Source organism: Streptomyces cyaneofuscatus (assembly GCF_000718135.1).
In the GTDB taxonomy this organism is placed as follows: domain Bacteria; phylum Actinomycetota; class Actinomycetes; order Streptomycetales; family Streptomycetaceae; genus Streptomyces; species Streptomyces cyaneofuscatus.
Map to the genome: position 1 here is coordinate 1 of NZ_JOEM01000006.1, position 56903 is coordinate 56903.

General features: G+C 72.4%; 51 protein-coding genes (1 of these 51 running past the window's edge). 19 read left to right on the forward strand and 32 right to left on the reverse strand.

Going from position 1 to position 56903, the window contains the following annotated elements; all coding sequences use genetic code 11:
• Positions 1-431 precede the first annotated feature (431 nt).
• From proC to IF17_RS0111380, 3 genes are all read right to left on the reverse strand, one after another.
• Complete coding sequence (gene proC / locus IF17_RS0111370) at positions 432-1241, reverse strand: pyrroline-5-carboxylate reductase (RefSeq protein ID WP_030564781.1); 810 nt, start codon at positions 1239-1241, stop codon at positions 432-434.
• A gap of 103 nt (positions 1242-1344) precedes the next feature.
• Positions 1345-2124, reverse strand: coding sequence for an ABC transporter permease (locus IF17_RS0111375; RefSeq protein ID WP_030564782.1), 780 nt, complete (start codon positions 2122-2124; stop codon positions 1345-1347).
• Positions 2121-2936 (reverse strand): ABC transporter ATP-binding protein, encoded by an 816-nt coding sequence (locus IF17_RS0111380; protein WP_030564783.1) that lies wholly within the window; start codon positions 2934-2936, stop codon positions 2121-2123. The genes IF17_RS0111375 and IF17_RS0111380 overlap by 4 nt, the downstream gene beginning before the upstream one ends.
• Before the next feature lie 218 nt (positions 2937-3154).
• Here IF17_RS0111380 and IF17_RS0111385 point away from each other — a divergent pair, with 218 nt between their 5' ends.
• Positions 3155-4651: a SulP family inorganic anion transporter gene (locus tag IF17_RS0111385; protein ID WP_051883959.1), complete on the forward strand. Its 1497-nt coding sequence runs from the start codon at positions 3155-3157 to the stop codon at positions 4649-4651.
• A gap of 44 nt (positions 4652-4695) precedes the next feature.
• Here the strand turns inward: IF17_RS0111385 and IF17_RS0111390 are convergent, their stop codons facing one another.
• Positions 4696-5247, reverse strand: a complete 552-nt coding sequence (locus tag IF17_RS0111390) for a hypothetical protein (RefSeq protein ID WP_030564785.1) — start codon at positions 5245-5247, stop codon at positions 4696-4698.
• A gap of 58 nt (positions 5248-5305) precedes the next feature.
• Positions 5306-5644: an SH3 domain-containing protein gene (locus IF17_RS0111395; protein WP_030564786.1), complete on the reverse strand. Its 339-nt coding sequence runs from the start codon at positions 5642-5644 to the stop codon at positions 5306-5308.
• A gap of 135 nt (positions 5645-5779) precedes the next feature.
• Here IF17_RS0111395 and IF17_RS0111400 point away from each other — a divergent pair, with 135 nt between their 5' ends.
• Positions 5780-7945 (forward strand): protein kinase domain-containing protein, encoded by a 2166-nt coding sequence (locus tag IF17_RS0111400; RefSeq protein ID WP_030564787.1) that lies wholly within the window; start codon positions 5780-5782, stop codon positions 7943-7945.
• Positions 7946-8225: 280 nt separating this feature from the next.
• On the opposite strand, the gene ilvD is transcribed toward IF17_RS0111400, so the two are convergent.
• From ilvD to IF17_RS0111420, 4 genes are all read right to left on the reverse strand, one after another.
• Positions 8226-10076, reverse strand: a complete 1851-nt coding sequence (ilvD, locus tag IF17_RS0111405) for a dihydroxy-acid dehydratase (protein ID WP_030564788.1) — start codon at positions 10074-10076, stop codon at positions 8226-8228.
• A gap of 157 nt (positions 10077-10233) precedes the next feature.
• Positions 10234-10851 carry a TetR/AcrR family transcriptional regulator gene (locus IF17_RS0111410; RefSeq protein WP_030564789.1) on the reverse strand — a complete coding sequence of 206 codons (618 nt, stop codon included), beginning with the start codon at positions 10849-10851 and terminating at the stop codon, positions 10234-10236.
• Between the two features lie 49 nt (positions 10852-10900).
• Positions 10901-11776: a sugar phosphate isomerase/epimerase family protein gene (locus tag IF17_RS0111415; RefSeq protein WP_030564790.1), complete on the reverse strand. Its 876-nt coding sequence runs from the start codon at positions 11774-11776 to the stop codon at positions 10901-10903.
• Between the two features lie 90 nt (positions 11777-11866).
• On the reverse strand, positions 11867-12817 hold the full coding sequence (locus IF17_RS0111420; RefSeq protein WP_030564791.1) for a Ppx/GppA family phosphatase: 951 nt from the start codon (positions 12815-12817) through the stop codon (positions 11867-11869).
• 39 nt (positions 12818-12856) lie between these two features.
• Between IF17_RS0111420 and IF17_RS0111425 the strand changes: the two genes are divergently transcribed.
• Positions 12857-13699 (forward strand): DUF3109 family protein, encoded by an 843-nt coding sequence (locus IF17_RS0111425; protein WP_030564792.1) that lies wholly within the window; start codon positions 12857-12859, stop codon positions 13697-13699.
• Between the two features lie 33 nt (positions 13700-13732).
• Here IF17_RS0111425 and IF17_RS0111430 read toward each other — a convergent pair whose 3' ends face one another.
• A complete protein-coding gene (locus IF17_RS0111430) occupies positions 13733-15673 on the reverse strand; it encodes a BACON domain-containing protein (protein ID WP_078615859.1) in 1941 nt (646 codons plus the stop codon).
• A gap of 198 nt (positions 15674-15871) precedes the next feature.
• Between IF17_RS0111430 and radA the strand changes: the two genes are divergently transcribed.
• Complete coding sequence (gene radA / locus IF17_RS0111435; RefSeq protein ID WP_030564797.1) at positions 15872-17293, forward strand: DNA repair protein RadA; 1422 nt, start codon at positions 15872-15874, stop codon at positions 17291-17293.
• A gap of 81 nt (positions 17294-17374) precedes the next feature.
• A complete protein-coding gene (gene disA / locus IF17_RS0111440) occupies positions 17375-18499 on the forward strand; it encodes a DNA integrity scanning diadenylate cyclase DisA (protein WP_003968311.1) in 1125 nt (374 codons plus the stop codon).
• A 152-nt stretch (positions 18500-18651) separates the two neighbouring features.
• Here the strand turns inward: disA and IF17_RS0111445 are convergent, their stop codons facing one another.
• Complete coding sequence (locus IF17_RS0111445; protein ID WP_030564799.1) at positions 18652-19407, reverse strand: hypothetical protein; 756 nt, start codon at positions 19405-19407, stop codon at positions 18652-18654.
• A 325-nt stretch (positions 19408-19732) separates the two neighbouring features.
• On the opposite strand from IF17_RS0111445, the gene IF17_RS0111450 reads away from it, so the two are divergent.
• From IF17_RS0111450 to cseC, 5 genes are all read left to right on the forward strand, one after another.
• Positions 19733-20647 carry an HhH-GPD family protein gene (locus IF17_RS0111450; protein ID WP_030564801.1) on the forward strand — a complete coding sequence of 305 codons (915 nt, stop codon included), beginning with the start codon at positions 19733-19735 and terminating at the stop codon, positions 20645-20647.
• A gap of 149 nt (positions 20648-20796) precedes the next feature.
• Positions 20797-21594 carry a SigE family RNA polymerase sigma factor gene (locus IF17_RS01000000136305; RefSeq protein ID WP_032771863.1) on the forward strand — a complete coding sequence of 266 codons (798 nt, stop codon included), beginning with the start codon at positions 20797-20799 and terminating at the stop codon, positions 21592-21594.
• Positions 21595-21749: 155 nt separating this feature from the next.
• Positions 21750-22403 (forward strand): hypothetical protein, encoded by a 654-nt coding sequence (locus IF17_RS0111460; RefSeq protein WP_026241887.1) that lies wholly within the window; start codon positions 21750-21752, stop codon positions 22401-22403.
• Positions 22404-22421: 18 nt separating this feature from the next.
• Positions 22422-23138 carry a two-component system response regulator CseB gene (gene cseB / locus IF17_RS0111465; RefSeq protein ID WP_030564805.1) on the forward strand — a complete coding sequence of 239 codons (717 nt, stop codon included), beginning with the start codon at positions 22422-22424 and terminating at the stop codon, positions 23136-23138.
• A gap of 31 nt (positions 23139-23169) precedes the next feature.
• Entirely contained in the window at positions 23170-24507 is a 1338-nt protein-coding gene (gene cseC, locus IF17_RS0111470; RefSeq protein WP_030564807.1) for a two-component system sensor histidine kinase CseC, read from the forward strand.
• Between the two features lie 201 nt (positions 24508-24708).
• On the opposite strand, the gene IF17_RS0111475 is transcribed toward cseC, so the two are convergent.
• Complete coding sequence (locus IF17_RS0111475; RefSeq protein WP_030564809.1) at positions 24709-25425, reverse strand: M23 family metallopeptidase; 717 nt, start codon at positions 25423-25425, stop codon at positions 24709-24711.
• Positions 25426-25884: 459 nt separating this feature from the next.
• Between IF17_RS0111475 and IF17_RS0111480 the strand changes: the two genes are divergently transcribed.
• Both IF17_RS0111480 and IF17_RS0111485 read left to right on the forward strand, forming a co-directional pair.
• Positions 25885-26259 carry a trypco2 family protein gene (locus IF17_RS0111480; RefSeq protein ID WP_030564810.1) on the forward strand — a complete coding sequence of 125 codons (375 nt, stop codon included), beginning with the start codon at positions 25885-25887 and terminating at the stop codon, positions 26257-26259.
• Positions 26256-29525: a serine protease gene (locus IF17_RS0111485; protein ID WP_030564812.1), complete on the forward strand. Its 3270-nt coding sequence runs from the start codon at positions 26256-26258 to the stop codon at positions 29523-29525. The genes IF17_RS0111480 and IF17_RS0111485 overlap by 4 nt, the downstream gene beginning before the upstream one ends.
• An 81-nt stretch (positions 29526-29606) precedes the next feature.
• On the opposite strand, the gene IF17_RS0111490 is transcribed toward IF17_RS0111485, so the two are convergent.
• Entirely contained in the window at positions 29607-32135 is a 2529-nt protein-coding gene (locus IF17_RS0111490; RefSeq protein ID WP_030564814.1) for an ATP-dependent Clp protease ATP-binding subunit, read from the reverse strand.
• Between the two features lie 450 nt (positions 32136-32585).
• Here IF17_RS0111490 and IF17_RS0111495 point away from each other — a divergent pair, with 450 nt between their 5' ends.
• Positions 32586-33218 carry an SCO3374 family protein gene (locus IF17_RS0111495; RefSeq protein ID WP_030564816.1) on the forward strand — a complete coding sequence of 211 codons (633 nt, stop codon included), beginning with the start codon at positions 32586-32588 and terminating at the stop codon, positions 33216-33218.
• On the opposite strand, the gene IF17_RS0111500 is transcribed toward IF17_RS0111495, so the two are convergent.
• The 10 genes from IF17_RS0111500 to IF17_RS0111545 form a co-directional block, all read right to left on the reverse strand.
• Positions 33197-33532, reverse strand: coding sequence for a histone-like nucleoid-structuring protein Lsr2 (locus IF17_RS0111500; RefSeq protein ID WP_003968298.1), 336 nt, complete (start codon positions 33530-33532; stop codon positions 33197-33199). The two genes, IF17_RS0111495 and IF17_RS0111500, sit on opposite strands and share 22 nt — an antisense overlap.
• 154 nt (positions 33533-33686) lie before the next feature.
• Positions 33687-34256 (reverse strand): amino-acid N-acetyltransferase, encoded by a 570-nt coding sequence (locus tag IF17_RS0111505; protein WP_076967056.1) that lies wholly within the window; start codon positions 34254-34256, stop codon positions 33687-33689.
• A gap of 9 nt (positions 34257-34265) precedes the next feature.
• Positions 34266-34748: a BlaI/MecI/CopY family transcriptional regulator gene (locus IF17_RS0111510; protein ID WP_032771873.1), complete on the reverse strand. Its 483-nt coding sequence runs from the start codon at positions 34746-34748 to the stop codon at positions 34266-34268.
• A 148-nt stretch (positions 34749-34896) separates the two neighbouring features.
• The gene (locus IF17_RS0111515; protein ID WP_030564820.1) at positions 34897-35076 is read right to left on the reverse strand and encodes a hypothetical protein; all 180 of its coding nucleotides are present in this window, start codon (positions 35074-35076) and stop codon (positions 34897-34899) included.
• A gap of 92 nt (positions 35077-35168) precedes the next feature.
• On the reverse strand, positions 35169-35762 hold the full coding sequence (locus IF17_RS0111520) for a hypothetical protein (RefSeq protein ID WP_030564822.1): 594 nt from the start codon (positions 35760-35762) through the stop codon (positions 35169-35171).
• Between the two features lie 162 nt (positions 35763-35924).
• Positions 35925-36722, reverse strand: coding sequence for a type III pantothenate kinase (locus IF17_RS0111525; RefSeq protein WP_030564824.1), 798 nt, complete (start codon positions 36720-36722; stop codon positions 35925-35927).
• Positions 36722-37780, reverse strand: coding sequence for a carboxylating nicotinate-nucleotide diphosphorylase (gene nadC / locus IF17_RS0111530; RefSeq protein ID WP_032771864.1), 1059 nt, complete (start codon positions 37778-37780; stop codon positions 36722-36724). Before nadC ends, IF17_RS0111525 begins: the two co-directional genes overlap by 1 nt.
• Positions 37781-37848: 68 nt before the next feature.
• Entirely contained in the window at positions 37849-39543 is a 1695-nt protein-coding gene (locus tag IF17_RS0111535; RefSeq protein ID WP_030564828.1) for an L-aspartate oxidase, read from the reverse strand.
• Positions 39540-40622, reverse strand: a complete 1083-nt coding sequence (gene panC / locus IF17_RS0111540; RefSeq protein WP_030564829.1) for a pantoate--beta-alanine ligase — start codon at positions 40620-40622, stop codon at positions 39540-39542. Before panC ends, IF17_RS0111535 begins: the two co-directional genes overlap by 4 nt.
• The gene (locus IF17_RS0111545) at positions 40619-41569 is read right to left on the reverse strand and encodes a Rossmann-like and DUF2520 domain-containing protein (RefSeq protein WP_030564831.1); all 951 of its coding nucleotides are present in this window, start codon (positions 41567-41569) and stop codon (positions 40619-40621) included. Before IF17_RS0111545 ends, panC begins: the two co-directional genes overlap by 4 nt.
• A gap of 180 nt (positions 41570-41749) precedes the next feature.
• On the opposite strand from IF17_RS0111545, the gene IF17_RS0111550 reads away from it, so the two are divergent.
• Positions 41750-42937, forward strand: coding sequence for a threonine aldolase family protein (locus tag IF17_RS0111550; RefSeq protein WP_030564833.1), 1188 nt, complete (start codon positions 41750-41752; stop codon positions 42935-42937).
• 79 nt (positions 42938-43016) lie between these two features.
• Here IF17_RS0111550 and IF17_RS0111555 read toward each other — a convergent pair whose 3' ends face one another.
• Entirely contained in the window at positions 43017-43217 is a 201-nt protein-coding gene (locus IF17_RS0111555) for a hypothetical protein (protein WP_030564835.1), read from the reverse strand.
• A 105-nt stretch (positions 43218-43322) separates the two neighbouring features.
• Here IF17_RS0111555 and IF17_RS0111560 point away from each other — a divergent pair, with 105 nt between their 5' ends.
• Entirely contained in the window at positions 43323-44435 is a 1113-nt protein-coding gene (locus IF17_RS0111560; protein ID WP_030564837.1) for a DUF5937 family protein, read from the forward strand.
• Between the two features lie 23 nt (positions 44436-44458).
• On the opposite strand, the gene IF17_RS0111565 is transcribed toward IF17_RS0111560, so the two are convergent.
• Genes IF17_RS0111565 through IF17_RS0111575 form a run of 3 tightly spaced genes read right to left on the reverse strand, consistent with a single transcriptional unit; the run spans position 44459 to position 47008 of the window.
• The gene (locus IF17_RS0111565; protein ID WP_209437756.1) at positions 44459-45067 is read right to left on the reverse strand and encodes an AAA family ATPase; all 609 of its coding nucleotides are present in this window, start codon (positions 45065-45067) and stop codon (positions 44459-44461) included.
• A gap of 11 nt (positions 45068-45078) precedes the next feature.
• On the reverse strand, positions 45079-45753 hold the full coding sequence (locus IF17_RS0111570) for a response regulator transcription factor (RefSeq protein ID WP_018514325.1): 675 nt from the start codon (positions 45751-45753) through the stop codon (positions 45079-45081).
• 52 nt (positions 45754-45805) lie between these two features.
• Positions 45806-47008, reverse strand: a complete 1203-nt coding sequence (locus IF17_RS0111575; RefSeq protein WP_030564842.1) for a sensor histidine kinase — start codon at positions 47006-47008, stop codon at positions 45806-45808.
• Between the two features lie 96 nt (positions 47009-47104).
• Between IF17_RS0111575 and IF17_RS0111580 the strand changes: the two genes are divergently transcribed.
• Together IF17_RS0111580 and IF17_RS0111585 are read left to right on the forward strand one after the other, a co-directional pair.
• Positions 47105-48091: an SAM-dependent methyltransferase gene (locus tag IF17_RS0111580; protein ID WP_030564844.1), complete on the forward strand. Its 987-nt coding sequence runs from the start codon at positions 47105-47107 to the stop codon at positions 48089-48091.
• 50 nt (positions 48092-48141) lie between these two features.
• Entirely contained in the window at positions 48142-49284 is a 1143-nt protein-coding gene (locus tag IF17_RS0111585) for an NADH-quinone oxidoreductase subunit D (RefSeq protein WP_030564846.1), read from the forward strand.
• A gap of 40 nt (positions 49285-49324) precedes the next feature.
• On the opposite strand, the gene IF17_RS0111590 is transcribed toward IF17_RS0111585, so the two are convergent.
• The 4 genes from IF17_RS0111590 to IF17_RS0111605 all read right to left on the reverse strand — a co-directional run bounded on the left by IF17_RS0111590 (position 49325) and on the right by IF17_RS0111605 (position 53246).
• Positions 49325-50488, reverse strand: a complete 1164-nt coding sequence (locus IF17_RS0111590; protein WP_244890456.1) for a hypothetical protein — start codon at positions 50486-50488, stop codon at positions 49325-49327.
• A 225-nt stretch (positions 50489-50713) separates the two neighbouring features.
• A complete protein-coding gene (locus IF17_RS0111595; protein ID WP_030564849.1) occupies positions 50714-51688 on the reverse strand; it encodes an ABC transporter substrate-binding protein in 975 nt (324 codons plus the stop codon).
• A gap of 79 nt (positions 51689-51767) precedes the next feature.
• Positions 51768-52442: an ABC transporter permease gene (locus IF17_RS0111600; RefSeq protein ID WP_030564851.1), complete on the reverse strand. Its 675-nt coding sequence runs from the start codon at positions 52440-52442 to the stop codon at positions 51768-51770.
• A 3-nt stretch (positions 52443-52445) separates the two neighbouring features.
• Positions 52446-53246, reverse strand: coding sequence for an ABC transporter permease (locus tag IF17_RS0111605; protein WP_030564852.1), 801 nt, complete (start codon positions 53244-53246; stop codon positions 52446-52448).
• A gap of 191 nt (positions 53247-53437) precedes the next feature.
• Between IF17_RS0111605 and IF17_RS0111610 the strand changes: the two genes are divergently transcribed.
• Positions 53438-54604 (forward strand): betaine/proline/choline family ABC transporter ATP-binding protein, encoded by a 1167-nt coding sequence (locus IF17_RS0111610; RefSeq protein ID WP_030564854.1) that lies wholly within the window; start codon positions 53438-53440, stop codon positions 54602-54604.
• 9 nt (positions 54605-54613) lie between these two features.
• Here the strand turns inward: IF17_RS0111610 and IF17_RS0111615 are convergent, their stop codons facing one another.
• Positions 54614-55735 (reverse strand): alpha/beta hydrolase, encoded by a 1122-nt coding sequence (locus tag IF17_RS0111615; protein ID WP_030564856.1) that lies wholly within the window; start codon positions 55733-55735, stop codon positions 54614-54616.
• A 219-nt stretch (positions 55736-55954) separates the two neighbouring features.
• Between IF17_RS0111615 and IF17_RS0111620 the strand changes: the two genes are divergently transcribed.
• Positions 55955-56903, forward strand: the 5' portion of a protein-coding gene (locus IF17_RS0111620; RefSeq protein WP_051883960.1) for a phosphatidylglycerol lysyltransferase domain-containing protein. It continues 875 nt past the right edge of the window; the window shows 949 of its 1824 coding nt (coding positions 1-949); its start codon is at positions 55955-55957; its stop codon lies beyond the right edge, outside the window.

Consider the following 56903-nt stretch of genomic DNA (forward strand, 5'->3'; position numbering starts at 1 on the left):
TTGCTGTCCTGCGTTTCCGACTCTATCAGACTCTTTCGTGTCCGATTCCCGGTCGAAGCGGGTCGTGCAGTTTTGCTTTCGAGGTTCTTCGCTTTCGCGCTTTTCCCTTTCCGGCGAGTCCGACTCTATCAGATCCTTTCGGGCCTGACTCCCAGTCAGCGGGGCTTGTCTTCCCGGCTGTTGGGCCGTTCCGACGAGTGAGACATTAGCGGATTCCTGGCCCCCGACGCTAATCGGGGCGCGTCCCTTCGAACGCGGATTCCTCATTTCGCGAATGCGCACGAAAAAGCGGGCGACACGGAGTCGCTGCTGATCGTGGTTACTGCGGAATGGTTGTCCGGGGACCGACCGGGGTCGGCGCTCACGTCGGACAACTCGGAGCACACTACGGACGAGCCGGGGGCGTGTCAACCCCCGGCCGGAGCCGTGGGTCAGCCGTTGCCGGAGGCCAGTTCGCGGCTGCGGTCGCGGGCGGCTTCGAGGGCGGCGATGAGGGCGGCGCGTACGCCGTGGTTCTCCAGCTCGCGGATGGCGCTGATCGTGGTGCCGGCGGGGCTGGTGACGGCCTCGCGGAGCTTGACCGGGTGTTCGCCGCTGTCCCGGAGCATCACGGCGGCGCCGATGGCGGCCTGGACGATGAGGTCGTGGGCCTGGGCGCGGGGCAGGCCCAGCAGGATGCCCGCGTCGGTCATGGCCTCGACCAGGAAGTAGAAGTAGGCGGGGCCCGAGCCGGACAGGGCGGTGGCCGCGTCCTGCTGGGACTCCGGGACGCGCAGGGTCTTGCCGACGCCGCCGAAGATCTCCTCGGTGGTGGTGAGGTGGGTGCCGGTGGCGTGGCCGCCCGCCGAGATGACGGACATGCCCTCGTCGACCAGGACCGGGGTGTTGGGCATGACCCTCACGACCGGGGTGCCCGCGGTGAGGCGGTCCTCGATGAAGGTGGTGGTGATGCCGGCGGCCGCGCTGATGACCAGGCGGTCGGCGCTGACGTGGGGGGCCAGTTCGTCGAGGAGCTTGCCCATGTCCTGCGGCTTGACGGCCAGGATGAGGATGTCCGCCGCCTTTGCCGCTTCGGCGTTGCTGACCGACTCGACTCCGTACCGCGTGTGCAGCTCCTCGGCCCGCTCGCTGCGGCGGGTGGTCACCAGGAGGTCGGCCGGTCGCCAGCCCGCCCGGATCATGCCGCTGAGGAGGGCCTCGCCGATCTTGCCGGTGCCGAGGACTGCGACTGTCTGGGTCATGTGTTCACCCTCCGGGCGGTGCTGGGGTCGGGATGCGGCGGATGCGTAGCCCGTCGTCTCTCCGTCATCCTCGCACCGGGGGGTCGGGGCGTGCGGTGGTGTCTCAGGGCGTGCGCCGGCGCAGGGTGATCGCGCCCAGGCAGAGGACCAGGAGCGCGCTTCCCGCCACGACCGCGATGTCCCGGAGGAAGTCGCCGGTGAGGTCGGAGTGGTGGAGGACCTGGTTCATGCCGTCGACGGCGTACGACATGGGCAGGACGTTCGAGATCGCCTCCAGGACCGGGTGCATCTGGTCGCGGGGGATGAACAGGCCGCAGAGCAGGAGCTGGGGGAAGATCACCGCCGGCATGAACTGGACGGCCTGGAACTCGGAGGCGGCGAACGCCGAGACGAAGAGGCCGAGCGCCGTGCCGAGCAGGGCGTCGAGCAGGGCGACCAGGAGCAGCAGCCACGGGGAGCCCGTCACGTCCAGGCCGAGCAGCCAGACGGATACGGCGGTGGCCAGGGCGGACTGGACGACCGCGATCGCCCCGAACGCGAGGGCGTACCCGGCGATCAAGTCGCCCTTGCCGAGGGGGAGGGCGAGGAGGCGTTCGAGGGTGCCCGAGGTGCGTTCGCGCAGGGTGGCGATCGAGGTCACCAGGAACATCGTGATCAGCGGGAAGATGCCGAGGAGCGAGGCCCCGATCGAGTCGAACGTCCCGGGAGCGCCGTCGAAGACGTAACGGAGCAGCGTGATCATCGCGACCGGGACGATCAGGAGCAGGGCGATCGTGCGCGGGTCGTGGTGGAGCTGGCGCAGGACCCTGGCCGCCGTGGCCGCCGTACGGGACGGGGTCAGGGCTCGGCCGGTGGGGGCGGGGGGTGCTGTTCGCGTGGTCATGGCGTGGGCTCCTCGGGGTGGGTGCCTCGTGCGGCCGCTTCGTCGACCAGGTGGAGGAAGGCCTCCTCCACCGTCGCCGTGCCGGTGCGGGTGCGGAGTGCCTCGGGGGTGTCCTCGGCGAGGATGCGGCCCTCGCGCATCAGGAGCAGGCGGTGGCAGCGTTCGGCCTCGTCCATGACGTGGGACGAGATGAGGAGGGTGGCGCCCCGGTCGGCGGCCAGGCGGTGGAAGAGGTCCCACAGATCGCGGCGGAGTACGGGGTCCAGGCCGACCGTCGGTTCGTCCAGGACCAGCAGGTCGGGGGTGGAGAGCAGGGCGACGGCCAGGGAGACGCGGCTGCGCTGGCCGCCGGAGAGGGCGGCGGCCAGTACGTCGGCGTGCGTGGTGAGGGCCACCTCCTCGATGGCCCGGGTGACCGCGGACCGGCGCTTGTCCCGGTGGGTGCGGCCGGGGTGCAGGACGGCGGCGAAGTAGTCCAGGTTCTGGCGGACGGTGAGGTCCGTGTAGACCGAGGGCGCCTGGGTGACGTAGCCGATGCGGGGGCGCAGGGCCGGGGCGCCGGCGGGGTGGCCGAGGACGGTGAGCGTGCCTGTCACCTTGGCCTGGGTGCCGGCGATCGCGCGCATCAGGGTTGTCTTTCCGCAGCCCGAGGGGCCCAGGAGGCCCGTGATGGTGCCGGGGCGGATGGTGAAGTCGAGGGTGCTCAGGACTGTGCGGTCGCCTCGTACGACGGTGAGGTCGCGGGCCTGGACCGCTGGGGGTGGGCGGTCGCTTCCGGGGGTAACGGGGTCGCCTTGTCTGTAATTCATCATGTGATGAATTACAGACCCGGGTGCGTGCCGTCGTCAAGAGGGCGGGGAGTGTCGGGGGCGCGGTGGGGCTGCGGGAGTGAACGGAATCGTCCGCTCCGGGCGTTCCGCTCCTGTGTGCTTCCGTGGCCGCCCAGTGGGGCCGCCGTTCGCCACCAGGGTCAACTTCCTTAAAGGACAATGATTTTCACTGTCCCCGCGGTGCTGGAGGTATCCCTCTCGTGCGTGGCTTCTCGTCCTTACCGATTCACCGGGCCGATCTCACGGCCTCCCTCGTCGTCTTCCTCGTCGCCCTGCCCCTCTGTGTGGGGGTGGCCGTCGCCTCGGGCGTTCCGGCCGAGCTGGGCCTGATCACCGGCATCGTCGGCGGGCTGCTCGTCGGCCTTCTGCCGGGCAGCAGTCTCCAGGTCAGCGGGCCCGCCGCCGGGCTGACCGTGCTCGTCTTCGAAGCGGTCCAGCGGTACGGGACCGGCGCCCTCGGTGTCCTGGTGCTGGGCGCCGGGGTGGTGCAGATCGTGCTCGGGGTGCTGCGGCTCGGGCGGTGGTTCCGGGCCGTGTCGGTGGCCGTGGTGCAGGGCATGCTCGCCGGGATCGGGCTCGTCCTGATGGCCGGGCAGGTGTACGTGCTCGCCGGGGCCGAGGCCCCCGGCTCGATGGCCGGGAAGCTGTCCGGGCTGCCGGGGCTCGTGAGCGGTGCGGGGGTGTCCGGTCCGGCTCTCGCGGTGGGCGCGGGGACCGTGGCCGTGCTGGTTCTCTGGCCCCGGTGGCGGCGGGCGGCCCGGGTGCTGCCCGCGCCGCTGGTGGCGGTGGGGGTGGCGGCCGGGGCGACCGCGCTGTTCCGGCTGCCGGTGGAGCGGATCGAGGTGGGCGGGCTGCTCGAGGCCGTACGGCCGCCGGGCGGCGACGACTGGGCCCGGCTCGTCGATCTCGGGGTGCTCGGGACGGTGCTGGCCTTCGCGCTGATCGCCTCGGCGGAGTCGCTGTTCAGCGCGGCGGCGGTGGACCGGATGCACCGGGGGCGGCGTACGGACTACGACAAGGAGCTGATCGCCCAGGGCGCGGGCAACACCGTGTGCGGGGCGCTCGGGGCGCTGCCCATGACCGCGGTCATCGTGCGGAGTTCGGCCAACGTCCACGCGGGCGCCCGCACCAAGGCGTCCCGCGTCCTCCACGGGCTCTGGCTGCTGCTCTTCGTGGCCGCGCTGCCGGGGGCGCTCGGGGTGATCCCGGTGGCGGCGCTGGCCGGGGTGCTGGTGCACGCCGGGTTCAAGCTCGTACCGCTGCGGGTGCTGGTGCCCCTGTGGCGCGGGCATCGCGGGGAGGCCGTCGTGCTGGGTGTGACGGCGGTGACGGTGGTGGCGACGAGCCTCTTCGAGGGGGTGCTGGTGGGGCTGCTGCTGGCCGTCGCCAAGACCGCGTGGGATGTGAGCCATGTGCATGTGGAGACGGTGGAGGGGCCCGGCGTCCTGGTCGTACGCGTCATCGGGAACGCCACCTTTCTGCGGCTGCCGAAGCTGCTGGACGCGCTGGACGCCCTGCCGGCCGACCGGAAGGTGGAGCTGGAGCTGAGCGGGCTGCGGCACACCGACCATGCCTGCGCGGCCGAGCTGGAGGGGTGGGCCGCGCAGCGTGAGGCCCGGCAGGCGGAGGGGCGGGCGGGTGCGCGTCGGGGTGAGGAGGACGGGCGGCGGGAAGGGGCGTTGAGCTCTGCGCCGTGACGTCAGGCGGTCAGGGGCTCTCGTGCCGTCAGGGGGTCTTCAGGTCAGCGGCGCTTCGGGCGCTTGCGGGCCGCCGGGTTGCCCGTACGGGTCGAGCGGCGCTTCTCGAACTGGGCGCGGGCGCTCTCGTACTCCGTGCGGCGCAGCTTCTCGCCCGGGGCCTCGATGAGCGAGCGGAAGAAGTAGGCGAGCAGCGAGCCGATGAAGCCGATCGACTTCAGGCCGCGCAGGGCGTCCTCGCGGGCCGGGTCCTTGGGCCGGGAGCCGAAGCCCTCCCAGGTCTTGCGGAACGCGACGGCGCTGCAGATCGCGAACATCGCGATCACCAGCATCCCGACGAGGCTGCCGACCTCCGCGATCTCCAGGCCCTGGAAGGCGAAGCGCAGGACGAAGCAGGCGGCCACGGCGGCGGCCAGCGAGCCGATCGCGACGCTGGCGCGGCGGAGCCCGTAACCGCCGTCATGGTCGACCCACGTCGTGCCGAAGAAGCGGATCGGCTCGGGCTGCGGGCCGGGGGGTGTGCCCGGGGTGCCTGAGGGTGTGCCCGGCGGTGTGGGGGTGCTGGGTGCTTCGGTGTTGTCGCTGTTCTCGCTCACGGGGTCGATTATCCCGGACGGGGGTCGTGTCCCGTGAGCGAGCGGCTCGGCGGTCCGGTCAGTCGCAGCGCGGGGCGACGTAGCCGTCGCTGCCCGTGAGGACGTAGGTGTCCGAGATGAACTCGCCGTTGGCGATGTTGCACCAGAGGTTCGAGGTGCCGTACGGGCCGGTGACCCGCTCCCCCGGCTTCTGGCAGTAGATCGGCACCCTCATCCCGAGCGGGAGCGTCCGTACGATCCGGTAGCTGGTGCCGGGGCCGGTGCGGACGTTGACCCGGTAGCCGGGGGCGATCGGGTAGCGGTGCGACGAGGCCGGTGCCGCCGCCGCGGTCGTGGTGGACTCGGCGGCTTCCGCCGCTCCCTCCGCCGGGTCGATGGTCTGTTCGTCAACGCCCATGAGGGGCCTCCCCCGTTGAGAAACGATGTGTACGAAGCCGTACGACGCGCAGGCTAACAAGCCCCACGCCACTCGCACGCACCATCGACTAGGCTCCGTGCGTCGCGCTTGCGCATCAACACACGGGGGTGGGCGATGCCGCCGCTGCCAGGGGCCGGAGCGCATCCGGAAGCGGAGTTTCCGGAATACGCGGGTACCTACCGCCTTGAGGCATGTCTCGGCTCGGGCGGCATGGGCGTCGTCCATCTGGCCCGCTCCGCCTCCGGGCTCCAGCTCGCGGTGAAGGTGGTGCACCGGCCGTACGCGGCGGACCCCGAGTTCAGGGCCCGGTTCCGGCAGGAGGTGGCGGCCGCGCGGCGGGTGAGCGGGGCGTTCACCGCGCCGGTCGTGGACGCCGATCCGGAGGCCGTACGGCCCTGGATGGCCACCCTGTACGTGCCCGGGCCGACCCTTGCCGAGCAGGTCAAGCGGAACGGGCCGCTGGCCCCCGCCGAACTGCGCAGGCTGACCGCCGGACTGGCCGAGGCGCTGCGGGACATCCACCGGGCCGGTGTCATCCACCGCGACCTCAAGCCGAGCAACGTGCTGCTCTCCGACGCGGGCCCGAAGGTCATCGACTTCGGGATCTCGCGCCCGTACGACAGTGATCTGCGCACCGAGACCGGCAAGCTGATCGGCTCGCCGCCCTACATGGCGCCCGAGCAGTTCCAGCGGCCGCGTGAGGTCGGGCCGGCCGCCGATGTGTTCGCGCTGGGGGCGGTGCTCGTCCACGCGGCGACGGGGCGGGGGCCGTTCGACTCGGACAGCCCGTACATCGTGGCGTACCAGGTGGTGCACGACGAGGCGGACCTCAGCGGGGTGCCGGAGGATCTCGCGGAGCTGGTCGGGCGGTGCCTGGCGAAGGACCCGGCTCAGCGGCCGACGCCGGACGAGGTGATGGCGGCGCTGCGGCCGCCGTCGTACGAGGCTGCCGCGTTCATACCGGCTCAGCGGCGGCCTGCGGCGGTCGCCGTGGAGTCCGGTGAGCGGGAGGGGGCCGAGGACGCCACTCATGTGCGCGGGGCGGTCCCTCATCGGCGGTGGCGGCCGACGCGTGGGCGGCTGGTCCTCGCGGCCGCGCTGCTTCTGCTGGTCGCGGGGGCGGGTGCCGGGGGGTTCGCGCTGTGGGGTGGGGGTGGTGGCGGGCCGGTGGCGGCTCCGGAGCGTACGCCGGAGGGGAAGGCCGCGGACGGCGCCGCCTTCTCGCCGTGGAGCACCTCGTTGCGGACCAGTGGCCGCGCCACCCCTGTCTGCTCCTCCGCCGGGGCGGGCGCTGCCCTGTACTGCGCGGTGGCCGGGACCGGGACCGCGCGGATCGATCCGGCGGACGGGCGGGTGGTCTGGTCGGACCGGAACACCGCGCTCCGTGACGCCTCGGCGCCCATCGTCTCGGGCGGGGTGGTGCTCTCGGCGGGGCCGGACGGGAAGCTGCGCGCGTACGACCCGGTGAAGGGCGTCCCGGTCCGGGAGACCGGCCTGTCCGCGAGCCCCGGCTCCGCGTTTCCCGCCGGCTCGACCCTGCTGACCGTCGCGGACGGCGGCACGGTCACGGCGCTGGACGGTGCGAGCGGGGTGGAGCGGTGGGAGCGGCCGCTGACGGGGCACACGCGGCCGGACTTCGGGCTGTACGACGAAGCGTCCGGCCTCGCGTACGCCTTCGAGCACGCGCCGACCGGTACGTCGACCCTGGTCACCGCGGTGGACGCCGGGAGCGGCCGGGCCGTGTGGCAACTGCGGCTGGACGGAATCCTTACGCCGGTCGCCACCGCCGGGGGCGGGGATCTCGTCCTGACGGAGATGAACGCGGACATGCAGACGTTCGGGCTGGTGCGGTACGCGCCCCAGAAGCGCTCGGCCGTACGGATCGCGCTGCCGTTCCGGCTGGACGAGCCGGAGGTGGTGATGGGTGGCGACGCCGCGTACCTGCTGGGGCGGGGCGGGTCGTTGCTGGCGGTGGACACCGGGGCGCCGACCGGCGGGAAGGCCGAGCTGTGGCGGCTGGAGACCGGGGTGGGGAGGGGGTCCGCGCCGGTGCTCGGGGAGGGCGGGCACCTGTACTTCTCGGCCGCGGACGGGCGGCTGCTGGCCGTCGACACGGGGCGGGGGGCGCTGGTGGGGGCGACGCGGGCGCGGCTGAGCGGGGGGAAGCTGACGTACGCGTCCGACCTGCCGGCGCCGGTGGCGGCGGGGCGGGTGGTCGTGGGGACGGCGCCGGACGGGTCGGTGTTCGCGGTGGACGGGCTGGAGCCGGGGGGCTGGTGAGGGGGTGCCCTTGGCGCCGAGGGCTCGGGGAGCGGGTGCGGGTGCGGGTAGGGGACGGGTGCGGGTGCGGGTCCACCCGGGGCTCCGCCCCGGACCCCGCTCCTCAAACGCCGGAGGGGCTGGAAAGGGGATGCCCGAGACGCGGGAGCGGGCAGGTGACGGTGGCGTGGCCCGGGGCTCGGGTCCACCCGGGGCTCCGCCCCGGACCCCGCTCCTCAAACGCCGGAGGGGCTGGAAAGGCGGGCCCCGGAAGGGGAGCCGGGAGTGGCTCCCCCGCCCATCAGCCCAGCTTGGAGACGTCCCTGACCGCGCCCCTGTCCGCGCTCGTGGCCATCGCCGCGTAGGCGCGCAGGGCGGCCGAGACCTTGCGTTCGCGGTTCTTGGGCGCGTACACGCCGTTCAGGGCCTCCCGGCGAACCGCCAGTTCGGCGTCGTCCACCAGCAGCTCGATCGAGCGGTTCGGGATGTCGATGCGGATGCGGTCGCCGTCCTCGACGAGGGCGATCGTGCCGCCGGAGGCCGCCTCGGGTGAGGCGTGGCCGATGGAGAGGCCCGATGTGCCGCCGGAGAAGCGGCCGTCGGTGACCAGGGCGCAGACCTTGCCCAGGCCCCGGCCCTTGAGGAAGGACGTGGGGTAGAGCATCTCCTGCATGCCGGGGCCGCCGCGCGGGCCCTCGTAGCGGATGACGACGACGTCGCCCGGCTCGATCTCCTTGCGGAGGATCTTGTCGACGGCCTCCTCCTGGGACTCGCAGACGACGGCCGGGCCCTCGAAGGTCCAGATCGACTCGTCGACGCCGGCCGTCTTCACGACGCAGCCGTCCACGGCGAGGTTGCCCTTGAGGACGGCGAGGCCGCCGTCCTTGGAGTAGGCGTGTTCGACGTCGCGGATGCAGCCGCCCGCCGCGTCCAGGTCGAGGGTGTCCCACCGCTCCGACTGTGAGAAGGCGGTCGCGGAGCGGACGCAGCCGGGGGCGGCGTGCCACAGCTCGACGGCCTCGGGGGACGGGGAGCCGCCGCGCACGTCCCAGTTCTTCAGCCACTCGGCGAGGGTGTCGGAGTGGACCGAGTGCACGTCCTCGTTGAGGAGTCCGCCTCGGTGCAGCTCGCCGAGGAGGGCGGGGATGCCGCCGGCGCGGTGGACGTCCTCCATGTAGTACGTGCCGCCGGGGGCCACGTTCGGGGCGACCTTGGACAGGCACGGGACCCGGCGCGAGACCTCGTTGATGTCGTCCAGGTCGTACGCCAGCTCCGCCTCCTCGGCGGCGGCCAGCAGGTGCAGGATCGTGTTGGTGGAGCCGCCCATAGCGATGTCCAGCGCCATGGCGTTGTCGAACGCGGCGCGGGTGCCGATGGAGCGCGGCAGGACCGTCTCGTCGTCCTGCTCGTAGTACCGCTTGGTGATCTCGACGACCGTGCGGCCGGCGTCCTCGTACAGCGCCCTGCGGGCGGTGTGCGTGGCGAGGACCGAGCCGTTGCCGGGGAGGGAGAGGCCGAGGACCTCGGTCAGGCAGTTCATCGAGTTGGCGGTGAACATGCCGGAACAGCTGCCGCAGGTGGGGCAGGCGTTCTCCTCGATACGGAGGATGTCCTCGTCCGAGATCGACTCGTCGACCGCGTCGCTGATCGCGTTGACCAGGTCGAGTTTTCGCACCGTGCCGTCGACGAGGGTGGCCTTGCCGGCCTCCATCGGGCCGCCGGAGACGAAGACGGTCGGGATGTTGAGGCGCATCGCGGCCATCAGCATGCCCGGGGTGATCTTGTCGCAGTTGGAGATGCAGATCAGCGCGTCCGCGCAGTGCGCCTCGACCATGTACTCGACGGAGTCGGCGATCAGGTCGCGGGAGGGCAGGCTGTAGAGCATGCCGCCGTGGCCCATCGCGATGCCGTCGTCCACGGCGATGGTGTTGAACTCACGCGGGACCGCGCCCGCAGCCAGGATCGCCTCGGAGACGATCCGGCCGACCGGGGCGAGGTGGGTGTGGCCGGGGACGAACTCGGTGAAAGAGTTGGCGACCGCGATGATCGGCTTGCCGATGTCCGCGCTCGCTACGCCCGACGCGCGCATAAGGGCGCGCGCGCCCGCCATGTTGCGTCCGTGGGTGACCGTGCGGGACCTCAGCTGGGGCATCGTCGCTCGCTCCTTCGGCAGGGGTGCTGCCTCCGACAGTTACAGAAAGACTGTCTTCGAGCGTACGCCCCGAATCCAAGATCTGGACAGGCTGTCCGGAATGCGGGATGCGGTGGTCGGTACGTGGGCAGGCACCGTGTGCACGCGCCGTACGCCGTCAGCTCTCGGTCAAGTATCTCTGCAGCGTCGGCGCCACCATCGCGACGATGTCCTCCGGGTCGGCCGAGGCGAGCGGCTCGGCGCGGATCACGTACCGCAGCATCGCGATGCCGATCATGTGCGAGGCGGCGAGCTCCGCGCGGAAGGTGGCGTCGGGGACGTCGAGGTCGGCCGCGATCCGTTCCAGCAGCCGCCGCAGGACGAAGCCGCGCAGCACCTTCGCCGCCGCCTCGTGGGTGAGCGCCGAGCGCAGGACCGCCAGGAGCGGGGCGCGGGTGGCCGGGTTCTCCCATACGGAGAGGAAGTAGCGGGCCAGCCGCTCCCCCAGGCCCTCCGGGGGGCCGCCGAGGACCGCGGGGATGACGAGGGCCGGTTCGAAGGAGAGCTCGACGGCGGCCGCGAAGACCTCGTCCTTCGTACCGAAGTAGTGGTGGACGAGGGCCGCGTCGACCCCGGCGGCCTTGGCGACCTGGCGGATCGAGGTCTTGTCGTAGCCGCGCTCGGCGAACTCCGTACGGGCCGCCTGCAGGATCCGCGTACGGGCGTCGGGGCCTTCGGTGGCGGCCTGGCGGGAGGGGCGGCCCCGGCGCCGGGGGGCGGGCGCGTCCTCGGTCACGGGCGGTCCGGGGTCGGGGAGGCCGGGAGCGGGGGCCGACGGTCCGGGGTCACGGGCGGCGGGCCTCAGGGGCCTGGTCGGAGGTTCCGCGGGCCTGGTCCGTGACGGCGGTGGCCGGGTCCGTGGGGGCGGGGGCCGAGGCGAGGTGGAGGCGGGTGAAGGCCAGGGCCTCGGCGAGGTCGGCCTCGCGTTCGGCGGAGGACATCGCGCGGCGGGTGTTGACCTCGATGACGACATGGCCGTCGAACGACGTACGGGCCAGGCGCTCCAGCAGCTCCGCGCACGGCTGGTCGCCCCGGCCGGGCACCAGGTGCTCGTCCTTCGCCGAGCCCTTGCCGTCGGCGAGGTGCACGTGGGCGAGCCGGTCGCCCATCCGGTCCACCATGGCGAGGCTGTCGGTGCGGGCGGTCGCGGTGTGCGAGAGGTCGACCGTGAAGTGCCGGTAGTCGTCGTTGGTGACGTCCCAGTCGGGGGCGTACGCGAGCATCTCGCGGTCCCGGTAGCGCCACGGGTACATGTTCTCGACGGCGAACCGGACGTCCGTCTCGTCCGCCATCCGCCAGATCCCGGTCACGAAGTCCTTGGCGTAGTTGCGCTGCCACCGGAACGGCGGGTGCACCACGACGGTCGAGGCGCCGAGCTTCTCGGCGGCGGCTTTCGCCCGCTGGAGCTTGATCCACGGGTCGGTGGACCAGACGCGCTGGGTGATCAGGAGGCAGGGCGCGTGGACCGCCAGGATCGGGACCTGGTGGTAGTCGGAGAGCCGGCGCAGGGCCTCGATGTCCTGGCTGACGGGGTCGGTCCAGACCATGACCTCGACGCCGTCGTACCCCAGACGCGCGGCGATCTCGAAGGCCGTCGCGGTGGACTCGGGGTAGACCGAGGCCGTTGACAGGGCGACCTTCGCATCGGGGATGCGCACCACTGGTTCTGCCACCTGGACAGCGTACGGGCACCGGTGCGCGGCGCCGAGGGGCCCTGGCGGAAAGTGATCAGGGCCATGGGCCGGAAGGTGTCACCCCGGCAGCGCGGCCCGCTCCACCGGGAGGTGGTCCAGGCGGCGCAGGATGACGCCCTCGCGGAGCGCCCAGGGACAGATCTCCAGCTCCTCCACGCCGAACAGGTCCATCGTGCCCTCCGCCACCAGCGCCCCGGCGAGCAGCTGGGCGGCCCGGCCCTCGGAGACGCCGGGGAGGCGGCCGCGCTCCTCGACGGTCATCGACGCGAGCTTGGGGACCCACTCCTCCAGGGCGCTGCGGCTGAGGCAGCGCTGGACGTAGAGGCCCTCGGTGGAGCGGGCGGCGCCGGCGATCCGGGCGAGCTGCTTGAAGGTCTTGGAGGTGGCGACGACGTGGTCCGGGCGGCCGGCCCGGCTGAACTCCCCCACCGTCCGCGCGATGCTGGCCCGCACATGGCGGCGTAGCGCCCGCACCTGCTCCGGGTCGGCCGGGTCCTCCGTGAGCCAGGCGCCGGTGAGGCGGCCCGCGCCCAGCGGCAGGGAGACGGCGGTGTCCGGCTCCTCGTCGATCCCGAAGGCGATCTCCAGCGAGCCGCCCCCGATGTCGAGGACCAGCAGCTTCCCCGCCGACCAGCCGAACCAGCGGCGGGCGGCCAGGAAGGTGAGCCGGGCCTCCTCCGCGCCGCTGAGGACGGCGAGATCGACACCGGTCTCGACCCGTACGCGCTCCAGCACCTGGTCCGCGTTGGTCGCCTCGCGCACCGCGGAGGTGGCGAACGGCAGCACGTCCTCGCACCCCTTGTCCTCGGCCGCCTGGACCGCCCCGGCGATCGTCGCCACCAGCCGGTCCACGCCGAGGGGGCCGATCGCACCGGTCTCGTCGAGCAGTTCGGCGAGGCGAAGCTCCGCCTTGTGCGAGTGCGCGGGCAGCGGGCGCGCGCCGGGGTGGGCGTCGACCACCAGCAGGTGCACCGTGTTCGATCCCACGTCGAGGACTCCGAGTCTCATACGGGAACGCTACTGCTCCATCGGACTTACTCTGGGCGCGTGCCAAAGACGAAAAAGGCTAAGCCGGACAAAGCCACGAAGAAGCAGAAGTCGAACAAGCAGACATCACAGTCGGAGGCGAACGGACCGGACCCGTCCGACGAGAAGGGCATCGACTTCGCGCGGGCCTGGGTGGAGTTTCCCGATCCGGCCGATGACGAGCAGGTCTTCCGCTGCGATCTGACCTGGCTGACCTCCCGGTGGACCTGCATCTTCGGCAGCGGCTGCCAGGGCATCCAGGCGGGCCGCGCCGACGACGGCTGCTGCACGCTGGGCGCGCACTTCTCCGACGAGGACGACGAGAAGCGGGTCGCCGAGAACGTGGCGCGGCTCACCCCCGAGCTGTGGCAGTTCCACGACGTCGGTACGGAGACGGGCTGGGTCGGCCTCGACGAGGACGGCGAACGGCAGACGCGCCGCTGGGAGGGGTCCTGCATCTTCCAGAACCGGCCGGGATTCGCCGCCGGGGCGGGCTGCTCGCTGCACATCCTGGCGCTGCGGGAGGGCAAGGAGCCGCTGGAGACCAAGCCGGACGTGTGCTGGCAGCTGCCGGTACGGCGTACGTACGACTGGATCGACCGGCCCGACGACACCCGGGTGCTCCAGGTGACGATCGGTGAGTACGACCGGCGGGGCTGGGGGCCGGGCGGCCATGACCTGCACTGGTGGTGCACCTCGGCGACGTCCGCGCACGGGGCCGGGGACCCGGTGTACGTGACCTATCGGCCGGAGCTGATCGAGCTGATGGGCAAGGAGGGCTACGACCGGCTGGTCGAGCTGTGCGAGGAGCGGCTGTCCTCGCTGCTGCCGATGGCGCCGCATCCGGCGGACCCGCAGGTCTGACGGCGGCCCCCGCCGGCCCTCTTGGTCACGTCGTCACTCCGTCGGGGCCGGGTCGCTCGGGCCGGGGTCGGTCGGGCCGGGGTCGGTCGGGGGCGGGTCCGTGGGGTCCGGGCCGGGCGGGTCCGTGGGATCGGTCGGGGCCGGGTCGGTGGGGGTCGGTTCCGTGGGGCCCGGGTCGGTGGGGCCGGGGCCCGGATCGGTCGGGCCCGGGTCCGTCGGGCCGGGATCGGTGGGGCTCGGGCCCGGGCCCGGGTCGGTCGGCCCGGGGTCGGTCGGGCGCGGGCCGGTCCCGTCCGTCGGGGCGGGGGAACCGGGGGCGGGGCGCGTCGGGCCGGGGGTGGTGCCGGTGGGCGGGGTGGTGGCACCGCGCCCGTCGATGATCACGGCGGAGCCCGACGGGTCCAGCGCGATCCGGGCGCGCCACGGGGAGCGCGGGGCCGCCGCGTGGTTCACCGCGACCGTGACGGTGGCGGACTTCCCGGCCGCGAGGGTGCCCGCCGTACGGCTCAGGCGCAGCCACCGCGCGTCCGTGGTGGCCGTCCAGTCGACCGGGCCCCGGGCGGAGGCGGTCAGCGTGATCGTCGTGAGCGCGCCGGAGGTCCGGACGGCGACCGTCAGGCGGCCCGCGCTCTCCGGGTCGCCGCCGGTGGGGACGACCTCGGCCGTGACATCCGGGGGGTGGACGCCGCGCCGGTCGCCGGGGCGGGTGTTGCCCGCCTTCTCGTACGCGGTCCCGGGGTCGTCGCTCCGCTCGCCCGCGCCCTCGATCTCGGTGGCGGTGACCTTGGAGCCGTCGTGGCCCTCGCCGGTGAGCGGGGCTCCCCGGTACGCGGCCCACAGGGCGATCACCGGCGCGGCGACCACGGTGGCGACCACCGTCGTCGTCACGACCCGGGCGCGCAGCCGGTCCCGGCGGGCGGCGTGGTCCTTGGGGTCCAGCGGGTAGCCGGTGCGGCCGAAGCGCGGGCCGCCCGAGCGGGAGCGGCGGGCCTGGGCGAGGGCGACGTGGACGGAGGGGCGGGGGGCCTCGACGAGCGGCAGGCGGGCGGTGGCCGGGGCGACGGTGGCTCCGGGCCAGGGGCCTGCGGCGTCGACCCGTTCGGCGGCGCGGCGGCAGCGGGGGCAGTCGTCGACGTGGCGGACGAGCTCGCGGCGCAGGGCGGCGGAGAGGAGCACCTGGTGGTCGCCGGTGAGCCGGGCGACGGTGGGGCAGCCGGCGGTCTCCACGACGGCGAGCGCGGCGCGGGTGCGCTCGACCTCGCAGGCCGCCGCCGCCAGCAGCTCCCGGGCGGTGACCGGCTCCAGGCCGAGCACGGAGGCGACGGCGCGGGGGGTGAGCCGGTGGCGTACGGCCAGTTCGAGCGCTTCGCGCTGCTCCGGGGTGGTGCCGGCGGCCTCGGGCCAGGCGAGGGTGGCGAGCTCCCGTCTGCGGGCCTCGGCGGCCGGGGACTCGGCGGGGGCGGGGGTGGTGGCGTCCTCCGGGGTGAGGTGCGCGCCCTGGTGGCCTTCCCCGGCAGCCGACGGGTGGCCTTCCGCGGCGGCCGACGGGCCCGTGGCGGGGGCCGACGGGCTCGTCATGGCGGCCGACGAGCCCGTAACGGCGGCTGAGGCGCGCTCTGCGGGGCCTGTGTCCCTGGTCGGCGCCGGGGGCCTGCGGTGGGCTTGGCGGCCGCGTCTGCGCTCGGTGAGGGTGCGCAGGCAGGTCCACCGGGCCAGGGCGTAGAGCCAGGATTGACGTTCCTCCTCGGCCTCGGGACACCGGGCTTCGTGCCGGTCCGCGATGGCCAGGACCGCGCCGAGCGCCTCGGTCGCCGCGTCGTGGTCGCAGAGCACGGAGAGGCAGTAGGTGAAGAGTCCGTCGAGGTGCGGCTCGTAACGTGCGGCCGGCCGGTGGGCCGAGGCGTGAGGTGCTCGCCGGTGCGCCCGGTGTGCGCCGGTGGTGTGCGTGGGGGCCTGCATCCTGCTGCTCGTCACCCGGCGACCGTAGGCAGAGGAGTACGTACCCTTGGCGCCCCTTGAGCACATTTAATCCTTACGGGTGAACGTATCCCTCGAAAGGGGACGGGGATCACGGATTCCGTCCGAAGTGCTTCCGTGCGCCCTCTGTGCGGAAGGGCTCCCCGCGCCCCCTGCGCGGGCGGCGCTGTCAGACCCCACCTATACGGTGACGCCATGGCTGCCCGTACGAAATCCGCGAAGGACCGGCCGTCCTACCGCTGCACCGAATGCGGCTGGACCACCGCCAAATGGCTCGGCCGTTGCCCCGAGTGCCAGGCGTGGGGGACGGTCGAGGAGTTCGGCGGCGCCCCCGCCGTGCGCACCACCGCGGCCGGCCGGGTCTCCACCGCCGCCGTGCCGATCGGCCAGGTCGACAGCCGCCAGGCCACCGCGCGCTCGACCGGCGTCGGTGAGCTGGACCGGGTGCTGGGCGGCGGGCTCGTGCCGGGGGCCGTCGTGCTGCTGGCGGGCGAGCCGGGCGTCGGCAAGTCGACGCTGCTGCTGGACGTGGCGGCCAAGGCGGCGAGCGAGGACCACCGCACGCTCTATGTGACCGCCGAGGAGTCCGCGAGCCAGGTCCGGATGCGGGCCGACCGGATCAAGGCGATCAACGACCACCTCTACCTCGCGGCGGAGACCGACCTGTCGGCCGTGCTCGGGCATCTGGACGCGGTGAAGCCCTCGCTGCTGATCCTGGACTCGGTGCAGACCGTCGCCTCGCCCGAGATCGACGGCGCGCCCGGCGGGATGGCCCAGGTCCGGGAGGTGGCCGGGGCGCTGATCCGGGCCTCCAAGGAGCGCGGGATGGCCACGCTGCTCGTCGGCCATGTCACGAAGGACGGCGCGATCGCCGGGCCGCGGCTGCTGGAGCACCTGGTCGACGTGGTGCTCTCCTTCGAGGGCGACCGCCACGCCCGGCTCCGCCTGGTCCGCGGCGTCAAGAACCGTTACGGGGCGACCGATGAGGTCGGCTGCTTCGAGCTGCACGACGAGGGCATCACCGGCCTCGCCGACCCCTCGGGCCTCTTCCTGACCCGGCGCGACGTGGCGGTGCCGGGCACCTGTCTGACGGTGACGCTGGAGGGCAAGCGGCCCCTGGTCGCCGAGGTGCAGGCGCTCACGGTCGACTCCCAGATCCCTTCACCCCGGCGCACCACCTCCGGTCTGGAGACCTCCCGGGTCTCGATGATGCTCGCCGTGCTGGAGCAGCGCGGCCGGATCAGCGCGCTCGGCAAGCGGGACATCTACAGCGCGACGGTCGGCGGCGTGAAGCTCACCGAGCCGGCGGCCGACCTCGCGATCGCGCTCGCGCTGGCCAGTGCCGCCAGCGACACCCCGCTCCCGAAGAACCTGGTCGCGATCGGTGAGGTGGGGCTCGCGGGCGAGGTCAGAAGGGTCACCGGAGTCCAGCGGAGACTGGCCGAGGCATACCGTCTCGGCTTCACCCACGCCTTGGTACCGACCGACCCGGGAAGGGTTCCTTCGGGTATGAAGGTCACAGAAGTCGCCGACATGGGGGATGCTCTGCGGGTCCTCCCGCGCCGGTCTCGGCAGGAGGCGCCGCAGCCTCGTCAGGAAGACAACGCGCGCCGGTAGACTTTGCCCTGGTCTCGCCCGCCCGTGGACACGGCATGGGGGACGCAAGGGCACCGCAAACCTGTCGACCGGAGGAGTGCAGTGGCAGCCAACGACCGGGCGACAACGCCCGGAAAGTCCGGCCAAGGCACCGGTAACGAGGCGCTGATGCGCGCCTCGCTGAGCGCGGTCGCGCCCGGAATGGCCCTGCGGGACGGCCTGGAGCGCATTCTCCGGGGCAACACCGGCGGGCTGATCGTCCTGGGCATGGACAAGACCGTCGAATCGATGTGTACCGGCGGGTTCGTGCTGGACGTGGAGTTCACCGCGACCCGACTGCGCGAGCTGTGCAAGCTCGACGGGGCTCTGATCCTCGACAAGGACATGACCAAGATTCTGCGGGCCGGCGTGCAGCTGGTCCCGGACGCCTCGATCCACACGGAGGAGACGGGGACCCGTCACCGTACGGCGGACCGGGTCTCCAAGGCGTGCGGCTTCCCCGTCGTCTCGGTCTCCCAGTCCATGCGCCTGATCGCGCTGTACGTGGACGGGGAGCGGCGGGTCCTGGAGGAGTCCTCCGCGATCCTGTCCCGGGCCAACCAGGCGCTCGCCACCCTGGAGCGGTACAAGCTCCGCCTGGACGAGGTGGCCGGCACGCTCTCCGCGCTGGAGATCGAGGACCTGGTCACCGTCCGGGACGTGACGGCGGTGGCGCAGCGTCTTGAGATGGTCCGGCGGATCGCGACGGAGATCGCGGAGTACGTGGTCGAGCTCGGCACCGACGGACGGCTCCTGTCGCTCCAGCTGGACGAGCTGATCGCGGGCGTGGAGCCGGAGCGGGAGCTGGTGGTCCGGGACTATGTGCCCGAGCCGACGGCGAAACGGTCACGCACGGTGGCGGAGGCGCTGACGGAGCTGGACGCGCTGAGCCACACGGAGCTGCTGGAGCTGCCGGTGGTGGCGCGGGCGCTGGGGTACAGCGGCTCGCCGGAGACGCTGGACTCGGCGGTCTCGCCGCGGGGCTTCCGGCTGCTGGCGAAGGTGCCGAGGCTGCCGGGGGCGATCATCGAGCGGCTGGTGGAGCACTTCGGGGGCCTGCAGAAGCTGCTGGCGGCGAGCGTGGACGACCTCCAGACGGTCGATGGCGTCGGGGAGGCGCGGGCGCGGAGCGTGCGGGAGGGGCTGTCGCGGCTGGCGGAGTCGTCGATCCTGGAACGGTACGTCTGAGTTGGGGCGTGCCCACTGAGCCCGTCCGGCGTTTGAGGACGGAACCGTTTCCTTGGACGGGCGTCGCGTTCACGCGCCCGGGTGACCTCTTTGCGTGCCGCCCATCCCGGCGAGGGTTCCGTCCTCAAACGCCGGACGGGCTGGGGGCGCGGTTAGTCCTTCTTCAGGACGAAAGAGGCTCGGCGGATCGGGGTGTCCGGGGCCTTGGCCTCCAGCAGGTACGTGCCGGGGGCGGCCTTGCCGGGCGGCGGGGTCGCGCAGTTGGGGGCCGAGCGGGCGCGGTTCCAGTCCACCGTGTGCACGATCGTCGCGCCGGCCGGGACCTGGAGGAACAGCGGGCCCGGAGCCGCCGGGCAGTCCTTCGAGGACCAGACCACGTCGTCCTTCTCCGCGCTCGCCTCGGTGACCGTCAGCACCACGTTCTTCGGTCCGAGGTCGGCCTTGCAGGTCGCCGACGAGGTGTTCCGGGCGATGATCTCGAACGTGGGCCGGTCGTCGGGGCCGTAACTGACCTTCGTGCGCAGGGTCAACTCCAGTGCGCCGGGCCTGCATGCGGGGAGCGGGGAGTTCGCCGGGACCTGCCGGCCCGCCGTGGAGCCGCCGGAGCCCGTGCCTCCGCCGCCCGTACCGGCCGTGTCCGCGCCGCCTGTTGACGTACCGCCGCCCGAGCCCGCGCCCGTGTCGCCGCCGGAGCCGCTCTCGCCGTTCGAGCCGTCGGAGCCACCCGAGCCGCCCGAGCCGTCGGATCCGCCGTCCGACTCGTCGCGGCCGCCCGGCTGTTGGCTGATCGCCGGGCCGGAGCTGCCCGGGCCCGGGGTGATCGACTCCACCGGGTCGGAGCCGCCGGGCTTGCCGTCGTCCTTGGTCCCGTTGGAGCCGGTGGTGGTGACCGCCCAGGCGATCAGCACCGCGAGCAGCGCAACCAGAAGCCCCGCTACCGCCCTTCGGCGCCAGTAGATGCTGGAGGGAAGCGGACCGACCGGATTGCGCATAGATCCCACGGGCCAAACTGTACGAGAGATCCGGGCCGTCTCAGGCCCCACCCGCCGCTCCGGGCACAAGTTTTGCCGATCATCATCAAGTTTTGCCGATGATCATCACGGAGGCGGGCCGCCGGACCCGGTCACAGGGGACAGAACGGGTGGCGTTCGCACCCGCCGGGGCCGCCGCGCGGGCCGACACCCCCGCACCCGTGACACCGCTCCCGCCTTCCGTGCCAGGATCGTCAGTGCCATGACTGCCATGACTTCGACTTCCCCCCAGACGCCCCCCGCCGCCGCCTCCCTCCACACCCCCGTCATCGGGTGGTTCGAGCAGCACGCCCGCGATCTCCCCTGGCGCCGCCCCGAAGCGGGCGCCTGGGGGGTGATGGTCAGCGAGTTCATGCTCCAGCAGACCCCGGTGAGCCGGGTCCTCCCGGTGTACGAGCAGTGGCTCGCCCGCTGGCCCCGCCCCGCCGACCTGGCCGCCGAGGCGCCCGGGGAAGCGGTCCGCGCCTGGGGCCGGCTCGGCTACCCCCGCCGCGCGCTGCGGCTGCACGGGGCCGCGCAGGCGATAACGGAACGGCACGGCGGTGACGTACCGAGTGAGCACGGCCAGCTGCTGGCGCTGCCCGGGATCGGCGAGTACACGGCGGCGGCCGTGGCCTCGTTCGCGTACGGACAGCGGCACGCGGTGCTCGACACGAACGTCCGCCGGGTGTTCGCCCGCGCCGCGAACGGCATCCAGTACCCGCCGAACGCGACCACCGCCGCCGAGCGCAAGCTCGCCCGGGCCCTGCTGCCGGACGAGGACGAGCGCGCGGCCCGGTGGGCGGCGGCCACGATGGAGCTCGGCGCGCTCGTGTGCACCGCGCGCAACGAGGACTGCGACCGCTGCCCGATCGCCTCGCAGTGCGCGTGGCGGCTGGCCGGGAAGCCCGCGCACGAGGGGCCGCCGCGCAAGGGCCAGACGTACGCGGGGACCGACCGGCAGGTGCGGGGCCGGCTGCTCGCGGTATTGCGGGACGCGCTCACTCCCGTACCGCAAGCCGCTCTGGACGCGGTGTGGGAGGAGCCGGTGCAGCGGGCCCGGGCGCTGGACGGGCTGGTCGCCGACGGGCTCGTGGAACCGCTGGCGGACGGCCGGTACCGGCTGCCGCTGACATAGGCGGCTCCTGGCGCCTCCCCCGGCGCTGTTACACAACCGATGGGCAGCCGTGCGTCGGCGTACGGCTGCTCCGCACAACCTCGTGACAACGCCTCCGTAGCGTCTCCGACAGCAGTACACGGGGATTCACGGGGACGGAGGCGGTTGTCATGGCGCAGGGCGAGGTGCTCGCATTCGAGGACTACGTACGCACACGGCAGGAGGCGCTGCTGCGCAGCGCACGGCGTCTGGTCCCGGACCCCGTCGACGCCCAGGACCTTCTCCAGACCGCGCTGGTGCGGACGTACGGGCGCTGGGACGGCATCGCCGACAAGTCCCTCGCCGACGCCTATCTGCGCCGCGTCATGATCAACACCCGTACGGAGTGGTGGCGGGCGCGCAAGCTCGACGAGGTGCCCACCGAGCAGCTGCCCGACGCGAGCGTCGACGACGGCAGTGAGCAGCGCGCGGACCGTGCCCTGCTGATGGACATCCTCGGGATCCTGGCTCCGAAGCAGCGCAGCGTCGTCGTGCTGCGACACTGGGAGCAGATGAGCACGGAGGAGACGGCCGCGGCGCTCGGCATGTCGGCCGGTACGGTCAAGAGCACGCTGCACCGGGCGCTGGCGCGGCTGCGGCAGGAGCTGGAGAGCCGGGAGCTGACGAGCCGCGAGGCGGTCGCCCGGGAGACCGGGGGACGGCAGTCGGCCGGGAGCGCCCGCGAGACCGGGAACCACCGGCAGACCGAGGGCGTCCGGGCAACCGGGAGCCCGCGGTCGGCCGAGGGCGTCCGGGAGACCGGGAGTGTCCGCAGCGCGGCGCCCGCGGCCACCGGCCGGGTCCCGGCCCAGCGGACGAGGGCAGCCGCCCCGGCGAAGGTCACCTCCGTCACGGCGGCGCGGGGACACACAGCGGCGCCGTACGACGGGCGTCACGACGAGCGGGGGCGGGAGCGGTGCGCGGCCTGACAGCCAGCAGCGACGGCAGCGGGAACGGCAGCCGGAACGGCAACGGGAGCCACGGCGAGAGCCCGGGCGGAAGCCGGGGCGGGAGCAGCGGGACGGGCGCCGACGACGGTGCCCCCTCCGGGAGACCCCGCCGGAACCGCGGGTTCCGGGCAGGTATGGCGGCGAGTGGTACGGCCCTGGCCGGACTCGCCGCCTTCGGGCTGTTCTGCGTCGGCTGCGCCACCGGCGGCACCGGCACCCGCGACGAGGGCCCCGCCGGCACGCAGCCCGTCGTCCAGGTCTCCCCGCAGCCCACCATCTCCGGCACGACCCCGCCCACCCGGCGCGTCAACGCCGTGGCCCTCCTCAAGGGCGACCCGACCGTGAGCGAGCGGGTCCGGGAGGGGCTCCGGCCCTGCGCCGGCAAGGCCTACCCGGTCGACACCTCCTACGGCTCCATGACCGGCGGCCCGTCCGCCGATGTCGTGGTCAACGTGATGAGCTGCGCCGACTCGGTGGGGATGGGGACGTACGTCTACCGGGCCCGCGAGGACGGCTCGTACGAGAACGTCTTCATGGCCGAGGTCCCGGCCGTCTACGGAACCATCGACCGGGGCGACCTCGTGGTGACGACCCAGGTCTACGGATCGAAGGACCCGCTGGCCTATCCGTCCGGCTCCGAGGTGGTCACCTACCGTTGGGCCGGCGGGCGCTTCACCGAGCACGACCGGGTGCACAACGACTTCAGCCGTGCCGTCGACGGCGGCGGCGACATCGAGGCACCCACGCAGGCGGAACCGGTGGAACCGGCCGATCCGAGCGGGAACTGAAAGCGAGAGACGACCTCCATGGCCGAGACCCACGTCCTCTTCGTCGAGGACGACGATGTCATCCGTGAGGCCACCCAGCTCGCCCTGGAGCGGGTCGGCTTCACCGTCACCGCGATGCCCGACGGCCTCTCCGGCCTGGAGGCCTTCCGCGCCGACCGGCCGGACATCGCGCTGCTCGACGTGATGGTGCCGGGGCTCGACGGGGTGAGCCTGTGCCGCCGCATCCGGGACGAGTCGACGGTGCCCGTGATCATGCTCTCCGCGCGGGCCGACTCGATCGACGTGGTGCTCGGCCTGGAGGCCGGCGCGGACGACTACGTCACCAAGCCCTTCGACGGCGCCGTCCTGGTCGCCCGCATCCGGGCCGTCCTGCGCCGCTTCGGCCACGCGGCCGGGCCGGACGGCGGCACGGGCCAGGGCGGTACGGAGGGCGAGGCCGAGGGGCTCGGCGGGGTGCTGGTCTTCGGCGATCTGGAGGTCGACACGGACGGCATGGAGGTGCGGCGCGGCGGTGAGCAGGTGGCGCTGACGCCCACCGAGATGCGGCTGCTGCTGGAGTTCTCCTCCGCGCCCGGCACCGTACTCTCCCGCGACAAGCTCCTGGAGCGGGTCTGGGACTACGGCTGGGGCGGCGACACCCGGGTCGTGGACGTCCACGTCCAGCGGCTTCGCACCAAGATCGGCCAGGACCGGATCGAGACGGTCCGCGGCTTCGGCTACAAGCTGCGCGGATGAGGCGGCGGATGAGACGGCCGGTGACCAGCGGATGAAGCGACTGGCGCTGCGGACCGGGGTCCGCTGGAAGATCAGCATCGCCATCGCCGCGGTCGGCGCGCTCATCGCGGTGGCGCTGAGCCTCGTCGTGCACAACGCGGCCCGGGTCTCGATGATCGAGAACGCCCGCGAGGTGCAGCTGGAGCGGCTGCTGGGCGCGCAGCGTTTCTACGAGGCGACGAGCATGCAGAAGGGCGGGCCCAAGTTCGGGGCGAAGCTCAACGACCCGGCGATCCCGCCGAGCCTGCGCGACGAGGTCCGCAAGAACCGGCGGGCCACCCATGTGACGGAGACCTCCGACGGGGTGCCCGATGTCTGGGCGGCCGTTCCGCTGGCCAACGGGGACGTGCTCTCGCTGCACACCCGGTTCGCGGACCGGTCCGCGACGATCATGGACGACCTGGACCGGGCGCTGATCATCGGCTCGGTCTCGGTCGTCTTCGGCGGCTGCGCGCTCGGCGTCCTCATCGGCGGCCAGCTCTCGCGCCGGCTGCGCAAGGCGGCGGCCGCGGCGGGCCGGGTCGCCGAGGGCCACACCGACGTACGGGTGCGGGAGGCCGTCGGCGGGGTCGTCCGGGACGAGACGGACGAGCTGGCGCGGGCGGTCGACGCGCTGACCGACGCGCTGAACGAGCGGATCGAGGCGGAGCGCCGGGTCACCGCGGACATCGCCCACGAGCTGCGTACGCCGGTGACCGGGCTGCTCACGGCCGCCGAGCTGCTGCCGCCGGGCCGCCCGACCGAGCTGGTACGGGACCGGGCCCAGGCGATGCGGACGCTGGTCGAGGACGTGCTGGAGGTGGCCCGGCTGGACAGCGCGTCGGAGCGGGCGGAGCTCCAGGAGCTGCCGCTCGGGGAGTTCGTCAGCCGGCGGATCGGGCTGCTGGACCCGGATGTGACCGTGCAGGTGGTGCACGAGTCCTGGGTCTCCACGGACCCGCGCCGCCTGGAGCGGATCCTCGGCAATCTCCTCGGCAACGCCGACAAGCACGGCTCCACCCCGGTGGAGGTCACGGTGGAGGGCCGGGTGGTACGGGTCCGGGACCACGGTCCGGGGTTCCCGGAGGAGCTGCTGCGGGACGGGCCGAGCCGGTTCCGTACGGGCTCCATGGACCGGGCCGGGCACGGACACGGGCTCGGCCTGACGATCGCGGCGGGCCAGGCGAGGGTGCTGGGGGCCCGGCTGACCTTCCGGAACGCGGCGCCCGTGGGGGCGGCGGAGGGCACGGGCGGGGCGATCGCGGTGCTGTGGCTGCCGGAGCACGCGCCGACGGCGACGGGGAGCTTCCCGATGCTGCGGACGGCGGACGAGCGGCAGCCGCAGGGCTGAGGTTCCCTGGACCCGCCGGGTACAACGCCGACGGCGACCCCGAGGAGTGAGCCGTGAGGCTGTCCTCGACGTCGCCGTCGGTCGGGTGACCCGGGCGCACGCCCCGGGTACCGGGGTGTAACGGGTCCACTGAACGCTCTTCGGTTGTGCTGCACGGCCGCCGGGTCTCCCCGGCAGGTCCGCGCGGTTACGCCGGCCGGATCAGATGGAGACGTGCACCGAGCGGAGGAACTGGGCCGGGTTGAGCGCCGAGCCGTAGTTCGGGCTGGTGCGGATCTCGAAGTGCAGGTGCGGGCCGCTGGAGTTGCCGGTGTTGCCGGACAGGGCGATCTTCTCGCCCGTGGTGACCTTCTCGCCGATCTTCACGTTGACCTTCGACAGGTGCGCGTACTGCGAGTACTTGCCGTTGGAGTGCTTGATCACGATGGCGTTGCCGTACGCGGGGCCGTCGCCGGCGCCGTTCGGGCCGGCCTTCACGACGGTGCCGGTGTGGGCGGCGGTGACCGGGGTGCCGACCGGAACGGCGAAGTCCTGGCCGGAGTGCTTGGCGGCCCAGCGGGCGCCACCGGTGCCGTAGCTGGCGGTCAGCGTGTACTTCTTGACCGGGGTCTTCCAGGAGGCGGCGTTCTTCTTGGCCGCCTTCTTCTTGGCCTCGGCCTTCTTCTTCGCGTCGGACGCCTTCTGCGCCGCCGTCTTCTTGGCCGTCTCGGCAGCCTTGCTCTGCGCGGTCGCCTGCTGGGCGACCGACTGGGCGGTGGTGCCCGCGGCGAGGGGGGCGGCGGCAGCGTCGGCGTTGCCGGCCGCGAACGCCGAGCCTGCACCCAGCACCACGGACGCTCCCAGGCCGGCGGCCAGGACGGCGCCACGGACGCGGGAGGCGGACGGGCGGATGGTGTGCTGGTTCGTTGCGCGCTTCATACGGTGAAGTCCTCCGAAGGTGAGTGGACCCGGCGTGCTGTCCGGGCTTGCTCAACCTTGGTAACCCGCACCCCAGCCGATGCTCAAACACCCCATCTACGAAGGAAAGCCGTAGAAGGGAGGATGGGAATTCGTCGCGGTTGCCCCAGTTCGGGAGCCGGGACCGGGCGACGAAATCCCTCCCTCGAAGGGGGCTTAAACGCTGTTCTAGGGGCACTTTTCCGGACATGGCGCCGCGAACGGGCCGTATCGCCCACCGCGTGGACCCGGTCCGCTCCCGCCGGGCCGAAGGTCCTCCACCAGGCTTCGGCGCCATCTCCTAGCCCGCGTAGTAGGCCTGTTTCGGCCTGTGCGCCTTGTCACCGCCGGTGGGACCTAAGTCCTTCCGATTCGGGACCTTCGGCCTTCTACATCACTACGCTGACGGGAAAGCGGATCCGCGCCCTGGGGGGGACCACCATGACGGCCGAGAACACCCATGACCTGGACGGCATCGAGCTCGCCGATGCCGTCGAATCCATCCGAAACCAGCTGGTGGAGGCGGCGGCCCGGGCCACGGGCCGCCCGCTGGCCTTCGCGGTCGGGGACATCCAGATGGAGTTCACCCTCGAACTCCGCAAGGAGGCCAAGGCGGGCGGCAAGGTGAAGGCCTGGGTCGTCGAGGCGGGCGCCGACGCGTCCCGGGCGACGGGCCGCACCCACAAGGTGGCCTTCACGCTGAGCCCGCGGAACGCGGTGACTGGGGAGGCGTGGGCGATCGGGACGGAGGACGACGGGGCCACGGCGGGATTCGGTGACGGGGCGGGGTTCGGTGAGGGGGCGGGCAGGCCGTGAGCTCGCCGCCCACACCCGTCACGCACCTCGCCGACCGTACGGTGGCTGTCTCCGGCGCCCTCCAGGGCAGCGGCGTCCTGCTCACCGACCGGCTGGTCCTGACCTGCGCCCATGTGGTCAAGACCGGCTCCGTCCTCATCGCCCACCCCGCGCTCCCGGGCCGGATACGGGCCACCGTCACCTGGATCGACTACCGCCTGGACGTGGCCCTGCTGGAGGCCACCGAGCCGGTGTCGGCGGTCCCCCCGGCGCGGCTCGGCGTGCTGGACACCCGCGAGGCGATCCCCGGGTGCGAGATCACCGGCTTCCCGCGCGTGCAGCGCTACGGCGGCGGCCTCCGTAAGCGCCTGGAGGTGGACCAGTACACGGTGACGGTCCTGCCCATGGCGGGCCGCGTGCGTGACCTGCTGGTCTGCGATCTGGACGGCCCGCCCGCCGCCCGCCCGGACGACGAGCCCCCGGCCCTGTCCGGGCTCTCCGGCGGCCCGCTCTTCGCCGGGGACATCCTCCTGGGCATCGCCCGCCAGGTCCCGCAGCAGCGGGAGGGCCGCCGGGTCGAGTGCGTACCGCTCGGCCCGGTCCTGGCGGCGGAGCCCTTCGTCCAGGCCTACCGCAGGACCGGCGCCCTGCTGCGGGAGGAACGCGTCCACGGGAACTTCCCTCGGGACCTGCGGTACGAGGCGGGGTACGCGCAGGCGCTGGGCGTCGCGTACCGCCGTACGAAGATCTTCGGCCTGGACGAGCTGAGCCGGCACGACTCCGAATGGGACCTGGACACGGCCTACCTCAGCCTGGAGGCCCAGGCGCAGGCAAAGGACCGTTCCGCACCGGCTCCGCCCCTCCCCCAACGCATCGACACCCTCCTCACCGACCGCCCCCGCGTCCTGCTGCGCGGCGAGGCGGGCGCCGGCAAGACAACCCTCCTGTGGTGGCTGGCCGCCCACGCGTCCGCCCACACCCTGGACGACGACCTGGCCCCGTTGAACGGCCTGGTCCCGTTCGTGGTGCCGCTGCGCACCCTGCAGGCTCGTGGCGGCGGGTTCCCGAGCCCGGCGGAGCTGTCCGGCACGGCGGGCCTGGTGGTCGACGCGGCCCCGGAGGGGTGGGCGGGCCGAGTCCTGGAGTCCGGGCGGGCGCTTCTTCTGGTGGACGGGCTGGACGAGGTGCCGCCGGAGGACCGGGAGCAGGCGCACGACTGGCTGTCACAGCTGTTGCGGCGCTACCCGGAGACCCGGTGCGTGGCGACCGTACGACCGCTGGCCGTCGAACCGGACTGGCTGCGCTCGGAAGGCTTCGCGGAGTTACGCCTGCTGCCCATGCGGAACGAGGACATCCAGGCCTTCGTGGCCTCCTGGCACCGGGCCGCCCGGCTGTCCGAGGAGGACGACGCCGACCGCCTGGACGAGCTGGAGCGGGACCTGGCCCGCCAGTTCGACCAGAACCCCACGCTCCGTGACCTGGCCCGTACACCCCTGCTCTGCGCGGTGATCTGCGCCTTGCACCGCCGCCGCGACGGCTTCCTCCCGGAGACCCGGTGGAGCCTGTACCGCTCGGCGCTGGAGATGCTCCTCGGCCACCGCGACCGCCGCCGCCGGATCGGCGACCCCGAGGGCATCGACCTGAGCGTCGAGGAGCACACCCAGCTTCTCCAGCGCATCGCGGTCTGGCTGGTCCGCGAGGGCCAGTCGGAGTTCACGCGGGGGCAGGCGCTGCGCCAGCTCAGGCGGGCGCTGGCGGGGATGGAGCGGGTCAGCGCCCAGGGCCCGCCCGCGAAGATCCTCACGCACCTGCTCAACCGCAGCGGTCTGCTCCAGGAACGCACCGACGACACCTATCAGTTCATCCACCGCACCTTTCAGGACTACCTGGCCGCGAAGGAGTTGGTCGAGGACGACCACCTCAACGAACTGCTGCGCCACGCGGACGAGGAGACCTGGCAGGACGTGATCCTTTTGGCGGCTGGACACTGCGGGCGGCGGGAACTCGCCCTGCTCGTACGCGGTTTGCTCGACGCGGGTCTGCGGCATTGGGACCAATCGGCGGCCCGTACCACCGTCCACGTTCTGGCCGCCCTCTGTGCCCAGCACGCGACCTGGCTGGACGATGCGGTACGGGCGGGCGTCCGGGTGAGTACGGCGGCGCTCTTCCCGCCGGTCAGCGACGACCAGGTGGCCGCCCTGGCCCGGCTCGGTCCGGCAGCGCTGGCCTTTGTGCCCGATCCGCGCGCGATGCCCGAGACCGAGCCGGATGCCCGGCTCGTGGCCACCCTGATCACCGGCATCGGGGGAGCCTCCGCGATCCCCCATGCCCGCGCCTGGGCGCTGGCGCGCCCGGAGCTGGGCCGGTTCTTCGCGGGCGCGTGGGAACGTTTTCCGCCCGAGGAGTACGCCGCCGAGGTACTGACGCACTGCGACCTCCGGCACACGGTTCTCGCGGTGAGTGACCGGCGGCAGTTGAGGGCGCTGCGTCACCTTCCGTATGTTCCGACGCTGTCCCTGCGCCTGGATCTGACCGATGCGGAGATCGGTGCGGCTCTGATGGGGATCCGGCTCGGGGCGCTGTTCCTGAGGAGGGCCGAACGCCTCGCCCGGCTCTCGTTCCTGAGCGCCTTCGCGGACTCCCTGTCGGAGTTGGACCTCGGATGGTGCCCAACGCTGCGGGACTTCACGCCTCTCGCCGGGCTCCACCGGCTGAGAGGCCTGATTCTGAACACCCAGGGGACGCTCCCGGCCGACCTGGCTCCGCTGGCGGATCTGCCCGCCCTGTCCCACCTTGGGCTGCGGCACCTTGAGGCGGACCGGTTGAGCGAGATAGCGGCCAACCCCGGTGTCACGAGCCTGACGGTGACCAACCGGCGTCCACTGGCCCTGGACGGACTCGGTGCCTGGAAGTCGCTCAGGGAGCTGGAGGTCTCGGAACTCGCCGCGTTCGACGACGCACTCGACGCGCTGCGGGAGCATTCCCGGATCACCGACCTCCGCCTCACCGCCTTCCCCTGGGCACACCGGCCGACCCGCCCCGTGTCCGCTCCCAACGTTGAGGAGCTGTTCGTACCGGCCCCTGACCACGCCGGTGACCTCGGGATGCTGCGACCGCTCTTCCCCGGGGTCACCCGTCTCAGACTGGACGCCTCCGCCCTGCGCGTACTGGATCTCACGCCGCTGCACTCCTGGCCGGGCCTGCGGGTGCTGGTCACCGGGTTGCCCGGGCAGCGTCTGATCGGCGCGCCGGAGCTGGGCGACCGGCTCAATGCCCCTCCCGGCTGACGCACGGAAAAAGGGGCTGCCCCGGACCCGGCTGTGAAGCCGATTCCGGGGCAGCCCCTTCAATGACGCCCTATGCGGGTGTCACGCTTCCTTCGACAGGTTCGGGCCTGCGCCGCCTGCCGCCTGCTCGATCGGGGGGACGTCGGGCAGAGCCGACTTCTCCTCGCCGCGGAACGAGAACTTCTTGTCGTCGCCCTCGCCCTCGACGCCGACGACCACGATGTGACCGGGGCGCAGCTCACCGAAGAGGATCTTCTCGGAGAGGATGTCCTCGATCTCGCGCTGGATCGTCCGGCGCAGCGGCCGGGCGCCCATCACGGGGTCGTAGCCCTTCTTCGCCAGGAGCGACTTGGCCTCGGAGCTGAGCTCGATGCCCATGTCGCGGTCCTTGAGCCGCTCGTCCACCTTGGCGAGCATGAGGTCGACGATCTGGATGATGTCTTCCTCGGTCAGCTGGTGGAAGACGACCGTGTCGTCGACACGGTTGAGGAATTCCGGCCGGAAGTGCTGCTTGAGCTCTTCGTTGACCTTGACCTTCATCCGCTCGTAGTTCGTCTTGACGTCGCCCTGGGCCGCGAAGCCCAGGTTGAAGCCCTTGGAGATGTCCCGGGTCCCGAGGTTGGTCGTCATGATGATGACCGTGTTCTTGAAGTCCACGACCCGGCCCTGGGAGTCGGTCAGGCGACCGTCCTCCAGGATCTGGAGCAGGGAATTGAAGATATCGGGGTGGGCCTTCTCGACCTCGTCGAAGAGGACGACGGAGAACGGCTTGCGGCGCACCTTCTCGGTGAGCTGGCCGCCCTCTTCGTAGCCCACGTAACCGGGGGGCGAACCGAAGAGGCGGGAAACCGTGTGCTTCTCGCTGAACTCCGACATGTCGAGGGAGATCAGCGCGTCCTCGTCGCCGAAGAGGAATTCGGCGAGCGTCTTGGAGAGCTCCGTCTTACCGACACCGGACGGGCCGGCGAAGATGAACGAGCCACCGGGGCGCTTGGGGTCCTTCAGACCGGCTCGCGTACGGCGGATCGCCTGCGAGAGGGCCTTGATGGCGTCCTTCTGCCCGATGACGCGCTTGTGGAGCTCGTCCTCCATGCGCAGCAGACGGGAGGACTCCTCCTCCGTCAGCTTGAAGACCGGGATACCGGTGGCCGTGGCCAGGACTTCGGCGATGAGCTCGCCGTCGACCTCGGCGACGACGTCCATGTCGCCGGCCTTCCACTCCTTCTCGCGCTTGGCCTTCGCCGCCAGCAGCTGCTTCTCCTTGTCGCGGAGGGAAGCCGCCTTCTCGAAGTCCTGGGAGTCGATGGCCGACTCCTTGTCGCGACGCACGCCCGCGATCTTCTCGTCGAACTCGCGGAGGTCCGGCGGCGCGGTCATCCGGCGGATGCGCATCCGGGAGCCGGCCTCGTCGATCAGGTCGATCGCCTTGTCCGGCAGGAAGCGGTCCGAGATGTACCGGTCGGCCAGGGTCGCGGCCTGGACGAGGGCCTCGTCCGTGATGGAGACCCGGTGGTGGGCCTCGTAACGGTCGCGCAGGCCCTTCAGGATCTCGATGGTGTGCGGCAGCGACGGCTCCGCGACCTGGATGGGCTGGAAGCGGCGCTCAAGGGCCGCGTCCTTCTCCAGGTGCTTGCGGTACTCGTCGAGCGTGGTGGCACCGATGGTCTGGAGCTCACCGCGGGCCAGCATGGGCTTCAGGATCGAAGCCGCGTCGATGGCGCCCTCGGCGGCACCCGCACCCACGAGCGTGTGGAGCTCGTCGATGAAGAGGATGATGTCGCCGCGGGTGCGGATCTCCTTGAGGACCTTCTTCAGGCGCTCCTCGAAGTCACCCCGGTACCGCGAACCGGCGACCAGGGCGCCGAGGTCCAGGGTGTAGAGGTGCTTGTCCTTGAGGGTCTCGGGCACCTCGCCCTTGACGATCGCCTGGGCCAGGCCCTCGACGACCGCCGTCTTGCCGACGCCGGGCTCGCCGATGAGGACCGGGTTGTTCTTGGTCCGGCGGGACAGCACCTGCATGACCCGCTCGATCTCCTTCTCGCGCCCGATGACCGGGTCGAGCTTGGATTCACGAGCGGCCTGGGTGAGGTTCCGGCCGAACTGGTCGAGCACCAGGGAGGTGGAGGGCGTGCCCTCCGCGGGGCCGCCCGCGGCCGCCGTCTCCTTGCCGCCCGAGTATCCGGAAAGCAGCTGGATGACCTGCTGCCGGACCCGGTTCAGGTCGGCGCCCAGCTTCACGAGGACCTGGGCGGCGACGCCCTCGCCCTCGCGGATCAGGCCGAGCAGGATGTGCTCGGTGCCGATGTAGTTGTGGCCCAGCTGAAGGGCCTCGCGGAGCGACAGCTCCAGGACCTTCTTGGCTCGCGGGGTGAAGGGGATGTGTCCGGAAGGGGCCTGCTGGCCCTGTCCGATGATCTCCTCCACCTGCTGGCGGACCGCCTCGAGCGAAATCCCGAGGCTCTCCAGGGCCTTAGCGGCGACACCCTCACCCTCGTGGATCAGGCCCAGGAGGATGTGCTCGGTGCCGATGTAGTTGTGGTTGAGCATCCGGGCTTCTTCCTGAGCCAGGACGACAACCCGCCGCGCGCGGTCGGTGAACCTCTCGAACATCGTTAATCGCTCCTCAGAGCGGTCGGTCAGTGAGGGGTCGGTCCCCTCCCAGTCCTTCCGCATGCTAGTCCCGCAGGACGGGACAGCTCATTCCAACTGCCGACATCCGTCCGGATCACCCCGCACCGGGCGGGGATTCTTACTGCCGAACAGCTGACAACTGCTCCAACCCGATGGTGCGAGACGATGTTCCCGCAGGCCAGGCAGATACCCCTTTCGCCAGTACGCCGATGGCGAACGTGAGACGCCTCGGTCAGCGTGTCGCCCCTTCCCACTAGGAAAGTCTTACCCGCAATCACTGACAGTCCATGCGGCGCGCCCCGGTTCCCTCCGCTACGGGCGAACAACCTTGCGCCGCTTCACGCTCCCGCGCGCCCTCGAAAGCCGGACACAAAGTGATCGTCCGGGAACTCTGCGTAACTTCACCGTCGGTTCAGCGGTTCATCGGACATGGCCTTCATCGTTCCGCCGCCCCGATCGTCACCCGATGCCGGTCCCGGCCGTGCCGGTCCGGGGCCGGGCCCCGAGGCTCCGGGTCCCGCCGCTCTCGCCCGGTGGTACGAGCAGAGGCTCGGCTGGGCGACCGAGGGGCGCGCTCCGGTGCGGCTGCTCACCGGGATCCGCTTCGACGTACTGGAACTTCCCGCCGAGGCCGGTCACGCCCTGCTGCGCCGCCCGGTGCGGACCGGGCCGGTGCTGCTGAGCGGTGGACGGGTGGGGCTGCTGGTCGCCGCGGGCGGCGCCGATGAGCTGCCGGGGCTGCTCGACTGGCTGGAGTGGGGCCCGATCGCTCTCGATCTGACCGCCGTGGGGGCGGGGGGCCGGATCACGGCTCCGTCACCCCGGGGTGGTGGTGCGGGCTCGCCGGGGGCCGCCGTATGGCTGCGGCCCCCCGAACCGAGGCATGGGCCCGGGCCGGCGCTTCCCGCTCTCGCGGGCTTCGGGAGCAGCGGTGGGGATGCCCCCGATCTCGTACGCCTGGTGGACGCCGCGGCGACGGAATGCCATCGGGTCCGGTTGTCGCGTGCCCGGGCCGGGCTGCGTAAGGGCAGTCCGGCAGATCAGCCGTTGGCCTTCTCGTAAGCCTCACGGATCTCGGCGGGAACGCGGCCACGGTCATTCACGTTGTGGCCGTTCTCCCGGGCCCACCGGCGGATTTCCGCGGTGTCCTTGTTGCCACCGGCCACGGCGCGGCCCTTGCCACGACCCGTCGCGGCACGGCCACCGGTGCGGCGGCCACCCTTGGTGTAGGGCTCGAGAAGGCCGCGAAGCTTGTCCGCATTGGCCGTGGTGAGGTCGATCTCGTACGTCTTGCCGTCGAGCGCGAACGTCACGGTCTCGTCCGCCTCGACACCGTCGAGGTCATCGACAAGAAGGACCTGAACCTTCTGTGCCACGGGATTTCCTTTCATCGAAAATGGAGTACGCGGAAAGGAAACCGCTTTTCTCGGGAAAACACAAACCCCCGGGAGAGGTTCAGGAGCGCGAGAACACGGGAAACGTGCGCGATTCGGACATAGGGATGCACGGCTTCCGCGCATCATCCGCGCATCACAGGTGCAGAAGCATCCGGCTGTTGCCCAAGGTGTTCGGCTTCACCCGTTCGAGACCGAGGAACTCGGCGACACCCTCGTCGTAGGAACGCAGCAGCTCACTGTAGACATCGGTGTCGACCGGAGTCTCTCCGATCTCGACGAACCCGTGCTTCGCGAAGAAGTCCACTTCGAAGGTGAGGCAGAAAACCCTGCGCACCCCGAGCCAGCGGGCGGTCTGCAGAAGCTTCTCCAACACGTGATGCCCCACCCCCGCGCCCTTGATGCGGGGGTCGACGGCGAGAGTCCGGACTTCCGCGAGGTCTTCCCACATCACATGGAGAGCGCCGCAGCCGATGACCCGGGCGTCCTCGTCGCGTTCCGCGACCCAGAACTCCTGGATGTCCTCATAAAGGGTGACGGTTGCTTTGTCGAGCAGGATGCCGCCGGACACGTACCCGTCGAGGAGCCGTCGTACGGATGACACATCACTCGTCCTGGCCCGGCGGACGGTGATGGCGGGCTTATTTACCGACGGGTCGGTATGAAAGTCGGTATCCGGTTCGGTTTGCGGCTGCTCTGGGGACATGCCCTGACGCTATCGCCCGCCCCCGGGCTCCGTGCCATCGGCCGGGGCGGAGCCTTCGGCGGCTGTGGCGGTCGGTTCCGGCGGGCCGTCCTCCGGATTGGCCGGCGGGCCACCTGCCGGATTGCCGGCCGGGCCGCTCAGCGGATTGTCCGCGGAGTTGTCCACCGGGTTCGGGGAAACCATGCGAACAGCGTCCTGAAGTGCTTCGCGCTGCTCCGGCGACATCATGCCGAAGAACGCGACAAGGGCGGCTGCGGGGTTGTCGCTCTGCGACCAGGCTTCGTTCATCAGTGCGGCCGAGTAGGCGGCCCTGGTGGAGACGGCCGTATATCGATATGCCCGGCCGTCGACTTCCCTGCGGACCCAGCCCTTCTGATGGAGATTGTCCATTACCGTCATCACCGTCGTGTAGGCGATGGACCGTTCCTGCTGGAGGTCCTCAAGGACTTCCCGCACCGTGACCGGACGGTTCCATTGCCAGACGCGGGTCATCACGGCGTCTTCCAGCTCTCCCAATTGGCGGGGCACAGGATCACTTTAGTGCCAGATGTCCTGAATGACTGGTTATTTACAGAGCCAAAAGAGCGCACGGCTCTCATGAGCCGTGCGCTCCAGGGGTGCGAGGGGGCGGACCGTGCGGTCAGGCATTCTCCGGACGAGCGGTCTGCTTTACGGATTCCGCGCGGGCGATCGCGGCGTCGACGGCCTCGTCCTCCTTGGCCTTGTTCGGACCGCCCTGGCTCTTGACGATCGTCACGACCAGGCCGATGAAGAAGACGGCCATCACCACGGGGGGAACGAGCGCGGATACGTAGTCCATGCCGTCCAGAGTAGCGAGCCCCGCACGACGGGACGCGGCGCCCTCCCGTGTCTTCGGGAGGACGCCGCGTCCGGGGGTGCGATGCGGCCGGGTCAGCCCGCGGCTCGCTCCTCCTCCGACGGAGGCGGGGTGGGGCGGCGCCGGGGCGGGAAGACCTCGGACGGCTTGGGCGCCGGGCGGGAGCCGGGGGCCGGTGAGCGGCCCGGTACGGGGGCGGCCGGGGCCTTGGGGCGGTCCGGCTCCCGGTCGGCCGCCCGGCCGCCGGGGAGGGCGAGCAGGCGGCTGCGGGGGCCGGGGGCCGACAAGGCGGCGGAGCGGCCGGCGAGCCGGGCACGTACGGAGCGCTCGGCGAGGATCTGGCAGCGCTCCAGGAGGGCCGCCGCGAGCGGCTTCCCGCGCAGGGCGCGCAGGGCCGCCAGATCGTCCGGGCGGGGGTCGTAACCGGCCGCCAGGGCGTCCTGGAGGAGCTCCAGGTAGCCGGTGACGGAGCCGGGGAGGGCGGCGCGGTAGCGGGCGAGGTCGGCCAGGAGAAACGCTCGCAGCCGGCCCGCCTCCCCGACCGCCTCGTCCACGGAGCCCGCGAGCCGCAGGCAGTCCTGGACATCCTCGTCGGACAGGGGCATGGGGTGGAGGGCGATGGCAAGGGCACGTCGGAGCACCCGCAGCTCGTCCGCGCTGAACGCCATGCCGCCTCGTGAACCGTAGGGCGTGGGCATGACGCGACAATACGTGCTAAATGGACAAAATCCGTTTAACTGGTCGTCGGTGGCGCGGCGCGCCAGGACGGCACGTCGGACCCCGCTCCCGGCCGTTCCCGCAGGTGCGCCGGGCTCCTGCGGGCCCGCCCCCTACGACCGGGACACGTTCCGCTCGTAGACCAGGCGCAGTCCGATGAGCGTCAGCCACGGCTCGTGCTCGTCGATGACGGAGGACTCCCCCAACACCATCGGAGCAAGGCCGCCGGTCGCGATGACCGTGACGTCGTCCGGGTCGGCGGTCAGCTCCTTCTTCATCCGGGCCACCACCCCGTCGACCTGGCCCGCGAAGCCGTAGACGATGCCGGACTGCATGGCCTCGACGGTGTTCTTGCCGATCACGCTGCGCGGCCGGGCCAGCTCGATCTTGCGGAGCTGGGCGCCCTTGACGCCGAGCGCCTCGACGGAGATCTCGATGCCGGGGGCGATGACCCCGCCCGCGTACTCCCCGCGTGCGGAGACCGCGTCGAAGGTGGTGGCGGTGCCGAAGTCGACGACGATCGCCGGGCCCCCGTACAGCTCGACGGCGGCGACCGCGTTGATGATGCGGTCCGCGCCGACCTCCTTGGGGTTGTCCATCAGGACCGGGACGCCGGTCTTGACGCCGGGCTCCACCAGGACGGCGGGCACGTCACCGTAGTAGCGGCGGGTGACCTCGCGCAGCTCGTGCAGGACCGAGGGGACGGTCGCGCAGATCGCGATGCCCTCGATGCCGTCGCCCAGCTCCATGCCGAGCAGCGGGTGCATGCCCATCAGACCCTGGAGCAGGACCGCCAGCTCGTCCGCGGTGCGGCGGGCGTCGGTGGAGATCCGCCAGTGCTCGACGATCTCCTCGCCGTCGAAGAGGCCGAGGACCGTGTGCGTGTTGCCGACGTCGATGGTGAGCAGCATCAGGCGTCGGCCCCGTCGGTGTCGGCGGCGGCCGCGTCGCGGAAGTCCAGGCCGATGTCGAGGATCGGCGAGGAGTGGGTGAGCGCGCCGACGGCCAGGTAGTCCACGCCGGCGTCCGCGTAGGCGCGGGCCGAGTCGAGGGTGAGGCGGCCGGAGGATTCGAGGATCGCGCGGCCGTCGACCAGGGCCACCGCCTCGGCGGTCTCGGCCGGGGTGAAGTTGTCCAGCAGGATCAGGTCGACGCCCGCGTCCAGCACCTCGCGGACCTGCTCCAGCGTGTCGACCTCCACCTCGATGGGCAGGTCGGGGAACTCGGCGCGGACCCGCTTGAACGCCTCCGCCACCCCGCCCGCCGCGATGACGTGGTTGTCCTTGACCAGGGCCGCGTCGGAGAGCGACATCCGGTGGTTGACGCCGCCGCCGCACCGTACGGCGTACTTCTCCAGCGCGCGCAGCCCCGCCGTCGTCTTGCGGGTGTCGCGGACCTGGGCCCTGGAGCCCTCCAGCACGTCCGCCCAGGCGCGGGTGGCCGTCGCGATGCCGGAGAGGCGGCAGAGCAGGTTCAGCGCGCTGCGCTCGCCGGTCAGCAGGTCGCGGGTGCGGGTGGTGACGGTGAGCAGCTTCTGGCCGGGGGCGACCCGCTCGCCGTCCTCGACGTGCCGCTCGACCTCGAACTCCTCGGTGCAGACGATCGACAGGACCGCCTCGGCGACCCGGAGACCGGCCACGACCCCCGCCTCGCGCGCGGTGAAGTCACCGGTGATCACGGCGTCCTCGGGGACGGTCGCCACGGTCGTGACGTCCACCCCGCCGTCCAGGTCCTCCTCGATCGCCACATGGGCGACGTCCTCGACCTGTACGGGGTCGAGCCCCGCCTCGGCCAGGAGCAGGGCGAGCGCGGGGTCGAGACCGCACTCCAGGGCGTCGGGGTCGAAGCCGTCACCGCAGCCGCAGTCGTCGCCGCAGCCCCCGGAGGGCGCGGCGGATGCGGGCGCGCCGACCCGGATCAGCGGTACGTCCACGGGTGTGGGGCGCGGATTCTCTTCGGGGGTGGACACGGTTGCGGCTCCTCGGGGCGTGGCGGGTGGTGCGGGTGCGGCTCGCGCCGCTGCTGTCAGCAGTCTGGTCAATCCGCCGCGCGTACGGGCGGGAATGCGGCGGTCTCCGTACGGTGGACGACCGGGGTGCGGTCGGGGGCGATACGGACGACCAGGTGGCGGCGCCAGTGGGCGTCGTCGCGGTCGGGCCGGTCCTCGCGCCAGTGACAGCCGCGGGTCTCCTCGCGCTCCCGGGCGGCGGCGACCAGGACGCGGGAGACCAGCAGCAGGTTGGTGACCTCCCAGGCGTCGACCCCGGGGACCGCGTCCTTCGGGTCGGCGGCGTCCACGTCGGCGGCGGCGCTGCGGTGCAGGGCCTCCAGCTCCTCGGCCGCGGCGGCCAGGGACGCGGCGGAGCGGAGGACTCCGGCGCCCCGGGTCATGATGCGCTGGATCGCCGTACGGGTCTCGGGGGCGAGCAGCGGGACGGGGGCGTCGCCGCCCTCGCTCGCGGCCTCGGCCGGTTCGGTGCGGGGTGGACGGGTCCCGGCGATGTCGGCGGCGATGCGCTCGGCGAAGACCAGGCCCTCCAGGAGGGAGTTCGACGCCAGCCGGTTGGCGCCGTGCACCCCCGTACAGGCGACCTCGCCGCAGGCGTACAGACCGGGGACGGTCGTACGGCCGCGCAGGTCGGTGCGGATGCCGCCGGAGGCGTAGTGCGCGGCCGGGGCGACCGGGATGGGCTCGGTGACCGGGTCGATGGAGTGGGCGCGGCAGGCGGCCAGGATGGTGGGGAAGCGCTGCTCCCACATCTGGGCGCCGAAGTGCCGGGCGTCCAGATACATGTGCTCGGTGCCGTGCTCGTGCATCTGGCGGGTGATGGCCTTGGCGACGATGTCGCGCGGGGCCAGCTCGGCCAGCTCGTGCTGCCCCAGCATGAAGCGGGTGCCGGTCGCGTCGACGAGATGGGCGCCCTCACCCCGTACCGCCTCGGAGACCAGCGGCTGCTGGCCCTCGGAGTCGGCGCCCAGGAAGAGGACGGTCGGGTGGAACTGGACGAACTCCAGGTCCGAGACCTCCGCCCCGGCCCGCAGCGCCAGCGCCACACCGTCGCCGGTGGAGACCGAGGGGTTGGTGGTGGCGGAGAAGACCTGGCCCATGCCGCCGGTCGCGAGGACGACCGAGGGGGCCCGGACCGCGCCGACGCCGTCGTGCTGGCCCTCGCCCATGACGTGGAGCGAGACCCCCGCCGTACGGCCTTCGGCGTCGGTGAGGAGGTCCAGGACGAGCGCGTTCTCGATGGTGTGCAGGGCGGCCTCGCGGACCGCTTCGACCAGGGCCCGGGAGATCTCGGCGCCGGTCGCGTCGCCGCCCGCGTGGGCGATGCGGCGGCGGTGGTGGCCGCCCTCGCGGGTGAGCGCTATGTCGCCGCTGTCGGTGGTGTCGAAGGTGGCGCCGGTGGTGATCAGGCGGCGTACGGCGTCGGGGCCCTCGGTGACCAGGGTCCGGACGGCCCCCTCGTCGCAGAGGCCCGCTCCCGCGACGAGCGTGTCGTCGAGGTGCTGCTCGGGGGTGTCGCCCTCGCCGAGGGCGGCGGCGATGCCGCCCTGGGCCCAGCGGGTCGAGCCGTCGTCGAGCCGGGCCTTGGTGACGACCACGGTGTCCAGGCCGGCCGCCGCGCAGCGCAGGGCGGTGGTGAGACCGGCGACCCCGGAGCCGACCACCACGACGTCCGCGTCGATGGCCCAGCCGGGGGCGGGGGCGGTCAGCCGTATTCCGGTCACGTCAGGGCTCCGAAGGTGAGGGGGATGTTGTCGATGAGGCGGGTCTCCCCGACCCGGGCGGCGACGGCGAGGATCGCCTCCCCGCTCTCGCGGTCGTCGGGGATCTCGGTGAAGTCCGCCGGGTCGACCAGGGCCAGGTAGTCCAGGACGAGCGGGTGCCGGTCCCGGGCGGCGGCCTCTTCCAGGATCGCGCGCGCGGTGGCCCGTACGGCGGCGGGCGCCCCGTTCGGCCGGGCCAGCGCCACGGCCTGGGCGTCGGCGGCGGCCCGGGCCTCGCCGAGCTTGTTGAGCCCGGCGGCCCGGTCGCCGCCGGGGGCGGTGGCCTTGGCGCGCTCGTGCAGGGCCTGCTGGGCGGCGAGGCGGTCCTGCGCCGCGAACAGGGCGCGGGGCAGGGCGAGGGCGGTGTGCCGCTCCTGCGGGGACAGGAACCGGTTGCGGCTGGAGAGCGCGAGGCCGTCGGGGTCGCGGACGGTGGGGACGCCGGTGATCCGGACGCCGAAGTTCAGGTCGCGGACCATGCGGGTGATCAGGGCGAGCTGCTGGGCGTCCTTCTGCCCGTAGAACGCCTCGTCCGGGCGGGTGAGGTGGAGGAGCTTGGCGACGACGGTGAGCATGCCGTCGAAGTGGCCGGGGCGGGAGGCCCCTTCGAGCCGCTCGCCCATGGGGCCCGCGGTGATGCGGACCTGGGGCTCGCCGCCGGGGTAGACCTCGTCCACGCCGGGGGCGAAGACCGCGTCGGCGCCGGCGGCCGCGGCGGTCTCCAGGTCGGCGTCCAGGGTGCGCGGGTAGCGGTCGAGGTCGGCGGCCTCGCCGAACTGGAGCGGGTTCACGAAGACGGTGACCACCACCTGGCCGTTCGGGCCCGCTGCCTCGCGAGCCGTACGGATCAGGGTGGCGTGGCCCTCGTGGAGGGCGCCCATGGTCATGACGACGGCCCGCTCGGCCCCGGCGGGGCGCGGGAGCGCGTCCAGCTCGGCGGCGGTGCGGAGGAGGGCGGGGGCGGTGGGGGCGGTGCCCTGGGGGGTGGTGCCCTGGGGGTCGGTGTTTCCGTTGTTTCCCGTACGGCTGCTGGTGGTCATCGGGTCTCCCCCGGTCCCGGGCCGCCCGGGCGGCTCTCCTGGTCGGCCAGGGCGACGAGCAGGTCCTCCGCCAGCTCCGGCTTGAGCAGGCCGTGGGCCAGGGCCCGGTCGGCCGTGGCGCGGGCCATCGCGAGGTAGCCGCCGACCATCTGGGGGGCGTGCGCGCGCAGCTCGCCCACATGGGCGGCGACCGTGCCCGCGTCGCCCCGGGCCACCGGGCCGGTCAGCGCGGCGTCGCCGGAGCGCAGGGCGTTGTCCAGGGCGGCGCCGAGGAGCGGGCCGAGCATCCGGTCCGGGGCGGTGACCCCGGCCTTGGCCAGCAGCTCCATCGACTCGGCGACCAGGGTGACCAGGTGGTTCGCGCCGAGGGCCAGGGCCGCGTGGTAGAGCGGGCGGGACTCCTCGGCGATCCACTCCGGCTCGCCGCCCATCTCGATGACCAGCGCCTCGGCGGCCAGCCGCAGCTCCTCGGGGGCGGTGACCCCGAACGAGCAGCCCGCGAGCCGCTGGACGTCGACGGAGGACCCGGTGAACGTCATCGCCGGGTGCAGCGCGAGCGGCAGGGCCCCGGCCCGCAGCGCGGGGTCCAGGACCCGGGCCCCGTACCGCCCGGAGGTGTGGACGAGGAGCTGTCCCGGCCGTACGGCACCGGTCTCGGCGAGCCCCTCGACCAGGCCCGGGAGCGCGTCGTCGGGGACGGTCAGCAGCACCAGCTCGGCGCGGGCGAGGACCTCGGCGGGCGTCACCACGGGGACGTCGGGCAGCAGGGTGGCCGCGCGGCGCCGGGACGCGTCGGAGACGCCCGAGACGGCCACCGGGCGGTGACCGGCGAGCTGGAGCGCGGCGGCGAGTGCGGGGCCGACGCGGCCCGCTCCCACGACACCGACGGTGAGGCGGGCGGGGCGGTCCCTCGCGTCGAGGGGTTCCTTCGGAACTGTCGTATTCACGCGGCGATGGCCTTCCGTTCCAGTCCGCGGGGGGTACCGGACGATTTCTCTGCATGCTACGCCAGCGTTTCGACGAAGCCCGCTCGCCGCCCACAGCCTGTGGATAACTCTGCGGAACGGGCGGGAATCGTGGGGGAATCGTAGGGGCGTGCCGTCCGTCGTCCGGGGGATGATCGTCCCATGACAGCCATGGATGAGCAGCAGCAGCGGCGGCGCCGACTGGCCGCCTGGCGGGGATCCCACCGGGTGCTGGCCCGCCGGTCCACGGACGGCACGGTGGCAGAGGGGCTGGCGGCGCTGGCGGCCGGGGTCGGGGCCGGTTCCAGCACTGGGGCCGGTTCCGGTTTCGTACACGATCCGGATGACGCGGTGGATGTGTACGGGGGCGGGGTCGTCGCCGATCTGGAGCGGCGGGTGGCCGGGCTGCTGGGGACGGAGGCGGCGGCGTTCTTCCCGACCGGGACCATGGCCCAGCAGGTCGCGCTGCGGTGCTGGGCGGGGCGTACGGGAAACGCCACGGTGGCGCTGCATCCGCTGGCCCACCCGGAGCTGCACGAGGAGGGGTCGCTGGGGGCGGTGAGCGGGCTGCGGACGGTGCACCTGACGTCGGCGGCCCGGATGCCGAGCGCGGAGGAGGTACGGGACCACCCGGAGCCGTTCGGGACGCTGATGCTGGAGCTGCCGCTGCGGGACGCCGGGTTCGTGCTGCCCACCTGGGACGAGCTGGAGGCCGTCGTGGCGGCGGCCCGGGAGCGGGACGCGGTGGTGCACCTGGACGGGGCGCGGCTCTGGGAGTGCGAGCCGCACTTCGGGCAGGGCCTTCAGGAGATCGCGGCACTCGCGGACAGTGTGTACGTGTCCTTCTACAAGTCGCTGGACGGGCTGTCGGGGGCGGTGCTCGCGGGTCCTGACGTGCTGGTGGAGGAGGCGCGGGTGTGGCGCCACCGGTACGGGGGCCAGCTCTTCCAGCAGTACCCGGCGGCGCTCTCCGCGCTGATCGGGCTGGAGAAGGAGCTGCCCCGGCTGCCGTCGTACGTGGCCCACGCGAAGGTGGTCGCCGGGGCGATGGCGGAGGGGTTCGCGGCGGCGGGGGTGCCGTGGTTCCGGGTGCATCCGGAACCGCCGCACACGCACCAGTTCCAGGTGTGGCTGCCGTACGACGCCGAGGTGCTGGACGAGGCGTCGCTGCGGCAGGCGGAGGAGACGGGGGTGACGTTGTTCCGGCGGTGGGGTGCGGGGGCCGCCGGGGCGGCCGGGTTGCCGCCGGGGGTTTCGGTGACCGAGGTGACGGTGGCGGGGGCCGGGCTTGGGTGGTCGGCGGAGGATGTGCGGGAGGCGGTGGGGGTGTTCGTGGGGCTGCTGGAGTAGCTCCTGGAGCAGGGGCCTTGTGGAGGGGCTTGTTGAGGGCCTTGTTGAGGGGCCGGCCCCTGGCCTCGGGGTTCCGTCCTCAAACGCCGGACGGGCTGGAGTGGCCGGGCGGACCGGAGTGGGGGCGGGCGGGCCTGTTCGGCGTCGGCGGATGCGTCAGCCAGTGGTGGTAGAGATCGCGCAGGGTTCTGCGGTCGTGGCGGCCCGGCGGGGGCGGTGCCGGCTCGCCCAGGCGGGCCGCGCGGTAGGTGTCGAGCATGTGCTGCTGGATGGCGTCCATGCGTCCAGCGTCCGCCCGTCACCGCAGGTCCGCGCGCTGATTGACGGCCGCCGTCAAATGGGGCGACGCCCCGTCCCCGTACCCCGCACCATGGGACACGTGAGCGTGAACATAGACATCGCCGGCCTGCCCTCCGACCGCATCGTTTTCTCGGTCTCCCCGCTCACCGAGCTGGGGGACGCGCTGCACGCGCTCTCCGAGCCCGGCCACCACCCCGGCGTGCACGGCTGGGCCACCGCGACCTCGGCGGCGCTGGAGCCCGATCTCGCCGACCGGCTGCTGGAGGCGGAGTTCCTCTGGCGGCACACCTTCTCCGACATCTTCCTGCCGTACGCCGGGGTGCGCGGCCACGACGGCAGGCCGGGGGCGACCCTCGCCGAGGACCTGGACCTCCTGGACCGGATCGACGACGAACGGTTCGTCACCTCGGCGCTGGAGTTCACCTGCGCCGGCCTGGTCGAGCCGGGCAACCCCTCACCGCTGACGAACGCCGCGATGCGGGCCCGCGCCCTGGACATGGCGGCGGCGCGCGGCCCGCGGCAGGTGAAGTTCACCCAGCGGCTGCTGGCCGACCCCGTCCGCGTACGCGGCTGGATCCGGCGGCTCTTCGAGGACTGCGACCAGGCGTTCTTCGCGGACACCTGGCGCCGGGTCTCCGTCCAGCTGGTCGCCGACGCCCGGCACAAGACGGAGGTGCTGCGGCGCAAGGGCGTCCAGGAGGCGATGGGCGCGGTCTCCGCCGCCCTGACCCTGGACGAGGAGGCGGGCAGGCTCTCCGTCGACAAGCTGGCCGAGGCCCGGACCACCGCCGTCGACCCGGACGTCGGCACCGGCCTCACCCTCCTGCCCAGCAGCTTCGGCTGGCCGCACCTGATGGTGCTGTACGCCCCGGGCTGGCGGCCGGTGATCCAGTACCCGGTCCGCCTCCCCGATCTGCCGGCCCCCGCCTCCGTCGAGCTGCTCCAGCTCCGGATGGAGGCCCTGGCCCACCCGATGCGCATGCGCCTGTGCCGCAACCTCGCCCGCTCCGCGTACACCACCGGCGAACTGGCCGACTCGCACCGGATCACCGCGCCCGAGGTCTCCCGGCATCTGTCGGTGCTCAAGAAGGCGGGCCTGATCACGACCCGACGCCGTGGCCGCTACGTCCTGCACCAGCTGGACCTGACGGTCGTCGCCCGCATCGGCAGCGACTTCCTGGAGGGCGTGCTGCGGTGACCCGGGGGCCGGTGGCGGGGGCGTCAGTCGAAGCGGATGTGGCGCAGCCCCGTCCAGGTCCGCCGCAACCGGTGGCGCAGCCGGCCGTCCGTGTCCGGTGTGAGCGTCAGACCCGCCGCTCCCGCCACCAGATCCGCCACCTGGGACACGGTCACATCGTCCGTACGCACATGGCGGGCGAACTCCGGCCGCGCCAGCCTCTCCAGGCAGTCGTCCAGACGCCGCACGGCGAAGCTCTCCCGCTTCAGCCCGCGCCCCAGGCCCCGCTCCCGCAGCCGCCGCAGAACGGTGGCCCGGTCGGCGAGCAGGGCGCTGTGGTGAACGGTGTGGTCGTCCTCGCGCAGCCCTCCGACGACCTCGGCGAAGTAGCCGGGGTCGACCAGCGTCATCGGCACGATCACCGGGCCCGGGTGCCCCTCCAGCGCCAGCCCGAGCACTTCGCGGACCCCGGCACGCCAGGCCGCCAGGTCCTGGAAGTCACCGCGCAGGTGGGGCGGCAGGGTCCGGTGCAGGCCGAAGCCGATGTGCTCCGGGTCGCAGACCACGCTGCCCGGGAGCCGCCGCCGGATCTCGTACGCGGTCTGCGTCTTGCCGCCCCCGTACGGACCGTTGATCCACAGCAGCGTGCCCACGCCCGGCCCCCTCAGCCCGCCCCGCCGCCCGCGCGCACCAGCCCCGTCTCGTAGGCGAGGACGACGACCTGGACCCGGTCGCGCAGGCTCAGCTTGGTGAGGATGCGGCCGACGTGGGTCTTGACCGTGGCCTCGGAGAGGACGAGGCGGGCGGCGATCTCGCCGTTGGAGAGGCCCTGGGCGACCAGGAGCATCACCTCGCGTTCGCGTTCGGTGAGCTTCTGGATGTGCTTGTTCTTCGGCTCCTTCTCGCTGCTGGGCAGCATCGGGGAGAAGCGGTCGAGCAGGCGGCGCGTGGTGGACGGGGCGACGACCGCGTCGCCGCTGTGCACCGAGCGGATCGCGGAGAGCAGTTCGGCCGGCGGCACGTCCTTGAGCATGAAGCCGCTGGCGCCTGCCTTGAGCCCGGAGAAGGCGTACTCGTCCAGGTCGAACGTCGTCAGGATCAGCACCTTCGGCGGATTCGGCTGCGCGCAGATCCGGCGGGTCGCCTCCACGCCGTCCAGGCGGGGCATGCGGACGTCCATCAGGACCACGTCGACGGCGGTGGAGCGCAGGATCTCGATCGCCTCCGCGCCGTCCCCGGCCTCCGCCACCACCTCCATGTCGGGCTGGGCGGCCAGGACCATCCGGAAGCCCGTGCGCAGCAGCACCTGGTCGTCGACGAGCATCACGCGGATGGCCATGGGGTCTGTCCTGTCCTGTCTGGGTGGCAAGGGGTTGCTTCAGGGGACGGCGTCAGTCGGCGGGCTTCAGCGGCAGCAGCGCGCTGATCCGGAAGCCGCCGCCGGGCCTGGGCCCCGCGTCCAGCGTGCCGCCGACCATGCCGACCCGCTCCCGCATCCCGATCATCCCGTGCCCGGCGCCGTCCGCGCCGCCGTCCTCGTACAGCTCGTGCGCCGCGCCCCGGCCGTCGTCCTCGACCAGCAGCCCGAGGCCGTCGTCGAAGTAGACCAGCCGGACGCTGGCCCCGGCGTCGGGGCCGCCGTGCTTGCGGGTGTTGGTGAGCGCCTCCTGCACGATGCGGTACGCGGTCAGCTCCACGCCGCTCGGCAGCGGGCGGGCGGTGCCCTCCACCTTGAAGTCCACCGCCAGACCGGTCCGGCGCACCTGGTCGACCAGGTCCTCGATCTGCTCCACGTCGGGCTGCGGGACGTACTCCCCGCTCTCCGGCGCGTCACCGGTCCGCAGCACCCCCAGCAGCCGCCGCATCTCCGCCAGCGCCTGCCGGCCGGTGGAGGAGATCGTCTCCAGCGCCTGCCGGGCCTGGTCGGGCGCCGCGTCCATCACGTACGCGGCGCCGTCGGCCTGAACCACCATCACGGACACGTTGTGCGCGACGACATCGTGCAGTTCCCGGGCGATCCGGGCCCGCTCGGCGGCCACCGCGACCTTGGACTGGGCCTCGCGCTCCCGCTCCAGCCGGGCGGCGCGCTCCTCCAGCTGGCTGAAGTAGGCCCGCCGGGTCCGCAACGAGTCGCCCATCACCCAGGCCAGCACGAACGGCACCGTCATGATCACCGTCACGAAGATCTGCTGGGGCCAGGAGCCGCCCGGCTCGGCCTCCCAGCGCACCTGCGAGAGGGTGGCCGCGCTCAGGCTGCAGATCAGGGCGAGGCGGGAGGCCCAGCGCTCCCCGATCGTGGCCACCGTGAAGGTGATCACCAGCATCGCGAAGTTGCCGATGTTCGGCCGGACGTCGCCGACCAGCTGGAGCACCCCCACCGCGATGGCGAGCAGCAGCATCTTCTCGGGGAGGCGCCGGCGCAGCGCCACGACCGTGGAGAGGCCGAGCGCAACCGGAATCGCGAGGATCTCCTCCCGCCCGGCGTCGAACATCCCCGACACCAGCGACATGCCGGAGAGCCCGAGGAGGACGACCGCCCAGAAGACGTCGACGCCCAGCGGGTGTCTGCGGAGAAAATCGTAAAGGCGCTGCACGTAGCCCAGCGTAAGGACAGCGGATAGGTGCCCGGGTCAACCGGAGGGTCGATCCAGATCCTGGGACCGTACTCCCCAAGGTGGAGACTGGCCCACATGACGGAGGAGTGGCAGGGGTGGCGGGAGGCGGCTGAGACCGCTTTGTACGGGGACGGGGGCTTCTACCGGAGTCCGGTCCGGAGCCCGGACGGGCCGGCGGGCCACTTCCGTACGTCGGTCCACGCATCGCCCCTGTTCGCGCGGGCCGTGGCCGGGCTGCTGGCCCGGACCGCGGCGGAGCTGGGGATCGGCACGGTGGCCCTGGTCGATGTGGGGGCCGGGCGCGGTGAGCTGCTGACCGGGGTGCTCGCCGCCACCCCCGAGGGGTTGGAGGTGGTCCCGTACGGGGTGGAGGTCGCCGCCCGCCCGCCGGGGCTGGATCCCCGGATCGTCTGGTGCACCGAGCCGCCCCGGGGTGTCAGCGGGCTGCTGTTCGCCAACGAGTGGCTGGACAACGTGCCGGTGGACGTGGCGGAGGTGGACGGGGAGGGCGTCGCCCGGTACGTACAGGTGCGGATCCCGGACGGCGGCGAGCGCCTCGGGCCGCCGGTGACCGGGGCGGACGCGGCGTGGCTGGAGCGGTGGTGGCCGCTGTCCGTGCCGGGAGAGCGGGCCGAGATCGGGCGGCCCCGGGACCTCGCCTGGGCGCGGGCGGTGGGGTCGCTGGAGGCCGGGCTCGCGGTGGCGGTGGACTACGCGCATGTACGGGGCGCCCGGCCGCCCTTCGGGACGCTGACCGGGTTCCGGGGCGGGCGGGAGGTGCTCCCGGTGCCGGACGGGTCCTGCGACCTGACCGCACATGTGGCGCTGGACGCGTGTGCGGCGGCCGTGGACCGGGGGGCCGCCGAACTCACCGGCCAGCGGGCGGCGCTCGGGCGGCTGGGGGTCTCCGGGGAGCGCCCTCCGCTGAGCCTGGCCGCCACCGATCCGGCGGCGTACGTCACCGCGCTGGCGGCGGCGGGCGAGGCAGCGGAGCTGACCGCGCGCGGCGGGCTCGGCGACTTCGGGTGGCTGCTGCACCGGGTGGGGGCGGAGCTGAGGTGAGCGCCCGCAAGGACGCGGCGGGCACGGACCGGGCAAGCAATACTGGCCCCATGACGGAGACGACCATCGGCATCGGCGGCGCGGCCGAGAGCACCGACATGGTGCTGAACATCGGCCCGCAACACCCCTCCACCCACGGGGTGCTCCGGCTGCGGATCGTCCTGGACGGTGAACGCATCCAGCACGCCGAACCGGTCATCGGCTATATGCACCGGGGCGCGGAGAAGCTCTTCGAGGCGCGCGACTACCGGCAGATCATCATGCTCGCCAACCGCCACGACTGGCTCTCCGCGTTCTCGAACGAGCTGGGCGTCGTGATGGCCGTCGAGCGCATGCTCGGCATGGAGGTCCCCGAGCGTGCCGTCTGGACGCGGACGCTGCTCGCCGAGCTGAACCGGGTCCTCAACCACCTGATGTTCCTCGGCTCCTACCCGCTCGAACTCGGCGGCATCACCCCGGTCTTCCACGCCTTCCGGGAGCGCGAGGAGCTCCAGGCGGTGATGGAGGAGGTCTCCGGCGGCCGGATGCACTACATGTTCAACCGGGTCGGCGGCCTCAAGGAGGACGTCCCGGCTGGCTGGTCGGGGCGGGTGCGGGACGCCGTCGCCTCGGTCCGCTCCCGCATGGACATCTACGAGAACCTGGTCCTCGGCAACGAGATCTTCCGGGCCCGTACGCGCGATGTCGGCGTGCTCTCCCCCGAAGCCGTGCACGCGTACGGGGTGTCAGGGCCGATCGCGCGCGCCTCGGGCGTCGACTTCGACCTGCGGCGCGACGAGCCGTATCTCGCGTACGGGGAGCTCCAGGACACCCTGAAGGTGGTCACCCGGACCGAGGGCGACTGCCTGGCCCGCTTCGAGTGCCTGCTGGAGCAGACCCTCAACTCCCTGGACCTGGCGGACGCGTGCCTGGACCGCATGGCCGGCCTGGAGCCGGGGCCGGTCAACCAACGGCTGCCCAAGGTGCTGAAGGCGCCCGAGGGGCACACGTACGCCTGGACGGAGAACCCGCTCGGCCTCAACGGCTACTACCTGGTCTCCAAGGGCGAGAAGACCCCGTACCGGCTGAAGCTGCGCTCCGCCTCCTTCAACAACATCCAGGCGCTCACCGAGCTGCTGCCGGGGACGCTGGTCTCCGACATGGTGGCGATCCTGGGGTCGCTCTTCTTCGTCGTCGGGGACATCGACAAGTAGCGGACTGCTTCCGCGGGCGCCTACAGGAACGCGCGGGCTCCTAGGAGACCGCGCCGCGCAGTTCCGCCACGTCGATCTGCTCGGTCTCGTCGTGCGCGGTGAGGTCGATGACCTTGCCGACGGCCCGGTTCTGCACGGCGCCCGTGCGGTGGACGGCGAGCGCCTCCTCGCCGACGACGTCCGCGAGGTCCTCGTTCTGCACGGACTCGATCGCGGCGTTCGCCTTCTGGGCGTTCTGGGTGCCGAAGAAGTCGAAGCTGCCCTGGGGGACCAGGTGGCGGCGGGCCGCGGCGTACGGCACGACGGCCGAGGCGGCGGGGACCGTACGCGGTACGTGCACGGGCGCGGCGGAGGCCGGGGGGCGGGCGCCGAGAGCCGGGGGCTGGGGCCGGGCGCCGAGGGCCTGGGGCTTGGCGGCCGGGGAGGCCGGCGTCAGGGGGGCCGGGGCCGCGGGGGCCGGGGCCTTCATCACCGGTACGCCGGTGGCCTCGGGACCGGCCGCCGGGGCTGCCAGGGACTCCGCGGCCGGGGCGTCCGGAGCCTTCGCGCCCGGGGACTTCGCGGCCGGGGCGGGCGGGGTGGTCGACGGGCGGCGGTGCTGGTGGTGCTCGCCCGCCCCGGGGGCCGCCGCGTCCTTCCCCTGCGGGCCTTCCCCGTCCACGCCCTGGTCACCGGCGATGGCACGGGCGGTCGCTTCCGCACGACGCGCTTCCTGGAGTGCGGCGTTGCGGGTGAGGTTCAGCAGGGCCTCGTCCGCGCGGCGGTACGCCTCCGGGGTCGGCGTGGACCGTCCGGCGGGCAGCTCGGCGGGGGTGGCGGCAGCCTCGATGGCGAGCTGCCGGCGGCCCTCCAGCGCACTGGCCCGCTCGGTCTCGGCGTTGGCGTACCGGCGCAGCAGGCCCGCGTGCTCGCCGCGCAGTCCGGCGAGCTCCACACGCTTGCGGCGGAGCTTGGTCTCCAGACGGGTGCGCAGCTCGCGCGACTCCTCCAGATCCTGCTCCAGCTCGGCTATCCGCTCCTCGGCCCGCCACTCGTCACGGGTACGGGCCCGCGTCAGCTCGGCGACCTGCAGCCCCGCGGCCCGGTCCCAGCTGCGCATCAGATACGCGCCGGTCAGGGCTGCGGCGGCCACGGCGGCCACCAGGCCGCGCAGGGCGAGGGGTTCGGCGAGGAACCAGGCGCCGGAAGCACCGACGACCGACACTCCCGCCACCACGGAGGGCGGCAGGATTCTGTGAAGGGGTGGCGAATGGCGGTGGCGTCCACGTGGCATGGCCTGAAATTTACCGTGTGTGCGCGCTACTTGGGGGGCCGCCCGGCAATCTTTCCCCGCCGGTTACCTGACGGCCCCCGAAGCCCCCTGCTTTTTGATCAAGAACACCCCTCGATCAGGCGCTGATTCTCGACGGCGCCTACTTCCGGAGGGCGCCTACTTCTTGAGGAGGCCCTTCGACTCCAGATACTCCTTCGCCACGTCCGTGGGCTTCGCCCGCTCGGCGTCGACCTTGCGGTTCAGCTCGGCGAGGTCTTCCGTGGTGAGGGTGTCGGTGAGCTTTCCGAGCGCGGCGGCGATCTCCGGGGCGCCCGCGTCCTTGGCATTGAGGACCGGCAGGACGTTGTCGGCGTTCTGGAGCTTCTTGTCGTCCTCCAGGAACACCAGCCCGTCCAGCACCGCGTCCGTGGTCGTCGTCAGGACCAGCTCGACCTTGCCGTCCCGGACGGCCTGCTTGGACTGCGGGGTGCCGACGCCCTTGGGGTCGATCCCCGTGACGTCGATGCCGTACGTCTTCTTCAGACCCGGTGCGCAGAAGGGCCGCACCTCGCACTCGTCGCCCGCCGCGATCTTGACCTTGAGCTTCGACTTTCCGAGATCGGAAAGCGTCTTGAGGTTGTTCTTCTCGGCGAATTCCTTGGAGACCGCGAAGGCGTTCTGGTCGACGGCCTTCCCGGCCGGGAGCACCTTGAGGCCCAGCGGTTCCGCGAGCTTCTCCAGGGCGGCGACCGTGGCGGCGGCGTCCCCGGAGGCGAGGGGGGCGTTCTGGGCCTTCTCCGCCCCGTTCACCTTGGCGTTGAGGAATTCGGTGATCGTGGCGGCGTATTCGGGTACGACGTCGATCTCGCCCTTCTCCAGCGAGGGCTCGTACAGCTCACGGTTCTTCACCGTGGTGATCGAGGTGTCGTACCCGGCGTCGCCCAGGATCTGCGCGTACAGCTCGGCGAGCACCTTGGACTCGGTGAAGGCGGCCGAGCCGACGACGAGCGAGCCCTTCTTGCTGTCGCCGCCCGAGGAGCCGGAGCCGCCGCCCTTCTCCTTTTCCAGGCTGTCGCCGCCGCAGGCCGCGAGCGACCCTGTCAGCGCCACGATGCCGATGACCGCTCCGGCTATCCGCGAGGTCCTGCTCATGTCTGTTCTCCGTCCGAGCTGAAATCCGAGCTGAAAAAGATGACCGAAAAAAGGAAGGCGAGGGGGGCTGCCGGGTGGCTCACGCGGTCCGGCGGCGGCGCAGCGGTGACAGCACCCGGTCCAGCGCCACCAGCACCCCTTCCACCAGCAGGGCCAGGGCGGCGACCAGGATCGCGCCCGCGAAGACCTGTGCGGTGTCGTAGGTGTTGAACCCGGCGGTGATGATCCGGCCGAGACCGCCGAGACCGACCATGGCGGCGATCGAGGCGGTGGCCACGACCTGGACGGCGGCGGAGCGCAGCCCGGTCATGATCATCGGGTAGGCGAGCGGCAGCTCGACCCGGACGAAGAGCTGGCCGCCGGACATCCCCATGCCCCGGGCGGCCTCCACCACGGACCGGTCCACCTCCCGCATCCCGACATAGGCGTTGGTCAGCAGCGGCGGCATGGCGAACAGCACCAGCGCGATGATCGTGGGCCAGTAGCCGGAGTTGCGCAGGGGCGTGAGCATGAAGAGGGCCAGCACCGCGAAGACCGGGATGGCCCGCCCCACGTTGGAGATGTTGACCGCGAGCGCGCCGCCCCTGCCGATGTGCCCCAGGTAGAGGGCGAGCGGCAGGGCGATGGCGCAGGCCACCGCGAGGGCGACCCCGCTCACGTACAGATGCTCGCCGAGCCGGTGCGCGGCTCCGCCGTCGCCCGACCAGTTGGCCCCGCTGGTGAGCCAGGTCCAGGCTTCGCCGATGACTCCCACGGGTCAGCCCGCCTCCACCTTCGCCGGGGCGGGTATGCCCGCCGGACCGCCGGAGCCGCCGGACCCTTCCGTGGCACCGCCCGGGCCGCCGGAACCGTCCGCGCCGCCCGCACCCGTACCCTTATCCCCCGACGCCGCCCGGATACGCGTCCAGGGCGTCAGCAGCCGCTGGAGGCCGAGGAGCAGCAGGTCGGCGGTGACCGCGAGCAGCACGCACAACACGGAGGCGGCGAGCACCTGGGCCTTGAAGAAGCTCGGCAGCGCGTCCTCGATGAGGTTGCCGAGGCCGCCCTTGCCGACGAGCGAGCCGACCGTGGTCAACGCGACCGTCGACACGGTGGCTATGCGCAGCCCCGCCATCAGCGCGGGCAGCGCGAGCGGGAGCTCCACCTCCCACAGCAGCCGGCCCGGCCCGTACCCCATGCCCCGGGCGGCCTCCTTGGCCTCCGCGGGGACGGCTTCGAGGCCGGCGAGGATGTTCCGTACGAGGATGGTGAGCGAATAGAGCACCAGGCCCGTGACGACGAGCGCGGCGGAGAGCCCGAACAGGGGCAGCAGCAGCGAGAACATCGCCAGCGAGGGCACGGTGTAGAGAATCGTCGTCAGCCCGAGCACCGGCCCGGCGAAGCCGCGGCCCCGGCGGGCGAGCAGCGCCAGCGGGAAGGCGACCGCGAGCCCGATGAGCACCGAGACGACCGTGATCCCGATGTGCTGCACGGTGGCGTCGGTCAACTCCTGGCTGCGGGAGCGCAGATACTCGCCGCAGATCCAGTCGTTCGTCGCCAGGCAGTTCCCTGCGGCCATCCGGCCCACCCCCCGATCCCTGTCACGTCCCCGTAGGGCCGATTCCCTGTCACGTCCCGTGGGGCCGTTTTCCCCGTCGCGCCCGTGTCGAACTGATGTCTGGCGAGCCTATCCTCGACCACTGACAATCACGGATGCTGTCGCATTCCGGCAACACGCCCTTCACAGAACGCCCTCCACAATGGGGAATCATGATCCGTTTCGAGCACGTCACCAAGCGGTACGCGGACGGCACCACCGCCGTCGACGACCTTTCGTTCGAGGTCGCCGAGGGTGAACTGGTCACGCTCGTCGGACCTTCCGGCTGCGGCAAGACGACCACCATGAAGATGGTCAACCGGCTGATCGAACCGACCGAGGGCACGATATTCCTCGACGGGGAGGACATATCCGCCGTCGACCCCGTCGAACTCCGCCGCCGCATCGGCTATGTGATCCAGCAGGTGGGCCTCTTCCCGCACAAGACGGTGCTGGAGAACACCGCGACCGTCCCCCACCTCCTGGGCTGGAAGCGCGGAAAGGGACGCGAACGCGCCGCCGAACTCCTCGACCTCGTCGGACTCGACCCGTCCGTCTACGGCGACCGCTATCCGGAACAGCTCTCCGGCGGACAGCGCCAGCGCGTCGGGGTCGCCCGCGCCCTGGCCGCCGACCCGCCCGTCCTGCTGATGGACGAGCCGTTCGGCGCGGTCGACCCGGTGGTCCGCGAACGGCTCCAGAACGAATTCCTGAAACTCCAGGCCCAGGTCCGTAAGACCGTCCTCTTCGTCACCCACGACATCGAGGAAGCCGTCCGCCTCGGCGACCGGATCGCCGTCTACGGGAGTGGCCGCATCGAGCAGTTCGACTCCCCCGCCACCGTCCTCGGCGCCCCCGCCACCCCGTACGTGGCCGACTTCGTCGGCGCCGACCGCGGGCTCAAGCGGCTCTCGGTGACCCCGATCGAGGAGAGCGACCTCGACCAGCCCCCGGTCGTCCACCTCGACGACTCCCTCGCCGAGGCCACCGCACGCCTCCGGTCCGAGGGCGCGCGCTGGGCGGTCGTCCTGGACGGCCGGGACAACCTGCACGGCTGGATCCCCGCCGAGGCGGCCACCGCGGCGAAGGGCACCGTCCGCGAGCACGCCCGCCGGATGGAGGCCTGGCTCCCGCTCGGCGCCCCGCTCAAGCAGGCGTTCGCCACCATGCTCCAGCACGACGCGGGCTGGATCGCGGTCGTCGACAAGGAGAGCGAGGGCCGCTTCCTCGGCGTGCTGACCCCCGCCCGGCTGCACGAGGCGCTGCGCCGCTCGATCGACGCCGACGCGCAGGCCGTACCGCGCGCGGAGGTGGCGGTGGAGACGGTCGCAAGCGCCTGACCCGGCCCCTCACTGCGCGCTGAGGCGCCCGCTCAGCCACTCCAGCGCCGGCGGGATCTCCCGCCGCCAGGTCGTGAAGTTGTGCCCGCCGCTGTCCAGCACGATCGAGGACACCTGGGCGGGCGCCTTCACCTTGTCGATGAACCGCATCGTGCTCCGCAGGTTCCCCTCGCCCTGCCGTGACGTCGTCACCAGGAACGAACCGCCGGACGGCGGCCGGTTCTCCAGCGTCCACATCAGGTCCGCCCGGTCGCGCAGCTCCTGCTTCCCGTGGAACAGGTCCCCGGTCGTCGGGTCCTCGGCGGCCTTGTAGTACGCGGAGAGCCCGGCGCTCGCCGCGTACCGGTCGGTATGGTGCAGCCCGATCTTCAACGCGCAGTAGCCACCGGTCGAGTTGCCGATGATGCCCCAGTTACGGGCCTGCTTCCCGACCCGGTACGACTGGCTGATCGCCTCCGGGAGGTCCTTCGCGAAGAACGTCTCCGTCTGCGGCCCCTTCGGAATGTCCACGCACTCGGTGTCCCGGGGCGGCGCCACCGTCGGCCGCAGCATCACCAGGATCATCGGCTGCGCCTTGCCCGCCTTCACGCGCTCGTGCGCCGTCCGGGGATAACGCAGGCCCTTGAGAAGGTTCTCCGCCGTCCCCGGGTATCCGGTCAGCACCACCACCGCCGGGAACGTCCGCTTGGCGTACGCGCTGCGGAAATACTCCGGCGGCAGATAGACGTACGCCGGTGACTCGATGCCCGACAGCCGCCCCGAGACCACCACCTTGTCGATCCGCCCGCCCGCCGACGGCACCCCGCCGCCCGGCACGTCCGGGCGCTGGGTGCCGATCCGCGTCATGTTCCGTGAGCCGGGCCCCCCGTCCGTATGGTCGCTGACCACGCCCAGCTCCTGCTTCTGGCCGAAGAGATCGGCCCAGGAGCCGTAGAAGAGGAACGCGTTGTTCGCCGCCAGGCCGACCGAGGCGAACAGCGTCAGCTGGGTCGCCAGCAGCAGCCCGACCCGGCCCGTCACGGCGGCGGCGCTCCGCCGGGCCAGGCGTGGCCAGAGCCAGACCGTGGCGGCGAACAACGCCACGGCCGAGGCGGCCACGACCGCCAGAACTACCTTGCTGGTGAGACCCATGAGTGAGCTTTCTCTGCGTTTTCGCTGCTTCTCCGCTGCGCTTCCGACCCGCTTCCGATGCACTTCCGATGCGCTTCCGATGCGCTTCCGAGCGGAAATTTCCGGAATGTGGATGAACCCTCTCCACCCGGCCCCCGTCCTAGAGGGAGCACATCGTCCGGAACGGCCACGGCCGACGGACTCACGGAATCCGCAATCTCATCTGGAGCCACGGAAGCGATGTCTGTCACGGTAGATGGGGATAAAACGGTGTCGGTTCCGCAACGCGTGCGGCGGCTGCTCCACGGCCCCCGCCCCGAAGCCGTACCGGCCGTCGTCGGCACCGCCTGCACCGTCGTCGGACTGATCGACGTCGCGGCCGGTGTCTTCCCCCGCTTCCGGCACAGCCGGATGCACACCCTCGCCGAGGTGCTCCCCGGCGCGCTCGGTCCGTTCGCCGCCGCGCTCTCGCTGAGCGCCGGCGTGCTGCTGCTCCTGCTCGCGCACGGGCTGAAGCGGCACAAGCGGCGGGCCTGGCGGGCGGCGGTGGTGCTGCTTCCGGCGGGGGCCGTGGCGCAGTTCGCGTACCGGCACTCGATCGTCGGCGTCCTGGTCTCCCTGACGCTCTGCTACCTGCTCGTCCGCCACCGGGACCAGTTCCGCGCCCTGCCCGACCCGCGCAGCCGCTGGCGGGCGCTGGCCAACTTCGTACTGCTCGGGGCCTCTTCGCTGGCGCTCGGGCTGGTCATCGTCTCCGTCCACCCCGGCCGCGTCGTCGGCGACCCGTCCATCGCGGACCGGCTCCAGCACGTGCTGTACGGCCTGTTCGGCGTCGAGGGCCCGGTCGACTACGCCGGGCGGACCAGCTGGACCGTCGCCTACTCGCTCGGCGCGCTCGGCCTGCTGACCGCCGTCACCACGATCTACCTCGCCTTCCGCCCCGAACACCCGGCCGCCCGCCTCACCGAGGACGACGAGAGCCGGCTGCGGGCGCTGCTGGCGACGCACGGCGGCCGCGACTCGCTCGGCCACTTCGCACTCCGCCGCGACAAGGCCGTCGTCTTCTCCCCCAGCGGCAAGGCCGCCGTCTGCTACCGGGTCGTCTCCGGGGTGATGCTGGCCGGCGGCGACCCCATCGGCGACGTGGAGGCCTGGCCCGGCGCCATCGAACGCTTCATGGACGAGGCGA

Excerpts from the sequence above, each read along its gene's own strand:
- IF17_RS0111450 (WP_030564801.1), top strand. The coding sequence starts at position 19,733 with ATGACTGCCATGACTTCGACTTCCCCCCAGACGCCCCCCGCCGCCGCC.
- IF17_RS0111475 (WP_030564809.1), bottom strand. The coding sequence starts at position 25,425 with ATGAAGCGCGCAACGAACCAGCACACCATCCGCCCGTCCGCCTCCCGC.
- cseB (WP_030564805.1), top strand. The coding sequence starts at position 22,422 with ATGGCCGAGACCCACGTCCTCTTCGTCGAGGACGACGATGTCATCCGT.
- IF17_RS0111615 (WP_030564856.1), bottom strand. The coding sequence starts at position 55,735 with ATGGGTCTCACCAGCAAGGTAGTTCTGGCGGTCGTGGCCGCCTCGGCC.
- cseC (WP_030564807.1), top strand. The coding sequence starts at position 23,170 with ATGAAGCGACTGGCGCTGCGGACCGGGGTCCGCTGGAAGATCAGCATC.
- IF17_RS0111420 (WP_030564791.1), bottom strand. The coding sequence starts at position 12,817 with ATGAGACTCGGAGTCCTCGACGTGGGATCGAACACGGTGCACCTGCTG.
- IF17_RS0111595 (WP_030564849.1), bottom strand. The coding sequence starts at position 51,688 with ATGAGCAGGACCTCGCGGATAGCCGGAGCGGTCATCGGCATCGTGGCG.
- IF17_RS0111460 (WP_026241887.1), top strand. The coding sequence starts at position 21,750 with ATGGCGGCGAGTGGTACGGCCCTGGCCGGACTCGCCGCCTTCGGGCTG.
- IF17_RS0111580 (WP_030564844.1), top strand. The coding sequence starts at position 47,105 with ATGACGGAGGAGTGGCAGGGGTGGCGGGAGGCGGCTGAGACCGCTTTG.
- IF17_RS0111505 (WP_076967056.1), bottom strand. The coding sequence starts at position 34,256 with ATGTCCCCAGAGCAGCCGCAAACCGAACCGGATACCGACTTTCATACC.
- IF17_RS0111375 (WP_030564782.1), bottom strand. The coding sequence starts at position 2,124 with ATGACCACGCGAACAGCACCCCCCGCCCCCACCGGCCGAGCCCTGACC.
- IF17_RS0111510 (WP_032771873.1), bottom strand. The coding sequence starts at position 34,748 with ATGACCCGCGTCTGGCAATGGAACCGTCCGGTCACGGTGCGGGAAGTC.
- IF17_RS0111585 (WP_030564846.1), top strand. The coding sequence starts at position 48,142 with ATGACGGAGACGACCATCGGCATCGGCGGCGCGGCCGAGAGCACCGAC.
- proC (WP_030564781.1), bottom strand. The coding sequence starts at position 1,241 with ATGACCCAGACAGTCGCAGTCCTCGGCACCGGCAAGATCGGCGAGGCC.
- IF17_RS0111525 (WP_030564824.1), bottom strand. The coding sequence starts at position 36,722 with ATGCTGCTCACCATCGACGTCGGCAACACGCACACGGTCCTCGGCCTC.
- IF17_RS0111520 (WP_030564822.1), bottom strand. The coding sequence starts at position 35,762 with ATGGCGTTCAGCGCGGACGAGCTGCGGGTGCTCCGACGTGCCCTTGCC.
- IF17_RS0111570 (WP_018514325.1), bottom strand. The coding sequence starts at position 45,753 with ATGGCCATCCGCGTGATGCTCGTCGACGACCAGGTGCTGCTGCGCACG.
- ilvD (WP_030564788.1), bottom strand. The coding sequence starts at position 10,076 with ATGCCCCAGCTGAGGTCCCGCACGGTCACCCACGGACGCAACATGGCG.
- IF17_RS01000000136305 (WP_032771863.1), top strand. The coding sequence starts at position 20,797 with ATGGCGCAGGGCGAGGTGCTCGCATTCGAGGACTACGTACGCACACGG.
- panC (WP_030564829.1), bottom strand. The coding sequence starts at position 40,622 with ATGACCACCAGCAGCCGTACGGGAAACAACGGAAACACCGACCCCCAG.
- radA (WP_030564797.1), top strand. The coding sequence starts at position 15,872 with ATGGCTGCCCGTACGAAATCCGCGAAGGACCGGCCGTCCTACCGCTGC.
- IF17_RS0111400 (WP_030564787.1), top strand. The coding sequence starts at position 5,780 with ATGCCGCCGCTGCCAGGGGCCGGAGCGCATCCGGAAGCGGAGTTTCCG.
- IF17_RS0111480 (WP_030564810.1), top strand. The coding sequence starts at position 25,885 with ATGACGGCCGAGAACACCCATGACCTGGACGGCATCGAGCTCGCCGAT.
- IF17_RS0111495 (WP_030564816.1), top strand. The coding sequence starts at position 32,586 with ATGGCCTTCATCGTTCCGCCGCCCCGATCGTCACCCGATGCCGGTCCC.
- IF17_RS0111380 (WP_030564783.1), bottom strand. The coding sequence starts at position 2,936 with ATGATGAATTACAGACAAGGCGACCCCGTTACCCCCGGAAGCGACCGC.
- IF17_RS0111395 (WP_030564786.1), bottom strand. The coding sequence starts at position 5,644 with ATGGGCGTTGACGAACAGACCATCGACCCGGCGGAGGGAGCGGCGGAA.
- IF17_RS0111605 (WP_030564852.1), bottom strand. The coding sequence starts at position 53,246 with ATGGCCGCAGGGAACTGCCTGGCGACGAACGACTGGATCTGCGGCGAG.
- IF17_RS0111610 (WP_030564854.1), top strand. The coding sequence starts at position 53,438 with ATGATCCGTTTCGAGCACGTCACCAAGCGGTACGCGGACGGCACCACC.
- IF17_RS0111550 (WP_030564833.1), top strand. The coding sequence starts at position 41,750 with ATGACAGCCATGGATGAGCAGCAGCAGCGGCGGCGCCGACTGGCCGCC.
- IF17_RS0111515 (WP_030564820.1), bottom strand. The coding sequence starts at position 35,076 with ATGGACTACGTATCCGCGCTCGTTCCCCCCGTGGTGATGGCCGTCTTC.
- IF17_RS0111555 (WP_030564835.1), bottom strand. The coding sequence starts at position 43,217 with ATGGACGCCATCCAGCAGCACATGCTCGACACCTACCGCGCGGCCCGC.
- IF17_RS0111490 (WP_030564814.1), bottom strand. The coding sequence starts at position 32,135 with ATGTTCGAGAGGTTCACCGACCGCGCGCGGCGGGTTGTCGTCCTGGCT.